Source organism: Alcanivorax sp. 97CO-5 (genome assembly GCF_000524665.1).
Lineage (GTDB): Bacteria > Pseudomonadota > Gammaproteobacteria > Pseudomonadales > Alcanivoracaceae > Alcanivorax > Alcanivorax borkumensis.
Map to the genome: position 1 here is coordinate 285,366 of NZ_KI965888.1, position 56,394 is coordinate 341,759.

The following is a 56,394-nucleotide window of genomic DNA, read 5'->3' on the forward strand; positions in this document are numbered from 1 at the left end:
TGATGGGGGTGGTTTCAGGCGCTTTGCTTAAGGATGTGTAATTAGTCTCTTAAGGTTTAGTTGGTGTCTTTACTCATAAGAAAAAATAATTAGGATTGAGGTCTGTTTATCCATTGGGGAGAACGTGTAAATGAAAAAATATTTAGCGATTATGGCGTTAGGTTTGCTGGCGAGTTCGGCGTGGGGGGAGGCTAAACCGTCGGGTTTTATGCTTGGTGCTGGTGTGTCGTTCGATACAAGTAATTTTGCAGATGAGATTGAAGATCAACTGGACAGGACGGGGCCAGGTTACAGTGTTGACGATGACGGAGCAGCAACAGGGAAGGACATTTACCTGGGTTATGCCTTTGGCGGGGCGTCTTCATTGAGGCTGGGTTACAAATGGTTTGGTAGTCAAGAAGGTGAGGTCCACCAGTATGGCGTCAAGACCGGTGAATACGAAGTCGATGCCGATGGTATGTATATGGCCGCAGATTTATTGTTTCCGCTGAGCGAGACGTTTTTTCTGGGTGGTACTTTGGGTATTCAGAATTGGGATGGTGAGGTGACAGCAAGAAACCCGTTGTCTTCTATAAAGTCGTCATCGGATGGCCGGGACTTTTTTTATGGCGTGCGAGCCAAATTCCTTTTCAATGAAAAGCGAGGCGGTGTCGTGATCGGCTATAACCGATATAGCTTTGAAGATGAGAACGGTGATGATCTGGAATACGATAGCTTGCAGATTGGCTTGGAAGGCTATTTCTACTAAGGGTGAATAAAGAAAAACCGCAGCCTTAGCTGCGGTTTTTTATGACCGTGTTTAAGCTGAATGCGTTTCTGTTAAGCCCTTTTCTCGAATAATAAATCCCACACCCCATGGCCCAATTTTTCGCCGCGGCGTTCAAACTTGGTTTCCGGGCGCCAGCTGGGCCGGGGAGAAAATGCGCTTGGGCCTGCCAAGTTGCTAAACCCTGCGGCCGCATCCATCACTTCCATCATGTGCTCTGCATAATTTTCCCAGTCCGTGGCCATGTGCAGAATGCCTCCTGGCTGAAGTTTGCGCTGCACCAAAGCCACCCAAGCGGGCTGAACGATTCGGCGCTTGTGGTGCTTTTTTTTGTGCCAAGGATCGGGGAAATACAGTTGAACCCGCGCCAAGCTGTTGTCGGGGATGCACAGCTCAAGAATCTCTACCGCATCGTCACAGTAGCTGCGCAGGTTGCTTAGGCCCTGTTGCTCAATCTCCATAAGCAGCGCGCCTACGCCGGGGCGATGCACTTCAATACCGATAAAGTCCTTATCGGGATCGGCGGCAGCCATTTGCGCCAGCGATTGGCCCATGCCGTATCCGATTTCGAGAACCCGGGGGGCGTCGCGACCGAAAACGCTTTCGGGGTTGAGCATGCCTTGGTCGCGCTCCAGCCCAAAGCGGGGCCACAGGGTGTCCAAAGCATTGCGTTGTCCGGCGGTCAGGCGGCCTTCGCGCAGCACAAAGCTGCGCACTTTACGCATGACTTTCCCCGTTTCCGGATCTTTATCGTGGTTGATGAAATCGAGCATGGTGCCGAGTTACCGTATGAGAGGCGAAAGTAATCAAGGGCGGATTATAACCGTCCATTGAAAAAAAGGGCGACAGCGGGGCCACAGGGTGTGGCCTTCACGTTGTCTTGATCGGTGATTTGTAAAGATAACGCTATATGTAAACGCAACTCTGCCCTTATGTGCACGAGCATCGATGATTTCCCCCCCTTGGCGCCAACTCCCTCCAGAGTGGCGCCGTTTTTTTGTCTGTCGAAAGGCTTAGCGGCTCAGACCATCCAGTGGCGATGAGGCAGAGGCATAGGCCTTGCGAGGCATGCGCCCGGCCAGAAAAGCTTCGCGGCCAGCTTCAATGGCTTTCTTCATGGCGGAAGCCATTAGTACCGGCTTTTGTGCATGGGCCACGGCAGAGTTGAGTAGCACCCCATCGCAACCCATTTCCATGGCCAGCGCGGCATCGGAAGCGGTGCCGACGCCGGCATCGACAATGATGGGCACGTTGGCTTCTTCCATGATGAGCTTGATGTTGTGAGGGTTAAGGATGCCAAGCCCAGAGCCGATTAATGAGCCCAGCGGCATTACTGCCACACAGCCCATATCTTCCAGCTCTTTCGCCACGATGGGATCGTCGTTGGTGTAGACCATGACGTTGAAGCCGTCGTCGATCAGTTCGCGGGCGGCGTGCAAGGTATGGGTGATGTTCGGGTACAGGGTTTTCTGATCGCCGAGTACCTCCAATTTGACCAAGCTATGGCCATCAAGCAGCTCCCGAGCCAGCTTGCAGCAACGCACGGCATCTTCGGCGGAGAAGCAGCCGGCGGTGTTAGGCAAAATGGTGTATTTGTCGGGGCTGACGAAATCGAGCAGATTGGGTTCGTCTGCGTTTTGGCCAATATTGGTGCGGCGAATGGCTACGGTAACGATTTCCGCGCCGCTGATTTCGATGGATTCGCGGGTTTCGTCAAAGTCTTTGTACTTGCCGGTGCCGATCAGCAGGCGGGAGGAGTAGGTTTTTCCGGCAATGGTAAGCAGATCGGACATGGGGGCCTCTTAGGGTATTAACGTCTTTTATCAGGTTTGTCCGGCAGCCTTGGAACCTGCACAGGAACTCAGGGGACGCCTGGATCTATTGGCTAAGGCGATGCCTGCACCGTAAATGTTCTTTGGTGCTATCCGCCGCCGATGGCGTGGACGATTTCCACCACGTCATCCTCGTTCAGAGCAAAATCGCTGTGCTGGCTTTTAGGGATGATTTCCCGGTTCACTTCCACGGCCAATCGGCGGCCAGTCAGTTCCAGTTGGCTCACCAAATCAGCAATGGTATTGCCATTTAGTGTGAGGGTATCGCCATTTACAGTGAGCTTCATGATCTTTATCAAACGTGTTTGAAAAGGGACCAGGCGAGCATTAGCCAGCCAATGATTAAGGCCGTGCCGCCTAATGGAGTAATGGCGCCAAGCCATTGCTGCCCGCTTAGCACCAGCACATACAGGCTACCACTGAATACCAGCATGCCGGCAAATAGCACCCAACCGGCGGTGACCATGCTGGGCGCGCCAAATGCCTTGGCGAGCAGGCCGGTCAATAGCAAGGCCAGGGCATGATAAAAATGGTATTCACTGGCGGTGGCCCACGTGGCCAGCATGGACTCGTCTACGCGGGATTTCAGCCCATGGGCCCCGAAGGCGCCGAGCATGACGGCAAGGGCGCTGTTGAGCGCGCCAAGGACAAGCAGGATTTTCATTCAGCGCTCCACAGTGGCTGCCGGGGGGAATGCATTGTACCGGAATTATTTTGCCCTCGAGCGACAGGCTGCCGCTTGGGCCTACAAAAAAGCCCCTCGGGAGGGGCTTTTTTGTATTCTCTGTTGCGTGCCGCGTGAGACACCTGGCATTACGCTGCGATGGCGTTACGCAGCTTTTTGATGGCGTTGTTTTCCAGTTGGCGAATCCGCTCGGCGGAAACACTGTACTCATCGGCCAGCTCTTGCAGCGTGGATTTCTGGTCGGCCAGCCAGCGGCGCTCCAGAATGTCGCGGCTACGTTCGTCCAGCGCCATTAGAGCAGAGCTCAATTGACGGCTCTCCCGCTGCTGTTGATCCTGTTCGGCGAGCAGGTCAGCAGGGTCGCTGTTATCGCTGTGCAGATAAGCGGCGGGAGACACTACGGTGCTGTCATCATCATCATTGGTGGGGCCGTCGAAACTGGCATCGTAAGCGCCCAAACGCCCTTCCATTTCTTTGACCTGTGCGGCAGTAACGCCCAAATCATCGGCCACGCGCTGGGCCTCTTCCAACGTCAGGCGGCCCAAGCGTTTTTTCTGGCCGCGCAGGTTAAAGAACAATTTGCGCTGAGCCTTGGTGGTCGCCACTTTCACGATGCGCCAGTTCTTGATCACATATTCGTGAATTTCTGCTTTGATCCAGTGCACGGCAAAGCTCACTAGCCGCACGCCCTTGGTGGGGTCAAAGCGTTTTACGGCTTTCATCAGGCCTACGTTGCCTTCCTGAACCAGGTCACCTAATGGCAGGCCGTAACCGGTGTAGCTGCGGGCAATGTGTGCCACAAAGCGTAGGTGGGACAGAACCAAGCTACGCGCAGCGTCCAAGTCCTGATTGTAATACAGGCGTTCGCCCAAGCGTTGCTCTTCTTCTGCGCTGAGTACCGGCACGGCGTTAACGGCTCGCATGTAGGCGTCCAGGTCATGGCCTGGTACGGCTAGTGTGAGCGCCTGTGCTTGAGTTGTTGGGTTGGTCATGCGCAATGTCTCCTTGTGAAGACTCTCTATGTATCAATTGAGAGCTGATAGCTGATATTAGCACTCCAATTAATAGAGTGCTAATAGGCCAAAAAGTTCCTTTTTATCAATATAGTCGATGGGTTTCAGCATAACGAGAGAGTGTGAATCACTGGTGAATATGGGGTTTAGAGCCTGCTGCCGCTGAGAGGTTCCTTGGATGGCGCTTTTTAAGGGCATTTGCCCAGTGACGTCTTCCAGGCTTTCTATGCTCTTGGCTGAATCGAGTTTACGCGGCTCGGGCGCGGGGGCGCTGACATCGTCTGTGGGTATATCGGGTCAGCGCCTTGTCGCGTGCAGCTTGTTGGTGTGGTTGCTCAGAAGTTAGGTTCGATATCGCCCAAATGGCGGCTCACTGCGAGCCAGGCGCCGAGAAGCCCTAACGCACCACTAAACAGGGGGAGGATGATCAGGCTGGATAAGGTCATGGAGGTTAGTGATTGCTCGCTACTATACAGGGAGAGCAGTTCGTCAATAGGGCCGCCGAGCCACCACATGGCGCCCTGTACTAGGGCGACTGACATGAGGCCGCCGGCAAAGCCGAAACAGAAGCCGGTATAAAGGAATGGGCGGCGCACGAAACCATCGGTGCCGCCGACAATCTTCACCACCACGATTTCTTCTCGCCGGCTTTCAATGGCTAGGCGGATGGTGTTCACCATGACCAGAACCACTGCGGCGGCCAACGCTAGGGTGAGGGCGGAAATCAGCCGCTGACCCAATTCGATTAAGGCGTGCAGGCGGCGAACCCACTCTACGTCAAGCTGTACCAGGTCCACGTCGTCGGCTTTGGCTAAGCGGTTTTCCAAAGCGCGTAGGGTGACCGGGTCGGTGCTGTCCGGGAAGACCACAATCAATGGCGGCAAAGGGTTGTCTGGTAACGCTTCCAGCACATCTCCAAAGCCAGACAGGGCTTTAAATTCCTCAAGCGCTTGGGCCCGAGTAATCACTTCAGTGCGGGTGATGTGCCCGGTGCCTTGCCATTCTTTGGCGAGTTCTCGCTGGCGGGCCTCACTGGTATCCATGTCGAGAAAGACAGACAGGTGCGCGTTGCCATCCCAGCCGCGAGTGATGGCGCGGGCATTGTCGAGCAGTACCGCTAGGCCGGCGGGTAAGGCCAGAGCGATGGCGATGACGAGAATGGTCATGGCGCTGCTGGCCCGGGCCGCGTTGAGGCGTTGTAAGGCGTCGCGCAAGGAATCCTGGTGGTGTTGGCGCCAGCTGGTGAAGCGATCTTTCAATGAGGCTTGGGCGCTATGGGCGCCGGCTACCCGGCGCGGCCGTTCTGGTTTGCGGCGGTGGGGCTTAACCGGTGTGGCGTTGCGGTTTACCCTGTTGCGTTTGCCTCGGTTTGAATTATTAGGCGCCATGGGCCGCTCCAGGTTCGTCGCCGTCGTGGATCAGGCGACCCTCACGCAGGGTCAGCAAACGGTGGTTATAGCGGGCGATCAGGCTCAGGTCGTGGGTGGCGATCAGCACGGCCACGCCAACCCGAGCGAAGTCTTTGAACAGGTCCATGATTTCTTCAGAAAGGGCTGGATCCAAGTTGCCGGTGGGTTCATCGGCGAGTAAGAGCGGGGGCTTGTTCACCACGGCCCGGGCAATGCCCACCCGTTGTTGTTCGCCGCCGGAAAGCATAATCGGATTGAGCTTTTCTTTGTCCAGCAGGCCCACCTTGTCCAGCGCGGCACGCACCCGTTTGCCAATGTCGGCGCGAGCATAACCCGCGATCACCAGTGGCAGGGCCACGTTATCGAATACGCTCCGGTCAAACAGCAGTTGGTGATTTTGATGAACCATGCCAATTTTGCGGCGCAGCAGGGGAATTTGTCGATTGCTGAAGCCATTTAGGTTCTGGTTATCGATCAATACCTGCCCTTGGGTCGGGCGCTCGATCATCATGATCAGCTTTAACAGGGTGGACTTACCCGCCCCGGAATGACCGGTGAGAAATGTCAGCTGCCCGGCGGGGAGGGTGAAATCGACCTTGCTGAGGGCATCTTTCCCGTTCGGGTAGCGTTTGCTGACCCGGTCAAACTGAATCATTGAAGTCCTTAAGCCGCTACAAGCCGAAGCTTCAAGTGCGGCTTGCTGCTTGTCGCTTGAGTCTGATTTTAACCCGTTACATCTTCAAATAAGGCCTGAACGAACTCTTCCGCGTGGAAGGGGCGCAGGTCTTCCAATTGTTCCCCAACGCCGATAAAGCGAATCGGCAAGCCTGTGCGTTTGGCCAAGGCAAACAGGATACCGCCTTTGGCGGTGCCGTCGAGCTTGGTGAGCGCTAACCCGGTCACGCCCGCAGCATCACGGAACTGTTCAGCTTGGTTGATGGCATTTTGGCCGGTGCCTGCATCCAGTACCAGCAATACCTCGTGGGGTGCGTCCGGGATCAGCTTCTTCATTACCCGGGTAACTTTGGTGAGTTCGTCCATCAGGTTGCCACGGGTGTGCAAGCGCCCGGCGGTATCGGCGATCAAGATGTCGGCGCCGCGAGATTGTGCCGCCTGTACCGCGTCATACACCACCGAGGCAGAATCGGCACCGGTATGTTGGGCCACCACGGGAATATCGTTGCGCTCGCCCCATACTTGCAGTTGCTCTACGGCGGCGGCCCGGAAGGTATCGCCAGCAGCCAGCATCACGCTCTTGCCTTCGGCTTTGAAGCGGCAGGCCAGTTTGCCGATGGTGGTGGTCTTGCCGACCCCATTCACGCCGACCATCAGGATAACGTAGGGCTTTTTGCTGCTGTCGATCTGCATGGGCTGGTCCACCGGGACCAGCAGCTTGCGCAGTTCATTTTGCAGGGATTCGTAGAGTGCGTCGGCGTCCACCAGCTCTTCGCGGCTCACCTGGTCAGTGAGGGCCTGGACGATCACATCGGTGGCTTCCACGCCTACATCCGCCACCAGCAGCTGGGTTTCGATTTCTTCAAAGATTTCGTCGTCGATCTCTTTGGCGCCCACCAGCAAGTCCGCTAGGCCTTTGCCCAGCCCCTTGCGGGTCTTGCTCATGCCCTGCTTCATGCGGGTCCAGAAGTTGCCCTCGTCGTCGTTTACCTCGGGGCTGGCTTCGTCGGCAGGGGCTGCTGCTGTGGCAGCAGGTGCCGGCTCAGGTGTGGCCGCGGCCGGCTGAGAGGCTGACTCAGCAGGCTCGGGGGCAGGGTCTGCCTCAGGTTCGGCAGGTGTTGCGGGCAGCTCGTCGGCGTCCACGCCGGTAAACATGCGCTTCCAGAAACCGGTTTTCTTTTCTTCCGGCTTTTCGTTTGGCTGTGGCCGCTTGTCGTCGTCGGGGGAAACTTCGTTGCTCATGATCAGTCATATCCAATCAAGAAGGGTGATCCTTCTTTTGCAATGAGGCTGCAAGAGCAGGGTGATAACCCGGTATGCTATGCCGGAGAAAAAAGGGACCTGCTTGCAGAGTTGCCGTTCGCGGTGCGAACGCGCCGCTATCCTACCATTATGGGGAGAGGGGAGCAGCTTTGGGTTTGCGGTCCCCAAAATAGAGGTATTTCATGAAAAGACTGATAACGGTACTGGCGTTGGGCCTGTGGTCGCTGACTAGCCAGGCGTCACTGCCAACCCATGCCTTTACGCTGGATAACGGCTTGAAAGTGTTAGTGCGCGAAGATCATCGGGCGCCAGTAGTCACGGTAATGATGTGGTACAAGGCTGGCAGTATCGACGAAGCTCCCTACGAAACCGGCTTGGCTCATGTGTTGGAGCATATGATGTTTAAAGGGACCGAGAGGCTCGGGCCTGGTGATTTTTCCAAGTTGGTCTCCCGATATGGTGGTAGCGATAATGCTTTTACCAGCTACGACTACACTGCCTACTTTCAGCAATACGAAGTGTCACGCCTGCCTCTGGCGCTGGAGCTGGAGGCCGAGCGGTTGGGGCACTTAGATATTGATGATGAAGAGTTTGCCCGTGAGCTAAAGGTGGTGATGGAAGAGCGGCGCATGCGAACCGACGATAACCCGAATGCGTTGGCCTGGGAGAAATTTCAGGCGGTAGCCCGCCCGGGTACCGGTTATGCCCACCCGATTATTGGTTGGCGTTCCTTATTGTCCCAGTTACATCCGGAGCAAGCCCGCAGCTGGTATCAACGATTTTATGTGCCGGGTAACGCTACATTGGTGATTGCTGGTGATGTAACCCGTGATCAGGTTGAACCGCTGGTGGAAAAATTCTTTGCTGATCTGCCTGCCGGGCAGACGCCGCCGCGGCCCAAGCAAACGGTGAACCCGCCAGCAGGCGAACGTCGGCTGGCGCTGAATTTGCCGGTAAAAGTCCCCTTGTTGTACATGATGTACAACGTTCCTTCGCTGGTAACGCTGGAAGACAAAAAAGATTTCTATGCCCTGACCATGCTGGCTGGGGTGCTGGATGGCGGCATGAGCGCGCGAATCGAAACGGATCTGGTCCGCGGTCAGCGGCTAGTGGCCGGTGCTGGCGCCAGTTATAGCGGCATTCAGCGAGGCGATGGGACCTTTACATTGACTGCGGCACCGAACCCTGGTGTGACGTTGGCTGACGTGGAGAAAGCGCTGCTGGCACAGATCGAAACCCTGCAGACCACCTTGCCCACTGACGCGGAAATGGCGCGGGTGCGGGCCGGGGTGTTGGCGGGTCAGGTGTATGAGAAAGACTCGGTGATGGGCCAGGCCATGGAGCTGGGCATGCTTAGTACCTTAGGGTTGGATATTGACCTGTCCACTCGTTTTGCCGAACACCTGGAGGCGGTGACCGCTGAAGATGTACGACGTGTGGCACAGCAATGGCTGGTGCCGGAGCGTTTGACCGTGGGTATGGTGAAGCCGACAGCGCCCACCTCTGATGAACAGAAAGCGGAGCCGCAACCATGAAGATAAATACTTTCCGGCTGGCCTTCCTGCTCGGCCTGAGCGTGGTGCTGAGTGCCTGCGCGGGCCCCTTTTCTGGCTCTTTCCCCTCTACTGAAGCGCAGATTGCAGAAACGGATCCCCAGGCGCCGGCGCTGGATATCCAGTCTTGGCAAACCGAACAGGGAGCCAAGGTGCTGTTTGTGGCCAGCGATGCATTGCCCATGCTGGATATCCGCCTGGTCAGTGATGCGGGTTCTGCCCGTGATGGTGCGCACTCAGGGCTGGCCTCGTTGACCAGCGCCTTGCTGGGTGAAGGGGCGAACGGGTTAAGCGTGGATGACATCGCTCGCGGATTTGAAGATCAGGGCGCCAGTTTTTCCTCTTCCAGTTACCGGGACATGGGGGTGATCAGCCTGCGTACATTGTCCGACCCCGAGTATCGCGAACCGGTACTGGCGCTGTTCCAGCAAGTGATTGCCAGCCCCACTTTCGAACAGGATACGCTGGCACGCATTCGTACCCAAATGATGCAGGGCTTGCGCATGGAAACCCAGGTGCCGGGCCCGCAAGTGAATAAAGCGTTTCAGTCCACGGTGTTTGCCGGTCATCCCTATGGACAGCCCAGTGATGGCACCTTGGACAGTTTGCCGGCGATCACTCGTGACCAGCTGCAGGATTTCTACCAGAGCTACTACGCGGCGGGTAACACCGTGATTGCTATGGTGGGGGATTTGGATCGCGCACAGGCACAAGCCATTGCCGCAGAGATTAGCGCAGCCCTGCCGCAAGGCGAGGAGGCACCGGCCTTGGCGCGGGCCCAGCCGTTGACTAAGCGTCAGCGCGAACACATTACCTTCCCTTCTGCCCAGACTCATATCTTGCTGGGTAATCAGGCCACCTGGCGTGGCAACCCGGATCATGTGGCCTTGTATGTGGGTAACCAGATTCTCGGTGGTGGCGGCTTTGCCTCTATTCTCACTGACGAAGTGCGGCAGAAGCGGGGCTACGTTTATGGGATCAGCAGTTTTTTCAGCCCCATGGCGGCCGGAGGCCCGTTTCAGGTAAGCCTGCAGACGGGCAATGACAATGCTGACGCCGCCTTGACCCTGACTCTGGATCTGATTGACCAGTTTGTGCAAGACGGCCCCACCGATGAGCAGCTGGAGGAGATCCGCGCTAGCATTCTTGGCAGCTTTGCTTTGGGTACCGCCGACAATAGCGACATTATCGGTCAGCTGGGGGCTATCGGCTTCTACGACCTGCCGCTGGATTACCTGCAATGGTTCAACCAGCAGGTGCGCACGGTGACCGCAGAAGACATTCGTGCTGCGTTTCAGCGCAACCTGGCGCCGGAAAATCTGGCCATCGTCAGCATTGGCCCTGAGGCACCAAAGGTTATGTCGGTGGCAACGGACGCGGACAATACGGCCAATGAGGAGCCCGCTGACCGTGCCCCGTAAGCATTCAGGTAGACGCCCTGCTGCCAGCGCTCAGGGGCAGAAAGGGCAAGTAAGAATTATTGGTGGCGAAAGGCGCGGTCATCGTCTGCATTTTGTGGACCATGGTGGCGATTTGCGTCCGTCCTCGGATCGTATGCGCGAAACCCTGTTTAACTGGCTGCAATTTGAGATACCGGGGCTGCGTGTGCTGGACTTGTTTGCCGGCTCCGGTGCGCTGGGCGCGGAAGCCTTGAGCCGGGGCGCCTGCGAAGCTGTGTTGGTGGAGAAGCAGCGAGAGCGTAGCGCGGACCTGCGACGCCAATTAACGCCGCTGTTCGAGGGGCGCCTCACCGTGCAGTGTGCAGACGCGTTGAGTTGGCTGCCTACGCAACGACAGCCCTTCGACTTGGTCTTTATCGATCCGCCCTATGATTTGGGCCTAGTGTCGCCGACCTGTGAGGCCTTGGAAGCCCATGGGTTGCTGGCGGACGGGGCGATTATCTATGTGGAAAGCCGTCGGAAGGGAGAGGTGCCGGCAGTCCCGGCCAACTGGCAATTGACGAAAGAGAAAAGCAGCGGCGATATCCATGCGCGGTTGTATCGGCGGCAAAGCGAATCGGGCTGAGTCAGGCTAGCGTTACGTGCGAGGCATCAGGCGTTTGGTTTTTGTGCTGCAAAAATGGCACAACCTGCACTAGCTTGCTGGTTGTGGCTGCCGAATACTGTGTCTATAAGCAACGAGGACATCGCTATGAATGCCAATGTAACCGCCGTTGCGGCGCCGGTAACGCGTCAGCCGCAGAAAAAAACAAATAAAAGCGACATTCAGCCCCGCAAGATGGATTTTGAATTTGATCCGTCCATACCCAGGTATTGGTTCGACAATGACCAGTTCAAAACTATGCTATTGACGGCGCTGTCGTGCACTTTTCCCGAGGGGGAGCGTTTTTTTGTCCGTTCCGTTCGTCATTTTCAGAAAAAGCTCACTGATCCTTTGCTCCGTGAGCAAGTGAAAGGTTTTATCGGTCAGGAGGCGCATCATGGCAACGAGCACGATGCCTTCAATGCGTTCATGGAATCGAAGGGCGTACCTACCAGCAAAGTGGACGCCTTTGTAAGGGACGGCCTAAAGTTCATGGCTAAGTGGTTGTCACCGGAACGGCAACTGGCGAAGACCTGTGCGCTGGAACATTTCACCGCAATGCTGGCGGAAATGATTCTAGAGCATCCAGAAATTTTCGACGGCATGGACGAGCGCATGGTGCCGCTGTGGCTATGGCATGCGGTGGAAGAAAGCGAGCATAAATCGGTAGCGTTCGATGTGTATCAGGACCAGGTGGGCAGCTATTGGGTGCGCACCTCGGAGATGGCGCTTACCACGGTAGAGTTTATTGGTTTTACTATTTTCCACTACAACCAGTTGCGCGCCGAAATGGATGACTCCACCGACTGGAAGTCCGTGGGCCAGGGAATGAACTGGTTGCTAGGAAAGCCTGGCTGGCTGCGAAAGTTGGGCAAATCCTACCTGTCGTACTACAAACGCGATTTCCACCCTTCCAAGCGCGACAGTGGCTACCTGCGCCAGCAGGGGCTGGAGAAATTGTCGAGGTTGATGAAGCGTCCGCAATTATTGTCCTGATTTTTTAGGTTGAATTAGCGTGAAAAGCACCCGCTATGTCTGAGTTGGCCGGGCTGTGATCCCGGTCAGTTTTATGGCATTAATTCCATCGGCTTTTTTAGTTACAGGGTATATTCGAGGGAGTGTATTCCGGCAGGGAGAGCTCGATGACACCCACCCCTTCTTCACCGTCCGCTTCTGATTCCACTGATGGCAAGTGCCATCAGTGGCGGCGCATATTACAAATGCCTGTGCTGGCATTCCCGTTTCGATTATTTTTTCTTTCCGCGGCTTTTGGCGGAGCATTATTGGTACCGTTATGGATGTTTCTACTCACTCAGGGAGGCATGGATAGCCTGGCCTTGGCGCCATTGCATTGGCATCAACATGAAATGCTGGGGGGCTTCCTTAATGCGGCCATCGCCGGGTTTTTACTAACCGCAGTCTGTAACTGGACCGGTACGCGTCCGGTGGACGGCGGGGCATTACTGGCTCTGTGGCTGCTGTGGTTGGCTGGGCGATTGGCGATGATGTTTGGCGGTTTTTGGCCAATTCTCGCCAGCATTGTCGACTTGTCTTTCCTGCCATTGCTGGCTTGGCTGGCAGGTACTCGTATCTGGCATGCCCGTCAGCATCGGCAATTGATTCTGATGGGGGTGCTGGCGGCTTGCTGGGTGTTGGACCTATTGTTTCATCTGTCTGGTTCACCGCACTATTTGCAGGCGCTGGTGGTGCTGGCGGCGGTGTTGATATTGATTATCGGTGGGCGCATTACACCAGCGTTTACGCGTAACTGGCTGCAGGCCCGTGGCCGGGACAGTGCTCAGGTGCGCACTCCTTCCTGGGCTACGCCAGTGGGCCTGATATTGGCGCTGGCGGTGGCGGTGCTGGTGGCGCTCAACATACACGGAGCGCTACTGGGGGGGCTGGCACTGGCGGCTGCGGCCATGGTGCTGCTGCGTTTATTTGGCTGGGCGCCCTGGCAGATACGTGATGAACCGCTGTTGTGGATTCTGCACCTGGGGCATTGGTGGGTGGTGCTGGGATTTGTGTTGTTGGCGCTGGCGCAATGGCATTGGGTGGCGCCGACGGCATGGCTGCATGCCCTTGGCGCCGGCGCCATGGGCACCACCATTATGGGGGTGATGACGCGTGTAGCCATGGGGCATACCGGGCGCACCATGGCGTTGCCCACCGGTGGTATTGTGCTGTATGCATTGGTGCTGTTGGCGGGGGTGTTGCGAGTGGTGACGGCACTGGGGTGGCTGCCCTGGGGGCTCGGGGTAGGCTGGTCCGCCGGCTTATGGAGCCTGGCCTTTGCTGGCTTCCTGTTGTTGTATTGGCAGGTGCTGACGCGCTCGCGTGTCGATGGCAAGCCGGGGTGATAGGGTGGGGGTGAATGATAGAATAGCTGCAGCGGCCGGAGAGGAAAGGTATGCACTGGCTAAAACGATGGCTTACTCCCTGGCGTCAACGGTTGGGGGCTGAGCAAAAAGACACGGGGCCGGAAGCGGTCAGCAATCCGGCACCGGGGCCGGCGTTGGGTGAACACCACGCCGCCCATGGTAGTGATGAAGACCCGCAGCCTTTGCATCGGGGACGGCGTCGTTTAAAAGAAACCTACACCAGCCACTGGGATCTGGACTACATGCCCCGTGAGGAGCTGGAAGCGGTGCTGTCCGATGAGGCAGAAAAACCCGCCAATGAGAAGAGCTAAAAGCACAGGTCATAAGGCATTGGCCATTATCCCGGCCGAGCCACCTGCATTTCTGTAAAGCGTTTGGATACCCGCACCACGATGTCGCTCTGAAATGCTTTCTCGTAATGCACATCCAGAACATAGGCTTTGGCGCGTAGGCGAATTGCCAACCGGTAACCCACTTCAATTTCTTCAATGGCAAAGGTGACTGGCTTTTTCAGGTAGGCGTAGCGGCTGGTGACGATAATTTCTTCCACGATGGCTTTGGCCTGTTCGATATCGGCATTCAAGGCCACGTGGAAATCGGTGACCACCATCATGTCCAATTCGCCGGCATTGCCGGAGGCCACCACATCGGTAATAAACCGCGAGTTGGGGATGGTGACCAGATTATCGTCCAGGGTTTGCAGGCGCACGGTGCGCAGGCCGATGGAAACGATTTCTCCATAAACGTTATCGAAGCTGACCCGGTCACCCACCCGGAAGGGGCGATCAAATAACAACAGCAAACCGGCTACGAGTGAGGCGGCAATGTCTTTCAGGGCAAAGCCCAGGGCCACCGCGATGGAGCCGCCGGCAGCGAGCATGAATTCTTTGGGGGGCTGCAGTACGCCGATGACCAGCGCGATGGTGCCCACGGTGTAGAGTACAAAGCCGACCAGTGTGGTGATCTGCAAAATCAGGAAGCGTCGGGTGGGCATTTTCTCGGTGATTTTCAGGCTTGCTTTACTGATGCCCCAGTTCAGGGCCCACAGCACAAATCCACCGATAAACAGCAGCATTAATGCGTAGACGTTGAACAATTCCACTACGACAGTCAGGTCGTTGACTATATTTCCATCATTCATTGAGCAGGTTCTTCCGTGTTAGGTAGCTGATCACCTGCTGGTACCATAGGGACACCAACCGGTAGCGGCCATCATCGCTCTTGTGCAGAAACCCTGCATCGAAACCGCCTTTCAGCGCATAACGCACCACATTTTCTGGCAGGTGTGTGACCGCACTGATTTCGTGGCTGGTCAGATTTTCGTGGGTGGCAATGGCGGCATAAACAAACAGGGAGTTGTCACCCATGCCATCGAGAATACTGGCCGAGGGGGCGTTGGGCAGGCCCACGGTTACTTGTCGGCCTTTGACTTTTACCGAGGTCAGGAACAGCCGTAATGCCACCATGGGATTACCGCGACTGGCATCCCAGAGTAGGCTGAAATACCGTTGCTCGGCGTTGCGCAGGTTGCCGGCTTCCGGCCCCCGAGAGGACAATAACACTTCGTCGTAACGTAGCTGGAAACCACTTAGATGATGACGACTGAGAATCAGTGAACGAATATCGGTTTGTCCCCAGCGTTTCACCCGAACCACATTACGAAACTGGTATTCCCGACCGAACACGTTGCATAGGTAGGCCCAGCTTTGGTTGTTGATCAGTAGCAGCCAGAACACATTGTCCACCCGGGCGTTAACCAGATTGAGCACCGTGCGCCAGCCTTCCAGGCCGCCCAGTTGGGCAAGGAAGAAATTTTGCGCTTCGTCTAGCACCACCAGGGTGGGCTGCCTGTGTTCATCGTCCTTGACCAGCGCGGCCGGCCCGTCGTTGATTAGGTCGGTGCCCAGTGCATCGCCAATCAGCTGGTGAATGGCTTCTGGGGTGCAGGTCTTGGCGGGTACTTTCAGGTGCAAGGTATTTAAGGATTCACAGCTTTTTTCCAGTACCTTGTCGAGCTTGCCAAGAGAGACACTTTTGCCGCAGCCTTTTTCACCGGAAACCACCAAGGCGTTTTCATCGGTTTTATCTTCGTGCCAGCGCTGAATGCTTTTTTCTATGGCGGCTACTAAGCCGGTGTCGATGAACGGGGGTTTGTTCACATCGTCGGGCAAGGCGGGGGCAAACCAGCGTTCGTAGGATTGGGCCACCGGTTCTTCGCTATTGCCACCGTCGTCTTCGTCGGTGGCTACATTGGCACGGAAACGGAACCAGCGGGCTTTGAGTCGCATATACCAGTCAAAATCCGCCAGTACCCGGTCCACAAAACCAACCAAGAAACTTACCAGTGCAATGGGCAGTAGTAGGGGCGCCACCAACCAGAATAATCTCGGGCTTAACAAGCGGGCGATCAGTGGGTCTACTTGGGAGGGCATCGGGGCTTGCAGACACACTTGATAGTCCTTATGGCGTAAGGCCAGCAGGCGTCCAAGCCCGGTATAGATGGTCACCATTAGTACCCCAAGGAACAGGTAATACATTAGCGAAGGGCCTAGGCTTTCCCAAACGATGATGACCGGCGCCCAGGGAATAATGATCCAGCGGGCTAGGTTGCGGGCGTGCTGTGTCACTTGACGGGTTTGCTCGCCCCCTAGGTAGGCATTGGCGCTTTGTGCCACACGCAGTATTAACCACTCACCGATCAGGCAAAGCAGCCCGTAGATGACATAGAGCTGGGCCAGTGGCAGCAGCCATAGCAGAATCTTGCTGGATGGGGTGTCCAATAAGGAACCTAGATGATCAAGCGCTAGCCAGATCAAAACCCACGGCAGAATCGGCGCCAAGCCACTGATCAAACGGCTGGCATTGAGTAACCAGCGGCGTTCACCACTGAGTTGAACCACCCGGTCGTGTAAAGCGAGCGCCCAGTGGCGGGTGCGCTGAGCCAGCTGGATTAGTAGCCAGAAGCCTGCGGCGCCGAGAATCAAGGCGAGAATGTTCTGCAGCACTGGCATGTAGCCGCCATCGCGTAAGGGGCCGTTCAGATCGTAGCGAACCAGCACGAGGATGTTCCTCAGGTGTTGAGTAATTCGCTGGCTTTCGTGTTGCAACAGTTGTGGTGCCTGGCGCAGTCCTCCCAGGTTATCGATTTGGGTCAGCAATGGCCGGGTTTTCCATTGCTCCGAGCGTAGGGTGCGGCCGTTACTCTGGATATCCAGTCTAGCTTTGAGCAGGGTTCGCCATTCGTCGGAGCGGGCGCCGCTGCTGGGCAGCGGTAAGGCCGGCAAATTCAGCCACAATGCGTCCAATGTTTGCAGGGCAATATCGGGGTTGTTTTGCAGTTGCCCAAGCACCGCCCACAACTGTTCGGTGTGTTGCTGAAGACGCTGGCTAGCCGAGGCGATGGTGGCATCGGGATTATCCGCCATGGCCTGTAGCTGCTCATGGTGAATTGCCAAGTTTCGGAATGCTTGTCGTTGAGCAAAGCTGAGGGAAAAAAACGAATGACGTAACGTATGGATGGACTGTTCCAGGCTGTTGATTTGCCGTGTCAGGTTGTCGATATCATTTTGTAGATCCGGGCACTTGCTGTCGGTGATGGCTAGTGGCTGGGGCGGCGGCAAGGGTAGTAGCGGTCGCTGATTTAGAGGGCGCCCCAATACGGTGTCGAGCTGATCCGAGGTGGGGATCTCGCCCTTAATCATCGCCAGCAGCGCCGCCTGGTTCTCCTGTAGCTGCTTACGTTGTTGATTAAGCTGAGCGTGAGTCAGTTCTGCCGCCTCACAGGCAGCACTCTCAGCTGCCTGCAGCGGCGATACTACCAATAGAGCCAATAGCCCAAAAACCAGCCAGACGCGGGGCGATACCATTCGCTGTTCCTCTGCTCCATGAAGGCCTGCGGTCAGGCTTGGTGTTGTTCTGTGTTGTGAGCATTGTAGGAAGGCGATGCCTGGCTTGTATAGCGATTGCCATAATTGATCGGTGGCATGGGGAATATCCACGGGTGTAAACATACCGGGTTGCTATAGTCAAAGCCATAAATCAGGACTGACCCGGCTGGGTCAATTTCTAGAAGGAGAATGCGATGCAAGAGATGACGGTACGCGCTTTGATGGCAAAACACCCCATGGCTATTGAAATGGGTACTGAGCTTACCGAGGTGGTGGATGTGTTGTTGCAGCACAAGTTTACTGGGCTGCCAGTGGTGGATAGCCAGAACAAGGTGGTGGGGTTTGTGTCGGAACAGGATTGCCTGCGCAGGTTATTGATCTCCAGCTATCACTGTGAAGGTTCTTTGGTCGTGGAAGAATTTATGCACGACCAGCCATTGACCGTTAGTGAAGAGGATTCGGCGGTGAATGTGGCGGAGTTGATGGTGACCCAGAAGCCTAAGATCTATCCGGTGGTGAATGCCCAGGGCGTTCTGACTGGTTTGCTGACCCGTGAGCAGGTGTTGCGAGCGCTTAAAGACAATCGCCGGGGCTGCGATTGAGGGCTATGCAGAAAACCACCATGGTTCTGTGAACCCGTAGCGTTTGCTTCTGTGGCCCAGTGGATCTGGGCCGTGTTACGGTGCCTCTAGAAAACCTCTTACGTGCTCAGCGTGGTTTGGAGTACTCACTCGTTGTACTTTCTCGACAGGCGATCCCATGCCTTCAAAACCCCGTCTTCTGTGCCCCCAATGGGGTATAAATTGCGAACTAGCTTGAGAGACGGAGAATATAGGGCGTTTTTCAGCGCTTCCCTCGCAAGCTTTTTACAATCCGCCTGATCTCAACCGGACGCTTCATGCCATGTTCGATGCCTTGCCATCGGGGTATGCTCAGGGTCAAACCGTGCTACTGAGCCTCTATCGATAACGACTGAAAACCGCACAACCCCAGTGGAGTGATCATGGATTATCAAGACATCAAGACCGAGCTGGCCGAAAATATTTTGACTATTACCCTTAACCGTCCTGATCGCCTTAATGCTTTTACTTTGCGCATGAAAGACGAAATGGTTGATGCCCTGGCTGAAGCAGACAGCAATGATGATATCCGGGCCGTTATCGTTACGGGGGCGGGTAAGGTTTTCTGTGCAGGAATGGAAATGGAGCCGGAAGGTGGCGGCCACCTGTTTGGCTATGACGACGCTGAGGGTATGGAGCCGCCGTTAGAGACCATCCGCGATTCCGGCGGCGAACTGTCGCTGGCAATCTATAATTGTCGCAAGCCCGTGATCGCCGCCATTAACGGCGCGGCGGTGGGGGTGGGGATCACTATGACCCTACCCATGGATATTCGCCTGGTGGCGACCAACAGCAAAATCGGTTTTGTTTTTACCCAGCGCGGTGTAACGCCGGAGGCCTGTTCTTCTTGGTTCCTGCCGCGGGTGGTGGGTATACAGAAAGCGCTGGAGTGGGTGATTAGCGGTGATATTTTCATGGCTGAAGAAGGTGAGAAAGCAGGGCTGTTCCACAGTGTGCATGACAAAGACGAGGTGGTGGAGGTGGCCCGCTGCATCGCTCGAAAGCTGATTGCAAAAAGTTCGCCGGTGGCGGTGGCGTTGGCCAAGCAGATGTTGTGGCGCAACCCGAATTTTTCCCACCCAGCCGAAGCCCATGTGGTGGAATCAAAAATGATTTATTGGTCCAATGAATTTTGGGACGGGAAAGACGGGTTTACCGCTTTTCTTGAAAAGCGCCCGCCGCGTTTTGATACTTCGCTGGCGGATGTGCCCAAACAATTTGATTTTTGGGAAGCGCCTCCGATTAAATAAGGTGGTTTTTTGGGCCGCCGCTTGGCGGCCTTTTTGCGTGTGCGTCGTTTTGCGGCGAAAATTATGAGGCAGAGAGTGATGAAAAAAGAAACCATTGCCATTCATGGGGGCTTTGCCGGTGACCCGCAGACCCATGCGGTGGCCGTACCCATGTATCAAACCACCAGTTATTACTTTGATGATACCCAGCATGGGGCGGATCTATTTGACCTGAAAGTACCGGGCAATATTTATAGCCGCATCATGAACCCGACTAACGCTGTGCTGGAAGAGCGCGTTGCGCAACTGGAAGGGGGCATTGGTGCCTTGGCGATGGCGTCGGGCATGGCGGCGATTACCGCGACGATCCAAACGCTGGCAAAGGCGGGAGACAATATTGTTTCAACCAGCCAGCTTTATGGCGGTACCTACAATTTGTTTGCGCATACCTTGCCGAACCAGGGTATTGAGGTGCGCATGGCCGATGGCCGCAATCCTCAGGCGATTGCCGATGCTATTGATGAAAAAACGAAGATGGTGTTCTGCGAATCCATCGGCAACCCGGCGGGCAATGTGGTCGATATGGCTGCGTTGGCTAAGGTAGCCCATGACGCGGGTGTACCGCTTGTAGTTGATAACACCGTGGCAACGCCTGCATTGTGCCGACCCTTTGAGCATGGCGCTGATATTGTGGTGCATTCGCTGACCAAATACATGGGCGGACATGGCACCACCATTGCTGGCGCTATCGTCGATTCAGGGAAGTTTCCATGGAAAGGAAACCCTCGCTTCCCGCAGTTTAATGAGCCGGATCCAAGCTATCATGGTGTGGTGTACGTGGAGGCCATGGGAGAGGCGGCGTTTATTGGTCGTGCTCGGGTTGTCCCACTGCGTAATATGGGGGCAGCGTTATCTCCTATGAATGCGTTTTTAATTATGCAGGGCATTGAAACCTTGAGCCTGCGGATGGAACGGCATTGCGAGAACGCGGTGAAAGTGGCGACATACTTGCGTGATCATGCCAAGGTGAGTTGGGTTAATTTTGCCGGGCTGGAAACCGACAAAGATTATGGTCTAGCGCAGCAGTACATGGATGGAGGAGTGCCCTCGTCTATTCTCAGCTTTGGTGTGCAAGGGGGGCGTGATGCCGGCGCGCGCTTTATTGATGCGTTGGCATTGATCAAGCGGCTGGTGAATATCGGTGATGCTAAGTCTCTGGCGTGCCATCCAGCGACCACTACGCACCGTCAGCTTAATGATGAAGAGCTGAGCAAGGCTGGGGTTAGTGCGGACTTGGTACGTTTGTCCATTGGTATTGAGCATGTTGACGATATCCTGGCGGATATCGAGCAGGCGTTGGCGGCGGTTTAGTGCCTTTGAGCAAGGCTGAACGGGCCAGGGAGTATTCAGATGCTCCCTGGCCCTGAGCCTCAAATCGGCCTGTCGTCATTCCGTGCGTTTAAAGGGTTTGGCAAAGCCGCTTTCCAGTTATTGCATATACTCCATTTGGGCGATTTGATATTGCCTTAAGGTCCATATACTGAGAGTTCGTTTGTGATGGTTGGGGTATGGCAATGCATCGTTACTATCAATGGGCGCTCTGGCGCGAGCGCTTTATCCGCAATAGCATCATCATTTTTCCATTGGCTCTGGTGGCCGTGGGGGTTGCGGTAGTGGTTGCTGGTTGAGCGGCCGAGGCGCAAACGGCGAGCGAGAACAATAATAATGGTTTGCGGTTTTTTGGCCTGAAGAGGCAAGGCTTTAGTTTGAATTTTTTATGACGACACCGCCTGCCGCCTGCGTAATCGTTAATTTGATATTGCTGTTACGTTCCAGGCGTTGATTCGTCTAGCCACTGTTGTATCCGCGCGTAGGTGCGGGTTTGCTCAATCATGGCCATGTGCCCCATCTGGTAAAACAATTCACGGGTCAGGTGGTTCGCTTGCGCGTAAAGATGCTCCGCCAGCGCGCTGTCTACCGTGACTAACCAATCGCCACGGGGGTGGGCATGGTTGGGTTTGCTGACGCTGCCGGCAATAAAAAGCTGCTGCACATGCGGATCTAAAGGCACCTTGCTGGTGGGGCGAGGGTCATCCAGCGGGCGGTCTCGCCACTGGTCTTCCAGTACATAACCAAAGCGCAGGTCGCGAATGCCGTCGGAGCGCAGGTTGGCAAGCCGCATCAATGGCCGCGAGTAGGGGGTGTGGCCTAGTAATCGGTTAGCTTCGTTGCTAAATCGTTCTAGTAAGGCGCCTTGATGTGGTGAGCCCAGGCAAGCCAAGTGAGTTACTTTATTCACCCAATGGTTGCCACGCTGGCGCCCTTGGTAAAGTGCGCTGCGCGCTACTAGCCCGCCCATGGAATGGCCGACCAGAATTATTCGCTTGGGCAAGACCGTATGGGCCAGCAGCCCGGCGAATTTGCGGCCATTGTCGGAAATATGCAGGCCGGTGTTGTAGCGCAGATAACGGATATCTGCGTTGTAATGCTGGCGAGCCCACTGGCTGAAACTGTTGGCGGCAGGGTTGTTCCAGCAGGCGTCGTTCATGCACAGCCCGTGCAGGAAAATCACCAGGGTGTCAGCATCCGCTAAAGGTGGTTTTTTTGGTAATAGCGTCATGGGCAGAGCGTAACGGTTGTGCTGCTCAACCAATAATTGTCCGAAAATACCGTTGATGATGCTTTGCAGGTCTAAGCTATCGCGCAACTCCTGGTGTGGGTCGGCGAGCAGGTCAGCCATGCTGGCCACATTGCCGACTTGGCGAAAACCGTAACGAACCAAGCCGTAGACCATGGGGGCGGGGGTGTAGTCGTGCCCACGCAGGTGGAACGGATTGGCTATGGCGCCGTGGATATCTTGAACGACCTGGGTAATTTCATTGCCGAAACGGGTGACCAGCTGCGCCAGCCCCCCTGCATTCTTTCCCGCATTTCTCCCGATTTTCTTCATGTTTCTCCTTGTTATGGTGTTCATCTTACTCGGCTGAAAGCGCAGAGAAAGGAAAAAGGGCCAGGCTGCTCTGGTAAACCTGTTACGCCCTCCGGGCCTTCCTGGCTGGCCCGCACTCAATTGTTGCGTTTTTGATGGATGGGCTGTCCTGGCTCGCCCCCTAGAGAGTACCTTCAAAATCGTGTCCTCTGCGCCCTGAACGGGGCATAGATTGCGACCCAGCCTGAAAGGCTGAGCATGCACGGGGGGCACAGGCTCCTTAGCTCATCGGCGCGGTATTCTCTATCCGGTCTGTAACTCTTCGTAAAATGGCAGTGAAATGTGCGAATTCCCTTGGCCAAGCGTGAAGAACATGCTTACAGTGCTCACTGTCCGAATCAGTTAATTCAAGGAGTGATTCTATGCGTATTTTCGGCAAAGCGGCATTGGCCGCCATTTTCGCCTCTTCTGCCCTGCTGGCAGCCTGTGATGCCAATGATGGCCCGGTTGAGGATGCTGGCGAGAAGGTAGATGAGGCGGTGGAAAGCATTACCCCGGATAGCAAAGGACCGATGGAGGAAATGGGCGAAGATATGGATAACGCCTATGATAACGCCAAAGAGTCCGCCGAAGACATGAAGGATGCTGCAGAGCAGTAAGCCTTACATGCAGTGAGCTCTCCGCCTCAAGGCGGGTGATGCGACAACCAAAACCCTGGCCTTATGGTCGGGGTTTTGTCGTTTTAGGGGTAGAGGGCATTGAGCAGTGGGTTAGCAGTTGTTTCAGTGCGTCAGCTTCCTGGGGCGTCACCATCAACTGGTAACGTTGTTTGATGCGTTTCCAATGCCGGCCATATTCGCACCAATAGAGGCGGTTATCAGGAAGCCACTGATCTGGGCTGCGAGCACCTTTACTGCGATTGGCGCTGGCGGACACCGGAATCAGGTTGTCTGGGTCATTAGCGAATTGTTGGCGTAATGCTTTGTCCCATTGGTCGCCACCGTGGCCGTGGGCATGGCGCAGCGGCACAAAATGATCCACGTCCAAGTCCCCCGCATGGGTAAAGGTGCGGTTGGTGTAGGGGTCGTACCAGCGACCTGTGGCCACGGTGCATTGATCCGGGTCGGTGAAGGTCACAGTCTGCCGGCTGGAGGCAATCAATAATTCTGCCCGTGTGTCTTGGCAATCTTGGTCTGCGTCAGTCCAGTGGGGCCAGAGGTTTCGATCGTAGAGTCCACTGAACGCCCGTTGTGCGTCGGTCGCGTCCTGTTGGGCCTTTTGTTGTTGCCGGTGAAGCGTGGAGCAGGGGGCGCGGTGGCAATGGTAGTCACCGGTGCTGCGGTCGGTGTGTCCGCCTTGTTGGTTGAGGCTTCCGGGGTGGGCTTGCAGTGTGTTGCTGATAAGTAGGGTTAGTAGCGCAAGTAGAGTAAGGAGGGCGTAGTACAAAGGGGGCCTGTTTATGTCGTTTGGCGGGAGGATAAGGCATATACGAATCTTGTTGTAGGTAAAAGCGTACAAAGGAAAGATTGGGGCCGATTCCGGCGAGCTGTATCAGGAAGATACAAAACCGCTACGTGTATACACGTAAATTGGACGCTTTTGTTCTGTGGCGGCCTGGGCGGTATCGCTACAGTTGGCGTTGCCGGGCTGAACCGGTTTCACAACCTGATCCGGCGTCCATTTTTATGCATTGCAGGTAGGTAGTAGCCAATGCAGGAGTTGCAGCTTATGAGGACACAGCAAGTGGCAGGGAAGCCGCGTCAGCAAGAGCTGGAGCTGGAGGCGGTGAGAACGCGATTGCAGGCTCTGCAGGAATATTTAGCCGTCTACCGGGCAAGCTTTGCTTCCTCGGGTAGCGCGGATAGCTATGCTCGGGTGCGAGTATTGCGCAGGGATGTGTCTCGCCTGCGCGCGTGGGGTTGGTATCTGATGGGCTGCCGAGATGGTGCTCGCTGGTTGCCTGCTGTGCAGTGGTTGGCCCGTGTGCTGTCTGTGTTCGTGATGCCGCAACGGCACCGTTCACGGCGGCGCCAGCCTTTGCGTGCTATGCGCCACCTATCCAGTTATAGCTTAGTCGAGCGGGCCTATGCGGCGTTGGAGGATGATATCCAGGGGCGGTTGCTGACGTTGCGTCTGGCGCAGGGTGAACGGCCCACCGGTCTGAGGTCTCGTCAGATTACGATGCTGGAGCGCCAAGTAGATGAGGCCGTGCGGTTGCGTTTGTGTGGCCTGCCGCAAGCCCGTCAGATGACGGTGATCTGTCATCTGCTGGCGTGGGCCATGGCTTTGCGTTCCTGCCTCGGACTACGATTGCCGTTGGCGGACAGGGTGAGGCGTTGATGCAGGATATGTCGATGTTGTCTCCAGCGTTGGACACTCTGCCTCGGGTATTTACCCTCTCTGATCTTAAGCAGCTGCAGCCAGAGGAGTCTGAGCGGGCACTGGATTGTGTTCTGCGCTGGCTGGAATCTGGCGTGGTCAAGCAGGTGGCTCCGCCGCGTCCGGTATTTTACAGGGTGGTGTTGGGCGACCCGTTGAGCGATGAGGATCGTTGTCGGGCTTTGCAGCGGGCCTTCCCGTCGCTGGTCATGGTAGCAGGGTCGGCGTTGTGGCGGCAGGGGCTGAGTCGTCAGCAGGATAGTGTGCTGGAATGCTGTGTGGCGGAAGTTGAGCTGAGCTGTCATTTGCCGGATGTTCGGCTGCATTGGCGGCCGCCTGCTTGGTGGTCAGTGATTCGTCTCGCGGGCGGAATTGCCGGTGACTATCACGGCGTGCCCATGCTCAATGCAGAATTGGCATTGGCCGATGCGTCCACGTTCGCTGGTGTGTGGATGCCAGATCGCGAGGCTGTGGATTGGAGTCGTTTGTCTACCGCGCGGCTCAGTGAGGCCAGTGACTATCTGCGTAAGTTGCGGCCTCGTTGAGCTCGTCGGCCTTGTTATCTTGACGGAAGCGACCGCCTTCTATTAAATGAGAACCATTATCATAAATAATGGTTTTTCTTATGTTGGTTGCCGTTCTCGCCACATTTGCCAGTGTGGCGCTGTTTTATCTGTCCGACCGACAGCAGCGCTGGCTGGATCAACCTCTCCCTGCCTTTACTCGCTTGATCGCTTTGGCCATGTTGGCCGGCGGGCTGCTGCTGTTCACCCTGCAATTGGGGGTCAGCGTGGGCCTGTTTGTAGGGTTGTGGGTATCCACATTACCGGCGCTGCTGGTGCCCTTGATAGTGAGTCATTATCGAGACCGTTATCAGCGCCGGGGTGGAAGCCGATGAGAGCTTTTTGGGCATTTGTATTCAGTTTGCCGCTGTCAGCAATGCTGATGGGGTTGCTGGCGGCATTGGTGCCGGTTCCTTGGCAATCTTGGTTGGTGTTGCAGTTGTTGGGGATAATGTTGTTGTGGATGTTGCTGGTGGTTTTGGTGGCAATCCCTGAGCGTACCTGGCCGCCTTTGGTGGCGCTGTTGGTGATGAACGGGGTTGCCTGGCTAGCGTTGCAGGCAACGGCCCTGTATGGAGGCGGCGCATGAAAGCGGCTCGTTTGCGGCGTTTTATCGATTTACATGCTTGGCTGGGCATGGTCAGTGGGCTGATTCTGTTTGTGGCGTTTTTTGCTGGCGCTATCAATGTGTTTCACCACGAGCTTCATCATTGGCAGACACCTCAGGCCACTGCGCAGGCATCGCAACAAGTCATTGATGGGCAGGCCCTTCTTACTCGCGTCACCGAGCAGTATCCGGATGCCCGTACTCGCCTGTTTTTCTTGCCTGAAGAAGATCCGGCAGTTATGTGGTTTCAAACCAGTGAAGCCGGTGGGGGGGAGTGGCTCACCGCCCACGCCACGGATTTCGATACGGGCGGAGAGTACGTCGTGCAGCCCCGGTCGGCGTTGGCGGATTTTATCAATCAGTTGCATTACCAACTGGCGATTCCTAGTGGCGGCTTGCCCATCAACCTGGGGATGACGTTTATGGGGCTGATTTCGATACTGTACGGGGCGGCGCTGTTTACTGGCTTAGTGATTCATTGGCCAAAATTGAGCAAGGAGTTTTTTGCTCTTAAGCATGAAGGCAACCTACGCCGTTACTGGAAGAACATGCACAACCTGGTTGGCGTGATCAGTTTTCCGTTTCATTTGATCATGTCGGTGACCGGTGCCGCCATGGGGGCTTTTACCCTAGTGGCGGTGGTGCTGGGCACGTTAGTTTTTGGTCCTCAGCTGCGTGGGGTGATCGAAGAGGAAATTGCGGTGTGGCCGCCGGTACAAAGTGAGGGTGAACGCGTTGCCATGGCGCCGATTGCAGATTACTTATCTGCTGCGGGCGAAGCGTTGCCAGAAATGAGCGTGGACTGGGTGGAAATTCGCGGCTATGGCGATGCCGCTGGCTGGGTTGATGTGGCCGGCTCTGTACCAGGCTATGTGGGGCATCATGTCCATGTGGTGCTGGGCTCGACCATGGCAACGTTGAGCGTGATTGCGCCAGGACAGCGCAGCTTGAACTTTGATACGTTCTCACCGGTTTATTCTCTGCATTTCGGGGACTACGGTGGAATGCTGGTGAAATGGCTCTACTTTGCCATGGGCTTGCTGGGGGCTTTGTTGTTTGTGTCCGGGAATGTGTTGTGGTGCGAGCGACGCAGTGATCGCCAAGGGCCCAGCCGGGCTTCTGCTTTTTTGTTGCGTTTGACGCTGGGGCTGTGCTTCGGGGTTGTGATCGGAGTGGCGTTCAGCTTTCTGGTTAGCAAAGGGCTGCCCTATACGCCTTGGGCGGCCTGGGTCGCCACGGTGGAGCGGGCGGTGTGTGGCGGTGTGATTCTCTTATTGGTGTTGTGGAGTCTGCGGGCATCGCCGCTGCGGTTCAGCGGCCAAATCCTGGCCGCCGCGCCGTTGTGTTATTTGGCGGTGCCGGTATTGCAGGTCGCCTTGGAGGGCGAGCATGTACTCGACGGCGACAACCTGCTGATTAACGGCCTGTTATTGGTGGTGGCGTTATCATTGTGGGTGGTGCGGCGGCAGTTTCGCAAACGCGTGCGCCTGGCCGAGCCTCACCCGCTTTGGGTCGGAAAGGTCACTGAGGGGCAGCCTAAGCACCTCACCGAAACGGAACGGGAGGCGGGTTCTGCTTATTAGGCAGTATGTCGCTGCGCGCCTTATTGTGGTCGTAGAGTGGCACCAATAAGCGGGCCCATGGTCTCCGATGTTCTCCGCTTGGGAGAAATAAAAAGTCTGGAACAGATCGGGGACAAGGGTTCTGTGGCGAATGCTTCGCCATCAAGGTAGTTCAGGCGGTTCCCTCGAGGGCATCGTGGCGTTGTATTAGCGATGTGCGAGTGCATACCGCTAGCGGTATGCACTCAGGTTGATCGTCTTGTTGGGTGCTACGGCTTCTTTGCTGATGGGTACGCGTTGCCGGCTAGCGGTTGGCGGGAAAAAATACCCATAATCGGCGTGCCCTGTGCCTGCAAGACCGGCTCAATATCCCGATGTAGGGCGTGGTAATTATAGAACGGCACACGCGGAAAAAGGTGATGGATGGAGTGCAGGTTCTGGCCCAACCAGAACCATTCCAGCGGCTTCATCCAGCGCGGCATAATCAGGCTGTTAGTGTTGCGATAACGTTCACTTACCTTGTAAGGGTGGTGTGGACGATAGGCAAACCAGTAGGCGGTGAATAGCCCGCCAGTGTAATATCCCAGCAGCAGCACGGCGATGGTGCCGGGCTGGTCTACCATCGTTAGGAAGGCAATGCGCCAGCCGATCGATACCGCCAGTTCGGTGCAATAAATCAATCTTTCCTTGGATGACGCAGTGGCCCAGCTGTGTTGCACAAAAAATGTGTTCTGCACCCACTGGAAGCGTAGCCCGGCGGCCAGTAACCCCAGTAGTCCTTGTTGCATCCCGCTGATAATAAAGTCCGGATCCTTGCCCGGTTGATTGGTATAGCGGTGGTGGGTGAAGTGCTCAATGCGATGAGAGGCATAGGGGATCGCAATAATGGGGGCTACTAGGTACCCGCACAAATCGTTGATCCATTTGCGGCCATCATTCTGTCCGTGAATATTGCCGTGGGCGGCCTCATGTAGTGGCGTATAGGACATGTAGGTCAGTACGGCGACCAGCAGATAAGCGCCCCAGGCCGGTAGCGTACCATTGGCGAATAACGTGAGTGTGGCAATAAAGGCGGCGACTACGGCCACGGTTAGTAAAATTGTCGGCCAGGCGGTTTTGCCCATATAGTGTTTGGCACAGGCAATGGCTTGTTTGTTCAATGCTGCCGCGTCCATGGTGCTGTCTCTTGTTGGTATGATTAGGGTGAACATTACGTAGACGGCACAACAATCAGAATAGCCACCGTGGCCAATCACCCTGCAAAAGTGGCCAGTGTGTGACAGGGGGGTATCAACGGAACGGTTAATGCATCAATCAAACGACAAATTGCACCCGGTGGCCATCAGCCAGGTGATGCTCAATTTCGCTCAGCGAAATGGCATTGACCGGCAAACCTGCCTGCTCGGCACGGGTATCTTGGAAAGCGAATTATCCAGTGGTGAAGGACTGGTGACCCGCACGCAGGAAATGCGGCTGATCGAAAACTTGATGCTGGCCCTGCCGGAGGTGGGGGCTTCCGGGTTCGAGCTGGGTTTGCAGTACAATTTGGCCACCTTCGGGGTTTGGGGTTTTGCTCTGCGCACCTGTAAGACCTTGCGCGAAGCTGTTGCACTTGGGGTGCGCTATCTGCCTTTGAGTACGGCCTATTGCCGCATTCTTTTGTGCGAAGAGGAGGATGCCTTTGGCATCACCTTTGACCCCGATCCCATTCCGCCCCATCTGCGCCAGTTTCTGCTGGAGCGGGATATGGCCACTTCTCTTAATCTGGCCAGGGAAATCTCCCTTCAGGGGGCTGAATTCAAAGCCATCGAGTTCACCGGCACCCCCGATGTGGATGCTGCAGCGTTGAAAGCACTGTGCGGCATTGCCCCCACATTTGGAGCTGGATCCAACCGCATTATGGTTAACCGCGCCGGTGCCAGCCGGCCCTTTTCCGGCTACGATCCCGCCCTCACTCGCATGCTTGAGCAGCAATGTCAGCAACGTATGGATACCGTGGAAAGCAGCGGTATCGCCGGCAAGGTCCGTCAAAAATTGCTTGGCGAGTTGGGGTTGGGAGCCAGCCTCAATGATATGGCCCGCGACCTGGCCCTTTCCACCCGAAGCCTGCGTCGCAAACTGGAGCAGGAAGGCACCAGTTACCGCGATTTAGTCGAAGAAGAGCGCCGCCAGCTGGCCCTGCAACTACTGGGCAACACCACCATGAAGATCGAAGAAGTCGCTGCTCACTTGGCGTACACCGACGCAGGCGGATTTGTCCGCGCCTTCCGGCGCTGGCAGGGCTGCTCGCCAAGTACGTATCGGGAAAATGAGTGATGGGGGCGTGCTGTTGATTTTTGATAGCCCATAAAAAAACCTCCCGATGGGAGGTTTTTTTATCTGGTACGCCCGAGAGGATTCGAACCTCTGACCTTTGCCTCCGGAGGGCAACGCTCTATCCAGCTGAGCTACGGGCGCAAAACTTGAAGAACTTGGGGGTTCAACGGGCGCGAATGATAGCGGTTTGTGGCGGCCTCGTCCATGGATTGGGTGCATCCTGTGTTGTGATCGCTATAATCGGCGCGTCGGGAGCGTGTCCCGGTATCTGACCATGAGCAGGCTGTCTCTTTCCGGGTTTCCGGCAGTTCTGTTTTCCTGACGAGCCCGTGTCCGCCGTGTGCCAATGTGGTGGGCGGGCTTGTGTTGGAGAAAGTGGGGATGAATCTGTATTGGGTCGTGTTATTACTGGCGGTGATTGTGGAAATCGCTTGGGCCATGAGTCTCAAATGGATCCAGCTTAGCCCAGGGGTGCTCTCTATTGGCACTTCACTTGTGCTCACCGGCTTGAATATGTTGATGTTGTCCTATGCGATGCGGGGCATTCCCGTGGGCACGGCATACGCCATCTGGACAGGGCTCGGTGCGGTGGGTATTACCCTGATCGGTATCGTGTTCTTCAAGGATCCGGCCAATGCGTCACGGCTGGCCTTTATGGCATTGATTGTGGTGGGGATTGTCGGCCTGAAGTTGACCAGTGGTCCGGCCTGAAAGAGGCGAGGGTGAGGTAAGGGTTGGATCTGATGGCTGATGTGGTGCCGAATCGTTCGTTCGGGTATTTTACAATCTTTTCCCGCTAACGCGTTGATACATCGGTACCCTTTGCGGGCAGATGTTGGCCTGCAACAGATGGAGTTTAACCGTGCGCATTGCTTATCTCGAAGATGACATGGCCCAGGCGGAGCTGGTCACTCACTGGCTTAAAGAGGCTGGCCATAACTGTATTCACATGGCCAGTGGCCGTGATTTTATGTCCCTTCTGCGTCGTGACACCTTCGATATTTTGGTGCTCGACTGGGAAGTGCCAGACATGAACGGCTACGCTGTGCTCGAAGAAGTACGAGCCAGCGGTAATCGCACCCCTGTGTTATTCGCGACGCAGCGTGATGATGAATCATCCATTGTCGGCGCACTTTCTCAAGGGGCGGATGATTATATGGTGAAGCCTACCAAGCAAGCGGAATTGCTGGCCCGTATTAGCGCTCTCGGGCGTCGGGCAGGGGTATCGGAAATGGATGAAGAAACCACGCTGAATGTGGGGCCGTGGACCGTGGACCGGTCCCGGCGTCAGATCCTGCTGGATGAAGAAGCGATTAAATTGACTGACAAGGATTACGAGCTGGCCTGCTATTTGTTCCAAAATGTGGGCAAACTCATGAGTCGGGCGCACTTGCTGGAGAAGGTTTGGGGTATCATGACCCCGATTGAATCACGCACCGTTGACGTGCATATCAGCCGGATTCGACGTAGCCTGCAAATTCGCCCTGAACGAGGCTATCGAATTAAAACGGTGTACCAGCACGGATATCGTCTGGAGCCGATCGAAGAATAAGGACACATCTATGAGGGTCTGGTTGAGCACGGCCATGCTGCTGTGCCTGCTATCAACGGCCTGGGCCGGGGATGATTGGCATTATACCTTGCGCCCTGGCGACTCTCTTTGGAAAGTCTGCCAACAGTTCGCCCAGACCCCACAAACCTGCTGGGGTAAATTGGCACGCCATAATGACCTCGACGACCCTCATGTTTTGCACCCCGGCGACACCTTACTGGTGCCAACGAGCTGGTTGAAGGAAAAACCCATTCCGGCCACTGTTGATGCGATCACCGGTGAAGTGATGTTGTATCCAGCTAGCGGCGGAGAGCCTCGTCGGCTGAGCAATGGTGATGTGGTTGGTTTTGGTGATGCGTTGGAAACCGCCGCCAATAGTAGTGCCCGCCTACGTTTTGCTGATCAGTCAGAAGTGCATATTAAGCCGACGAGTTTGCTGGTTGTGACCCGCTATCGTCGTTTTCTGAATCACCAAAATGAACGCACCGAGCTGCGTTTGCAGCGCGGTAATATCCGTAACCGTGTCAGTCCCCGCCAAAGTGACGAGGCTTCTTTTGAGGTCTACACCCCCGGTGCCGTGGCCGCGGTGCGGGGTACGGAGTATTACTTGGGGGTGGATGGAGCCGAGACCACGCGAAATGAAGTCATAGAAGGGCGCGTGGATGTGGGGGCTCGTGGTACGGAGCGTCAGATAGAGGGGGGCTACGCGACCCTGGCGCATGTGGATGAAGCGCCGATTGAGCCGGTGGCATTGCTGCCGGCTCCAGCCATGGAAGTGACAGCGTCGCACACCGGTGTGGTGGCAGCATGGCATACCCAGTCCGAGGCCCGGTCTTACCTGCTGGAGCTTTATAGTCAGCCGGCAGGTCGATTGCTGAATCAAGATTACCTTTCCTCTGGGCACTGGCAGAAAGAACTGCCCGTGGGCGACTACCGTCTATTGGTGCGGGCGGTAGATGAGAACGGCCTGCGCGGTGATGAAAGCTGGCACGTGTTCAGTGTGCCCGCGCCGCCAATAGAGCCCGAACCTGTTCCAGAGGAAGAAGATGCGCATTGGGATGTTTGGGTGTTCATGGGTGCGGCCGTTCTACTCTTGGCGCTATAACTTATGCGCAATCGTCTGAGCCCGGATCAACGCCGTTATTTGGCAGAGCATGTATCTGTGCTTTGCTTGGTCGTAGGCTTGTGTGCGTTGTTGACCATCAGCGGTGCGCTGTCCTTTGTGGATCGGTATATCTACGACAACCTGCTGCAAGCCCTCCCTGACGACCCCTCCCAGGATGTGGTGATCGTTGGGATCGATGAATACAGCTTGCGCGAAATTGGGCGTTGGCCCTGGGATCGGGAAGTCCACGCCCAGCTGATCGAGCGTCTTACGGAGATGGGCGCCCGTGCTGTGCTCATGGATCTGATTCTGTCTGAGCCTGACCGTAACAACCCGGGTTCTGATGTGGCCTTGGTGCAGGCCATGGAAGCCAACGAGCATGTGTACCTGCCCGTGCATGTGGAGCAATTGCGGGCAGGGGGGCAGTTGATTGAAGTATTGCCTTATTCACCGTTTGCTCGTGCTGCAGCCGGGTTGGGGCATGTGGATTTGGAGCTGGATGCCGACGGTGTGGCTCGGTCGGTCTATATGCGCTCGGGGGTGGGGCAGGCTTGGTGGCCACACATTACCCACACGTTGCTCGTGCAAGAAGGGATTTTGTCTGAACAGGTGTTTCCCGCCGATAAGGGCGAAGAGTTTTCTGGGCTGGCTAATGTCCGTCGATATCACCGTTACATCCCTTTTGTCAGCGGCCCTAATAGTTATCCGCAAGTTTCTGCCGTCGAGCTACTCAATAACCGAATACCCGAACAATTGATTCGCGACAAAATTGTGCTCATCGGCGCTACTGCCGCCGGCTTGGGTGACATGCTGCCCACCCCTATGGCGGATCAGGGGGAGTTAATGGCCGGTGTCGAGATCAATGCAAATCTGCTGGATGCCTTGCGCGCCGATCGTCTCATCCGCGATTTAGCCATGCCCAGTGCGTTGGTGCTTGGGGTAGTGCTGGCTCTGTTGGCGCCCTTGCTGATGCCTTATGTGTTGCCACGCTGGAGCATGCCGCTGGTTTTTTCGGTGCTGTTGCTGTGTTTGCTGGTTAGCATGGCCTCGTTGATTTCTTTGCGCTTGTGGTTTGCGCCTAGTGCGGCCATGGCATCGGCCATCATGGCCTATCCATTATGGACTTGGCGGAGGCTGGAGTACTCGCTGTCCTATATGCGTAATGCCCTAGAGCGGTTGTCGGAATACAGCGATTTGAACCAACGGCTGACGCAGCCCTCCTCATTGGCACAAATGAGCCGTATGTTGGACCAGGTGCTGCCGGTGCGCTCCTGGCGCTTATTAGGTGGAGAGAAGCCGTTGCGGGGCGGCGACAGCCTGCCGGCGGCCACATGGAAAGGCGAGTTGGCGCGCCAATACCGGTTCCGCCATGATGGCCGGCGCTATGAGCTGGATCTGGTTTGGGAACAGGCATTACACGCGGATACCTATGATTACTGGGTGCGGGCCATGTTGGTTCGTACCCGTACGCGGGCTCCCAATGTGGGGCCACGTTACGAAGTATTGGAAAAGCACATTGAACGGTTGCGTCGTGAAGAAGAGCGGCAAGAGGCGCTGACGCGTTTCTTTCAGGTGACCTTGGCGCAAATTCGAGAAGGCGTGGTAATTGCTGATGCCTGTGGGGTGATTGTCTATGCCAACCCGCAGGCGGTTTTTTTACTGGGGCTGGAAGTGGGCGCGCTGGATTCCGGGCAGCCTATGGTCACGGAACTGAACAGGGAGTTGGAACTGCGCGAGCACTGCTGGGACGATCTGCTATGCCAGACCCTCAGTGAGGGGCGGACCCAGATTGAATGCCGCAACCGGCAGGGTACGGATCTGTACTTGGATATGCTGCTAGTGCATGCAGGTGATAATCCGGGGCGGATGATGATTATCTCCTTCAAGGATATTAGCGATGTGAAGCTGGCCATGCGGGCCCGCTCAGAAATGCTGGATTTCCTCTCTCACGATTTGCGTTCGCCCATGGTGTCGGTGTTGGCGTTAACGGAGAAAATGCGTCATTCCGGAGCAGAGCGGGATTTGCCGGTGTTCTTAGATAATGTTGAGCACTATGCCCGGCGTAACCTAAATATTGCTGAGCAATTCCTGCAGCTTGCGCGGGTGGAAGCGGTGGATTCCGTGGAAATGAACGAGCAAGACATGCTTGATGTGGTAGAAAGTGCGATTGATCAGGTGCACATTCAGGCCCAGCAGCGTGATATCGTCCTGCGTTTTGAATACGACCCGGATCAGGAAGTGTGGGTGCTGGGTAATAACGAGCTGCTGGAGCGCTTGGTCGTGAACTTGCTGACCAATGCGGTGAAATACAGCCATGAAGGTAGCTCGGTAGATGTGACCTTGTATGTCGATGGTGAGCGGGTTGCCTGTGACGTGCGTGACCGTGGTGTGGGAATTCCGCCTGAGTTCCAGGAACGACTGTTCGATCGCTTTAGCCGGGCCAGTACCAGCGGAGGCGCCCGAACCCGTGGCGCGGGCATGGGTCTGCGTTTCGTCAAAGTGGTTGCTGAGCGCCATGGCGGGGAGATTCGAGTTCACAGTGTGGTTAACGAAGGAAGCCGCTTCACCCTGTTTTTACCGCGTGTTGAGCTGACCTGATACTCCCCGAATCGCTGCGTTGCGGTGGCTCGACGGGTGATCTTTCTGTTGTCATAGAGGCTCGGGCGGAGCCTTATCGAGCGCTTTACTGAACAGCCGCTTGTCTCTAACGGGGGCGGCAGTTTTGCATTCATCGTTCGCTGTAACATCAAGCGTTTTGTCCCTACGCCTTGAGCGGGTATAATCGCCAGCCGCAGCGCCCATAAGGGGCCGTTTAGGGCCTCCGCGGCGAATCACAGAGAATTAGAGGTGTAATCGTGAAAAAGATGCTAACCGCCAGCCTGGTACTGGTCGCTACCCTGTTTGCCGCCGGTAGCGTGGCTGCCAAGAGCACCAAGGAAATTTCTCCCTACCCACTAGGTGAGCGCTCTGTTTTTAGTGATCGCGCCATTGAAGAGCGCATCAAGCCGGTGGGCTCTGTGTGTGTAGAAGGAGACGAGTGTGGCAGCGCTGCAGCTCCGGCAGAAGAAGTGGCCAGCGGCCCTCGTTCCGGTGAGCAAGTCTACAACGGTTCCTGTGCCGCCTGTCACGGTACCGGTGCTGCTGGCGCCCCAAAAATGGGTGACGCCGCTTCCTGGGCACCGCGCATTGCCAAAGGTGAAGCCACCATGCTCAAGAATGCTATCAATGGTATTAACGCCATGCCTCCTAAAGGGATGTGCATGGACTGCTCTGACGATGAAATCAACGCTGCCATCGAGTACATGGTTAGCAAGAGTCAGTAGCGGCTTTGCAGAAACTCTACTGGTACTCAATCGCAATGGTGTTGCCAGTGTTGTGGCTGGCCGGCTGTTCCGATGATAGCGCCCCGGCTAATGGGCCTGCTCAACAGGCCCGCGACGGGGCGCAGTTATATCGCCAATACTGTGTTACCTGTCACGGCTCTGGCGCCTTGGGGGCTCCCGGTGTAGGTAAGGAGCATCGACCCTACTGGTCCCATGAAATCGAAGAAGACGGTTTCGACGCCCTGGTCCTAGATGCTATCAATGGCTTCAACTCGATGCCGCCTCGCGGTGGCTGCTTTGACTGTAGCGACGACGAAATTCGCAGCACGGTGATCTATATGCTGAACAAAAGTGGGGCAAAGTAAGAAAAGACGCCGCACGCGATATGCTTCGCACAACAACGCGAAATAGTTTGTCTTTTTTATATTGCAAAGAGGCCGCGCCCCGGACGGGAACGCGGCCTCTTTGCATTTGGCACAAAAAGAACGTGCTCGTGTTGCCGTGTCAGTGCCGCGTTACCTAATCCAGTAACGCCCGAAGATTAGCAATGCTGGCTTCGGCCACTTCCGCTTCTTTGGCTTCATCTTTCTGAATGCCGATGCCCAGATAGTCGATGTCATCTTGCGGCATTTCATCCACGAAGCGGCTGGCAGTGGTGTCGATTCGCTCGCCGTATTGTTTGCGCGTCAGCGCCTGAGTCATGGCCAGGGTTTCTCGGGCGCGGGTGATGCCCACGTACATGAGGCGGCGCTCTTCGACGATGTTGTCTTCTTCAATGCTGGTGCGGTGGGGCAGGAACTCTTCTTCCACCCCCATCATGTAGACGTGGGGAAATTCCAGACCCTTGGAGGCGTGCAGGGTCATCAGTTGCACCCGGTCGGAGTCGTCTTCTTCTTGCTGCTGCTCGAGCATGTCCAGTAGCACCAGCTTCTTGATCACCGATTCCAGATCGCTGGCGCCTTCTTCGTCGTCTTCCTGTTTTTCCAGCATGCGCTCAATGCTGCGCACCAGTTGCCAGATATTTTCGATATTCTTTTCGCCGATACGTGGGCTGGAGGCGTTCTGCATCAACCAGCCTTCATAATCCATGTCGGTGATGAGTTCTTGCACCGCTTGCAAGCTGTTCTGGCCGAAGCAGAATTGCCGCTTGGCATCGAGCCAAGCCTTGAACTTTTGTAGCTTCTCGGCGGCTTTCGGGTTCATGACCTCACTGAGCGCGAAGTCATCACACACGTGGTACAAACCCTGCTCGCGCTTGAGTGCCCAGGTGGCCAGTTTTTCCAGTGTGGCGGGGCCAATTTCCCGGCGTGGCGTGTTGATGATACGTAGAAAAGCGTTGTCGTCATCCGGATTGACCAGCAGGCGCAAGTAGCACATCAGGTCTTTAATTTCGCTGCGGGAGAAGAAACTTTTGCCACCGGATACCTTGTAGGGAATCGACAGACTTTGCAGTTTCATTTCCAAAATACGCGATTGGAAATTGCCACGGTAAAGTACGGCAAAGTCTTTCCACTGCAACCCTTTCTGTAGGCGACGGTGAAAGATGTCGCTGGCGATCCATTCGGTTTCAGCCTCTTCATCGCGTAGAGCAGAAAAGCGGATCGGTTCGCCGTAACCATAATCGGACCACAGGCTTTTCTCGAATTCGTGGGGATTGTTGGCGATGACGGTGTTGGCGGCTTTAAGAATGCGCCCGGTGGAACGGTAATTCTGTTCCAGCTTCACCACCTTCAGGGTCGGCCAGTCTTCCTGTAGCTGCGCCAGGTTTTCCGGGCGGGCGCCGCGCCAGGCATAGATGGACTGGTCGTCATCGCCCACCACGGTGAATTTGCCCTCCGGCAGGGTGAGCATTTTCACCATTTCATACTGAGCACCGTTGGTATCCTGGTATTCATCCACCAGCAGGTACTGAATACGGTTGCGCCACTTTTCCAGAATGCGTGGCTGCTCGTGGAACATGCGCGCGGGCATCAGGATCAGGTCGTCGAAGTCCACCGCATTACACACCCGCAGCATACGATCATAGCCACTGTAGGCCATGGCTGCGCGCAGGTCTTCGTCGGTTTCGGCAGTGCTCACTGCTTGTTCGGGTAGCACCAGGGCGTTTTTCCAGCTGGAAATGCGTTTGTGGATCACATCCACCGCGTCCAGGTCCCGTTCCGATTCACCTTGGCGAAGAATTTCCTTGAGGATTTCCTTGCTGTCCGCCCCGTCCAGAATGGAGAAACCGTTGCGCAGCCCGCAGGCTTTTAACTCGGATTTGAGGATGCGCAAGCCCAGGTTATGGAAGGTGGAAACAATCAGCCCCCGGGTCAGGTCACGGCTGACCAGCTGTTGCACCCGCTCTTTCATCTCCCGCGAAGCCTTGTTGGTAAAGGTCACCGCTGCAATATGGCGTGCCGGAATGCCCCGCTCCTGGATCAGCCAAGCGATCTTACGGGTGATCACGCTGGTTTTGCCGGAGCCCGCACCGGCCAGCACTAACAGAGGGCCGTCCGCGTAGTCCACTGCTTCCTGCTGGCGGGGGTTAAGCTTGCTCATAGGGCTCCGGTAACTCTGGGCGGGAATCGGGCCGCTATGATACCAGTGATGCCCTCGCGGCACCTTATGTCGGTTATCATGGCGGTTTTACTGGTAACGGTTTTTTGCCCATGCGTTTGGACTATTTTCTTGCCCACAGTGCCGGCCTGACTCGCAAGGAGGCCAAACAGCTGATCAGCCGTGGTGCGGTGACGGTGGAGGGGGAGGCCAAGCCCAAAGCCAATTTGCAGTTGCGCCCGGATCAGGCGGTGACCGTTCACGGTGAGCGGGTGCAGCCGCCGGGACACCGTTATCTGATGCTCCACAAGCCTGTGGATGTGGTCTGCTCCACGGAGGATCCTGGCCACCGCACCGTGCTGGATTTGCTGCCGCCAGAACTGCGCGCTCAGGTGCATCCGGCCGGCCGGTTGGACCGGGATACCACCGGCCTGGTGTTGCTCACCTCCGATGGGCAGTGGTCCCATCGGCTTACCTCTCCCAACCATGCCTGCGGCAAGCGTTACCGGGTGCAGTGTGCGGACCCGGTCAGTGATGAGGATATGCAGGCGCTGCGTGAGGGCGTTTTGCTACGCGGGGAAGACAAGCCTACTTTGCCAGCACAGGTGGAACGGTTGGATGAGGCTTGCTTGCTGCTGACCATTCGGGAAGGGCGTTACCATCAGGTTAAACGCATGTTGGCCGCCTGTGGTAACAAAGTGCTTGGGTTGCACCGGGAGCAGATCGGCGAGATTCAGCTGGATGCGGCTCTGGCGCCGGGGGAATATCGCGCGCTGACTGAGGACGAGGTCGAGAGTATCTGACGCTATTTTTGCTGGTGTGCCGGTAGTGCGCTGATAGGAAAAGCGAAAAGGCGGAGATGTTTTGCCGGTATTTTTTCCTGCGTTTTTATTCTTTGCGCCAAGCCACATGTCTTTCTTTCAACGGTCTACGCAACGGCATTACGTCCACGGCGCTCAATGCTTAGCGGGTTTACTAGGGCGTGGGCATCGTTATACGCCCACGGCGTTTGGTCGCTCCCCAAGGCGGCCCATCACCTCAATGGTCGTAATGCGGGTGATGATAATGCTGCCCAGGGCAGGAACCATAGGTCATGCAGTGGGCGTGGCGTGAAGGTGGCGGGGCCGAGGCCCTTCTTTGCTACATCACAAAGGGTGCGGGCATTATCGGTGCCGAACCTGGCGATTGTAAGTAGATGATCCCGTTGTCTCGCGTTGCCCTTGGATATCTGCGATAGGGATATTTACCGCAAAGGGATTGTCAGAGAGACAGAGAAGGGCTGTCGCGAACTGCAAGGCTAGACAGCTTTCGGTCATTTTCGGACAGGTGGAGAAGTGGCGTATAATGGCTCCATGAACCGCTATCGTTTTATTCAGCTTGATCCGGGCACTGGCCGTTCGCCGGTGCCGGTGAACTACGTTCGCAATCTGCTCGAACTGATCAGCGAGGTGGGGGTGGACACCCGGCGTTTACTGCGTGAGGTGGGGTTGACCGAAGAGGCTATCTATAACCCGGAACCGACACTGCGTTTTGAGCAGTTCCGCCAAGTGATGGTGGGGGCCCGGGAAATGACCGGCAACCCGGCGTTGGGTCTGGTGTTGGGTCAACAGCTCACGCTCACAGCCCACGGCCTACTGGGCTATGCAGCTATCAGCAGTGTGGATCTGGGTGATGCTTTGCGTTTGCTGGAGCGTTATTTCCGGACTCGTACTCGCTTGTGTGTGCCGCGCATTGAGTCCTCCACCGAGGGGGTTCGCTTCTGCCTTCTGGAAAGTGTGCTATTGGGCGATATTCGCGAAACCTACCTGGAAGTGGTGGTTGCGGCAGTCGTGGGCGGGATTCGCTACCTGCTGGGTGAGCGTTTCCGCGGTGTTGTACTGGAGCTGCCCTATGCGCCGCCGGCCCATGCAGACCGATACCGTGAGCTGTTGGAGATGCCGGTGGAGTTTGGTGCTGAGGTGGCCGCCCTGCGGTTACCGCATTCCTTGCTCAACGAACCGTTCACCTTGTCCGACCCGGCATCGCGGCACATGGCTGCGCAGAAATGCGAGCAAGAGCTTCGGCGTCTGGAGGCGGACCAGGACTGGGCTAGCCGGGTGTATGCACGCTTGATGCAGGCGGAAGGTATGTTGCCCAGCTTGGAGCAACTGGCGGGTAATTTTCATGTCACCTCGCGGACCCTGCGCCGTTATTTGAATGCACTTGGTGTGAGCTACCGTTCCTTGTTGGAGGAAGTGCGTATGACCAAAGCCATGGCGTACCTGAAGGCGAACATTACCGTGCAACAGGTCGCCAGCCGCTTAGGCTACGCGGATCCTAGCAACTTCGCCCGTGCCTTCCGTAAATGGACCGGTCACCCACCGAGTCACTTCCAGCCTTAACGTTTCCAGTGGCGATCTTTAGCAACAATACGAAGCGGGTGGTGAGTCATGCTCGGCCCATGCCCGCCCCACGCCATCATCGTTTGTGATATGCCGTGGGCACGGCGTTCCAAATGATGGGGGCAGTCCAGTGTTGTTGTGTACAGCGTTCCTCATCTGGCAATCCCCGCGCCATAACGCTAGTGTTCCCGTCCTTGTCAGCAAGAAAACAACCCATGAGTCATCACGAACCCGTTCTGCTGGTTTCCCGGCATAACCACCCCCGCGGCAGTTGTCAGCGTGGGCGCATGCAGCGTCAGCGGTTGATTCATCGTGCGTCCTATGTGGTGGTGACAGATCTAGCAGGAAGGGTATGCGTGCAGAAACGGGCAGCAGACAAGCACTTCTATCCCGGTGGCTGGGATTTGGCCGCCGGTGGGGTAATGCGCCCGGATGAAAGCGTGGCTCAAGGGTTGTCGCGAGAGTTGCACGAAGAGTTGGGTCTGCAGCGCCAGTTTTCTTGCTGGCAATGGTTCTGGTTTGCCAATCCTCATCACCGCGTCTGGGGCGCCCTGTCATCAACGGTAGCCTGCCCTGAGGCGGTGTCCCTCAGTGACGAAGTGGTCGCCGTACAGTGGCTGCCAGCCTGTGAAGCGCTGGCGTTGCCCGGTGCCACTCCGGATACTCGCCACGCGCTGTCCTTGCTGTTGTCATCGTCCTCCTGAGCGTTTTCGTCCTTGTGGCCGGGTGTCTGGCTGGATAGGTTTTTGTATCAACAGGGGGAGCTTTATGACTCAGCGATTCAGTGTGCGCGGTAAACGTATTCTCATCACCGGGGCCTCCAGCGGCTTTGGCGCCCATTTTGCTAGGGCTCTGGCCGAAGAAGGCGCAGACCTTGTCCTGGCCGCTCGTCGTGTAGATAAATTGGAAGATACCGCCAAGGCCGTGCGTGAACAGGGCCGAGACGCCATCGTGGTGCCCATGGATGTAAGCGACCACGCTAGCGTCGAGGCGGCTTTTGGCTGCATGCCAGCACTGGATGTGGTGGTGAATAATGCCGGCGTCTCCCACGAAGGTCCCACCGAGAATATTGCCGAAAGTGAGTGGGATCGAGTGATCGATACCAATCTGAAAGGCGTCTGGGCGGTCTCCAAATTTGCCATTCAGCAATGGCAACGCGATGAGCGTCCAGGCAGCATCGTGAATATCGCGTCCATTCTTGGCTTGCGGGTAGGCGGCCGTGTGGCGGCCTATACCGCTTCCAAGGCAGCGGTGGTTCAGCTCACCAAATCTCTGGCGCTAGATTGTGCGCGCTACAACATTCGCTGCAATGCCATTTGTCCTGGGTATGTGGAAACCGATATCAATCGCGACTTCTTTAGCAGCCCGCAGGCGGAGAAAATGCTTAAGCGTATTCCTTTTCGTCGGTTGGGCAATATCGATGAACTGGTTGGTCCGTTGTTATTGCTGGCCTCGGATGCGTCTTCTTACATGAGTGGTGCCATTATTGCCGTAGACGGTGGCCACCTTTGTACTACTCTTTAATGCTCGCCTACCGCTAGCCGCGGCAATCGTCGTTGCGGGTAAAGCGGCGCTTTTTTCAATCAGTAGCAAGGAATGATCATGGATTTTTCCCTGGGTCAGGAACTGGAAAGCTTGCGCCAGCGCGTGGCCATCTTTGTAGAAGCGGAAATCATGCCGCTAGAAAACGACAAGACCAATTACGACGGCCATGAGAACTTCAAGGAAAGTGTTGTCGATGCTCTGCGCGACAAAGCCAAAGCTGCGGGCCTGTGGGGTTTTCAGTTACCGAAAGAACGCGGTGGCCTGGGAGTGAATGTGTCAGGCATGGCGGTGCTGTATGAAGAGGCCGCCCGCAGCCCGTTTGGGCCGGTTGTGTTTAACTGCGCACCGCCGGACGACGGCACCATGATTATGTTGAACAAGATTCTCAATAATGAACAGAAAGAGCGTTGGTTGCAGCCGATGATCGACGGCAAGGTACGTTCCGCTTTTGCCATGACCGAACCCGAAGGTGGCTGCGGTTCAGACCCTTCGTTGACCTACACCTCGGCGACCAAGGACGGTGATAACTGGATCATCAAGGGGCGCAAATGGTTTATCACAGGCGCGGAAGGCGCGCAGACGTTTATCCTGATAGCCAAGACCAGCGATGACCCACGCAAGGGGCTTACTGCGTTTTTATTCGATGCGGATCAGCCCGGTTGGGAAGTGGTACGTCGCATTCCCATCATGGGGCCGGAGGAACACGGCGGCCACTGCGAATTGAAATTCGATGGCTTGGTCATCCCAGATAAAAACCGTTTACTGGACGTGGGCGATGGTTTGAAAGTCACCCAGATTCGGCTTGGCACGGCGCGGCTGACCCACTGCATGCGCTGGCTGGGGTTGGCCAAGCGTTGCATGGAAGAAGCGGCCAGTTATGTAGAAAATCGCATGAGCTTCGGCACCACCCTTGCTGAACACGAAGGCGTGCAATGGATGCTGGGCGACGTGGCCAAGGAAATCGAAGTGGGCCGGCTGTTAACCATGCAAGCGGCCTGGATGCTGGATCAAGGAGACTTTGCCAAGAAAGAAATTGCCATGGCAAAAATTCATGTGGCGGACACATTACATAAAGCGGCAGATACGGCGATTCAATTATGTGGAGCCCGTGGTTATTCCAAGGATACGCTGCTGGAGTGGATCTATCGCTACGCTCGCCAGGCGCGCCTGGTAGATGGCGCTAGCGAAGTGCACAAAATGGTGCTCTCGCGTCTGTATTTGAAAGAGAAGCGTGATTTCTTTAAGTGGCGAGTGTAGGGCCGCTGTGTGTTTGCTATGCGCGTCGCTTGCGGTTGTGGCGTTGTGGTTAACCATCGCAGAAAATTTCTGCTTTGGCCGTCAGTACGGTAGCGACGTTTCGTAAAGGGGCGTTAGGAGCTCTGTTTTTGCTGAAGGTTTTGCCGGTAACTTAGCGCTTCGCGAAGGTGGTCCCGCTCCACGTTGTCGCTACCCTGCAGGTCGGCAATGGTTCGCGCCACCCGTGCACTGCGGTGCAGGGCACGAGCGGACAACCCCAGCCGCTGCATGACGCCGGCTAACCAATCACGGTGAGAGCGCAGCATAGGCTCCAACTGGTCGTTTTTTAGTTCTCGGTTCAGTTGCTTTTGCCGCAACCATTGCAGGCGCCAAGCTTCTTTAACCCGTTCGCGGACCGTGTGGCTGGCCTCTCCCTGCTTATCTCCTAGAAGTTCGCTGGCATCCACGGCGGGCACGTCCAGGTGCAGATCAATGCGATCCAGCAACGGGCCGGACAGTTTGCTCTGATAGCGTTTGGCTTTTTCACAGCGGTAGCCACAACTTTTTTCAGGATCACCCAAATAACCACAGGGGCATGGGTTCATCGCCGCAATCAACTGGAAGCGGGCAGGGAAGGTGAGCTGCTGGGCGGCGCGGGCAATGCTGACTTCACCGGTTTCCAGCGGTTCGCGCAAGACCTCCAATACCCGTCGGTCGAATTCCGGTAATTCATCCAGAAACAGAATGCCGTGGTGGGCCAAGGATATTTCACCTGGTCGCGGGTAGCTGCCGCCGCCTACCAGTGCGGTTGCTGACGCGGTGTGGTGCGGGGCTCGGTAAGGCCGTTGATGAAACAGGCTGCTGTCACGAGGCTGGCGTAGAGAGTAAATCGCGGCCACTTCCAGTGCCTGGTTCGGGTTCAGTGGCGGCACCAGCCCGGGTAAGCGGGATGCCAGCATGCTCTTGCCGGCACCAGGCGGTCCGCAGAGCAACATGGAATGTCCGCCAGCTGCGGCAATCTCCAGCACCCGTTTAGCGTGGGCTTGGCCGCGGATCTCCGAGAGGCAGCCACCTTGATAGACCCCAGCCAGTGGCGCGTCACAGTGGTGCAGCGGCAACGGCGTTTGCCCGGCCAGGTGGGCAGCAACGTGTGCGAGTTGGTCGGCGGCGATGGTGCCGGCCCCGGCGAGGGCCGCTTCGTCGGCGTTGTCACGGGGGACGATCAGGGTGCGGCCGGTGGATTGGCAAGCCAGGGCACAGGGAAGCATAGCCGGGACCGGGCTAAGGGAACCGTTCAGGGAGAGTTCGCCAATAAATTCGAATGGGTCTGTGTCGATGCGACCCAATTGGCCGCTGGCCAGCAAAATACCCAGCGCGATGGGTAGGTCGAAGCGACCGCCGTCCTTGGGTAAATCCGCCGGTGCCAAGCTCACGGTGATGCGCCGCTGGGGAAAATCGAAGCCGCTGTTAACCAGCGCAGAGCGTACTCGGTCGCGGCTCTCGCGTACCGCGGTATCGCCCAATCCGACAATAGTAAATGCCGGCAAACCCGGAGCTAGATGGGTTTCCACCCGCACGGTGCGGGCTTCAATACCTACCGGTGCCCGGCTGTATAGCAGCGCATGCGTCACGATACCTCACAAATTCAATGGGCTGTGAAGCAGTGTACGGGGTGGGGGTCAGGGTGCCTGTAGGCTGGTGTAGATGCTGGCTGTAGGAAAAGGGCTGGGCGCACCAAGCGATGGCTGCAGCCGGGGGCGCTTGCAGGCAAGCTTCCACAGTGAAAGTGTGCTGTAGTTCAGGCGTCCTGTGCTTTTTCCAGTTCGGCTACCTGTTTCTCCAGCGCTTCCAGTTTTTCGCGGGTGCGCAGCAATACTTGCTGCTGGATATCGAACTCTTCACGGTTAATCAGATCCAGCCGGCTGACGGTTTCTGCCAGCACGCCGCGTACGTTGCGTTCTACTTCGCTACGCAACCCGCCCAGGTCAGTAGGCAGGCGGCGGCTGATGTCGGCCATAAGGCGGTCGATGAAGGGTTGATCAGGCATAACAACGGCGTCCTTGTAATGATGCGCGGATGGTAGCACGGTGTGCGGGGGTGAGGCACCGGGTTGCTCAGGCAGACATTCTGCACCAACCTGGATCCTGCCCCATTGTGGTGCGCTATAATGGCGCGCTTGGGCTGGATGATGAATCCAGGCCGTGATGCAAGTGACTGATAAAGCATGATTTTTTAAAACTGGCATGGGTCGTGCACTAATTGGGTCAGAGCGTTCGCGCAAGATGTGGATCGGGAACCATAACGGGGCTCGAAGAGAAACGGACGTCACCGGACGCGGTGAAAGCTGAGGAGAAAAAAATGAAATTGGTTACTGCCGTAATTAAGCCGTTCAAATTGGATGACGTGCGTGAAGCACTCTCCGAGATTGGCGTGCAGGGCATCACTGTTACTGAAGTGAAAGGCTTTGGGCGTCAGAAAGGTCACACCGAGCTGTACCGGGGTGCCGAGTACGTGGTGGATTTCTTGCCCAAGGTAAAAATCGAAGTGGCCATCGCCGAGTCGAGCTTGGACCAAGTGATTGAAGCCATCGCGAAAGCCGCTAATACCGGCAAAATTGGTGACGGCAAAATCTTCGTTACCTCCCTTGAGCAAGCGATTCGCATCCGTACCGGTGAAACCGGCGAGGACGCGATTTAAGTTTTACCGTGTTTTGAATTGACCCATGCCAGGGCTTTAAGAGAACACGCTTCCATTTTCGGAGGGTTGCATTGTGGAAAACCAAATTTTTGAATTGAAATACGCGCTGGATACGTTTTATTTCCTTATCTGTGGCGCGCTAGTTATGTGGATGGCTGCGGGCTTTGCCATGCTCGAAGCGGGCCTGGTGCGCGCCAAGAACACCACGGAAATTCTCACCAAAAACGTGGCCCTGTTTGCCATCGCCAGCATCATGTACATGGTGTGCGGTTACGCGATCATGTATGACGGTGCTATTTTCCTTTCTGGGATTGTGGGCGACGGGGTTGCTGGCGCAGAAGAAGCGGCTACCTACGCACCATCTGCTGATTTCTTCTTCCAGGTTGTGTTTGTCGCAACGGCCATGTCCATCGTATCTGGTGCGGTGGCAGAACGGATGAAGTTGTGGGCATTCTTGATCTTCGCGGTTGTTATGACCGGCATTATCTATCCGCTGGAAGGCTCCTGGACGTGGGGTGGTGCGGATGTGTTCGGTTTGTATAACTTGGGCGACCTGGGCTTCTCTGACTTCGCCGGTTCCGGCATCGTTCACATGGCGGGTGCGGCTGCTGCCTTGGCTGGTGTTCTGCTGTTGGGCGCACGAAAAGGCAAATATGGCCCGAACGGTGAAGTACACGCCATCCCGGGTTCTAACCTGCCATTGGCCGCACTGGGTACCTTCATCCTGTGGTTGGGCTGGTTCGGTTTCAATGGTGGCTCTGTGCTGGCAACGTCCAGTGTCGGTGACTCCAACGCGGTGGCGGTTGTGTTCATGAACACTAACGCGGCTGCTGCCGGTGGTGCCATTGCTGCGCTGATTGTTGGTCGCATCTTGTTCGGCAAAGCCGACCTGACCATGCTGCTTAACGGCGCCTTGGCAGGGCTGGTGGCGATCACTGCGGAGCCCTCTACCCCGACTGCTTTGCAGGCAACCCTGTTCGGTGCCTTGGGTGGCGTGCTGGTTGTATTTAGCATCCTGACTCTGGACAAGATGAAGATCGATGATCCGGTGGGTGCGATCTCCGTGCATGGTGTAGTTGGTTTCCTCGGCTTGATGCTGGTTCCGATCACCAACCCGCTGACCGACGATGGTGGCGCAAGCTTCTCTGGTCAGCTGATCGGTGCAGTGACTATCTTTGCTTGGGTGTTCGTTGCAAGCCTGGTGGTATGGGGCATCCTGAAAGTGGTAATGGGTATCCGTGTTAGCGAGGAAGAAGAGTACGAAGGCATGGATATCGCGGACTGCGGTATGGAAGCCTACCCTGAGTTTGTTAAGGGTTAATAAGAGGCGCAGCAAGCAACACGCGTCATGCAACAAAAAAGCCCCGGCCGGTTGGTCGGGGCTTTTTTGTGAGTGGCGGATTTTTGCGTTTTCTACAATGCGGCTATAGGCGTTTCTTGCCAGTGCCGCTTTGTGTTTTTGTGCGCAGCACTGCGCAGTGGTTGACCGTGCCATTCCTCCCCTATGCTATCATCGCTCCCTTTCCGGCCAGCAGTATGTGTGCACCATGACTGAACCAACCGTTATTCGCCTGCGTAAAAATGAAGAACGTCGCCTGAAAGCGGGCCACTTGTGGGTTTATGCCAACGAGATTGATACCCGACATACCCCGCTTAAGGATTTGTCTGCCGGTACTTGTGTACTGGAAGATAGCCGTGGCAAACCGTTGGGGCGCGCCCTGCTTAGCCCGCATTCATTGATTGCGGCGCGTCTGTATAGCCGTGATGTGAAGCAGGCGCTGTCGCGTAGCTTTTTCAAAAAGCGTATTGAGCAAGCGCTGACCTTGCGGGAACAACTGTTTGACGATGCCTGCTACCGGTTGATTTACGGCGAAGCAGATGGTCTACCCGGCCTAGTGGTGGATCGCTTCAACGATGTGCTGGTGGTGCAGACCGGTTCCGGTGCCATGGAAGCCCACCTTGACGTGATTGTTAGTGCCCTGGATGCGGTGCTGGCGCCAACCCATATTATCGCCAAGAACGAAGCCGTTGCCCGTGAAATTGAAGGCTTAGACCGTTATACCAAGGCGTTGAAAGGCGAGTTGTTGGATGAAATCAGCCTCACTGAAAATGGTGCGGCTTTTGTGGCGCCCTTAGCGGAAGGGCAAAAGACCGGCTGGTTCTATGACCACCGAGCTGCTCGCCAGAAAATGCAGGCGCTGGCCAAAGGTGCTCGTGTGTTGGATGTGTTCAGTTATTGTGGCGGTTGGGGCGTGCAAGCGGCATTGGCCGGGGCGGAATCGGTGACGTGTGTGGATGGTTCCGAAATCGCCACGGATTATGTGCACCGTAATGCGCAGCTGAACGGTGTTGCCGATACCGTGGGGAGCATTCAGGGCGATGCTTTTGCGGCTATGAAGCAATTGATCGCTGACGGTGAAAAATACGATTTGGTAGTGCTGGATCCGCCAGCGTTTATCAAGCGCAAGAAAGATTTCAAGAACGGCTTGGCCGGTTACCACGCCATTAATGAGCTGGCCATGCGATTAGTAAAGCCGGGTGGGTACCTGGTATCAGCCTCTTGTTCTATGCATATGCCTGCAGAGCGCTTGCTTGAGGTGGTGCATAGCAGCGCTCGCCATATTGACCGCAGTATTCAGGTGGTGGGTTATGAGGGGCAAGGGCCGGACCATCCTGTGCACCCGGCCATTGCCGAAACCGCCTACCTGAAAACCTGGTTCTGCCGCGTGTTGTTCAGTCTTTAGCCGTCTCTACGGCTGGATTTCGCGCGCTGTTCCTGAAAGTCACGGCGTTGATGGTTGGGTATGATGATCTGAGCTCGTCACAGGCTAGCACCCAGTTCGTGGTCATTCTTATGGCCATACTTGGCACTTTTTGTGCCCGGCGCTGTTCTTTTGCTCCCGTTTTCCCGTCGTCATTCTAGGAGATCATGTCGACACCATTCACGCTGATGCGGCCCACCTCCAGACACGTTTTAACACGACGCCCCCCCGCATTAATTTCCCGCACATAGCGAAACGGGCCTGCGCGACAACCGGCACCCGCGGCCCCAGCGATCAGGCCTTTCCGAAGGCGGCTAATTCTTCGGTGATAGGATGCAATCATTTATCCTGCTGGACTAGCGGGCGGGCCTACAGCTCTGGCTAGCGATCTTCGTCGGGTCGGGAAAAAGAAAAATCACGATCTCGGCCTCGGTTTTTGTTTTTTTTGACAACGCAGGGCTCCACAAAAGGGGGGCGCGTATAGTGTAGAGTATGTGCAGGGGCGTCCTGATTTGCTGGGCGCATGGCCCGCAGGCACGAAAATTGAAAGGTATAGAGAGCTGACATTCACGCTGGCGAACAGAGAGGTGGTCGCGTGTCTTTACCCCCGGATTTTATGCATGCCCGTGTGGATGCAGTGAGGAAGAAATTGAACGTGCAGGTGTGCAGCCTGTATCAGGCCGATAGCAGCCGAAAAAGCTTGGAAATCGTTGCCACCAGTGGTCTGAATCAGCGTGTGCTGGGGGCTACTCTAACGTATAGCCAAGGATTGACAGGCAAGGTGGCTCGCACCCGAAGTACTGTGGTGGCGCGGGACGTGCAGGCTCATATGGATTATTTCTATGTGCCCGGTTCGGATGAAGAACATTTCCGCAGTTACCTGGGCATTCCGCTGGAATGCGACAGCGTCCTCTACGGTGTGTTGGTGGTGCAAACAAGGGTGAAAAAAACGTTTTTTCTGAAAGATATCAGGGAGCTTCACAACGGAGGCCGGGATTTATTGGATGCGCTCAAGTTGAGCGTACGGTGGGCGGGCTAGAAGCGCTTGTGAGCTTCTAGCCACGAGTAAATAAAAGGCAAAGTAAGTTGCCATGCCATGGTGTTGATATATTCGCCGTTAACAGTGCGAAGCTTTGCCTTATTCGCTCGCCAACCAGGCCAGTGCGTTTTTCTGTTCGGCCTCTATTTAAAGGCTTTCACTTCGCCGGGAATCAGCGCGCTTGCCTGTTGAGCGACATTGCTGATCCAGTCGTGGCTGGTGACGACGGCGATGCGGTGCCAACTGAGCGGGTGACGAAGGCCGACCAAGGCATCCTGCAACATGGCTCCGGCTGAGAAACTGTCAAAGGTGGGCCCGATTTCGTAGAGCAGGTTAATTTTGTCGTGCTGGCTCAGAGCGCCTTCGATGGCCGGTGCTAGTACTTTTCGGTAGTCCTCGGCGGTGAGTTCTCCGTGGGCGCTGACACCAGCGGTGTCTCCGGGATTGAGCCGCGAGGTGTGTTGGATAGCCAGGTTCCGGATATCTTGCGCTTCGTGATGAACTTTGGTTTTCCCGCTAAACGTGATTATTCCTTTTCCTTCCCGTAAGCCCGCAGAAACATATCTACAACTTGTTCGGCATGGGGTTTCGCTTCGCTGGCTGTCATGGGCGCATTGCAGCCGATCATCACGCGCATGTGCTCACAGCCTTGCAGCAAGCTGAAGAAATTCTCTGCGGCTTGCTTGGGGTTGTCCGCCTGCAGGAGCCCAATGTTATTACCTTTGCGTACCAAGTTTTCCATGGCGGTGACGGTACGTTGTGGCCCCGCCTCGAAAAATAGCTGTGACATGGCCGGGTCCTGTGTCGCTTGGCTGGTCATTAGTCGCTGTAGTTCAACTACCTTGGGTGTATGAATCAGTTGTAGAAACGCTAGGCCAATTTTGGTCAGGGTGGCGCGAATCGAAAGGTGCGGTTCCAGTGCGAAGATAGGCATGGGAAGTAAGTTGTGACATGTCGTCTCAATCGCTGACGAAAATAGCGTCTCTTTATCACTAAAATGGCTATAAACCGTGAGTTTGGAGACACCAGCCTGCTTGGCCACGGCATCCATGCTAGTGCCGGTAAACCCATGCTTGAGAAACAACGCTGTAGCCGCCTTAAGGATGGCGGTGCGCTTTGCCGGGTCTTTAGGGCGCCCGCGAGGATTGGGTTGATCTGGGGAAACACTGTCAATCATATTTCAATACTGGACGGTTCAGTTTAATAAAATTACTATACTGCCGAGTATAGCATGCCGGCAAGTTAAGCCCGGCAGAATCTGCATCACAAGCAGAGCCACTTAATGAGGTGGGATCAATAATGAGGGTGCCTGTCATGTTTCGTTCTTTATTGCTGCCGGGGTTGATTGCCACGGGAATGGCGGCAGGGCTGTTGTCTTTGCAGGGTTGCTCAGAGCCTGAGTCTGAAAACAAGGTACCTGCCCGCCCGGCGTTGGTAGCCCAGCCTCTCTCGGCGGATCCTACCCAGGATGTATTTCCCGGAGAAATTCGCGCCCGCTATGAGCCGGAACTGGGCTTCCGTATCGGTGGCAAGATTAGCCAACGGTTGGTGGATGTGGGGGATCGGGTGAGTGAAGGCACGGTGCTCGCCAAGCTGGATACGGATGATGTGAGTTTGAAGCTAGATGCTGCCCGTGCCCAGATGGCCTCCGCTCAAGCTGACCACAAGTTGGCCAATAGTGAACTGGAACGCTACCGCGAACTGATGGAACGCAATGTGATTAGCCGTTCCCAATTTGACTCATTTGAGAGTCGTTATGACGCTAGTGTGGCGCAATTGCGTCAGGCGCGGGCTAACCTGAATGTGGCTCGTAATCAGGCAGACTATGCCTCGTTGAAAGCTCCCCGTGATGGCGTGATAGCACAGCGTTTGGCGGAAGCTGGTCAGGTTGTTGCAGCAGGGCAGGCGGTGTTTGTGCTGGCTGTGGATGGCGACCGTGAAGTGCGTATTGATCTGCCGGAACAGGATGTAGGCCATTTTAAAATTGGTATGCCGGTGGGCATCGAGTTGTGGTCCCGGCCCGGTCAAGTGTTCGAAGGAAAAATTCGGGAATTGTCTCCTGCGGCGGACCCTCGCTCGCGAACCTTTGAAGCTCGGGTTGCTTTTGAGAATACGACGGTCGGCGCAGATCTGGGCCAGTCTGCCCGGGTCTTTGTTAGCGGTGTGGCGAATGCAGATATACTCAGTATCCCGCTATCGGCATTGACGGCTGAAGGCGAGGCTACCTATGTGTGGGTGATAAACCCAGATACGGGCCTTGTGCATAAGGCGCCGGTGGAAGTGGGACCCTACCAAGAACAGATAGTACCAGTGCTGCGGGGTTTGCAGCCGCAGGATTGGGTTGTCAGTGCAGGCACGCATTTGCTACGTGAAGGGCAAGCTGTGATCCCTGTGGACCGTCAGAATCGCCGGTTAGATCTGAAGCAAACCGCTTTGGCTTCGCAGCTAGAATCTACCGGAGCTGTAGAATCTAATAGTGAAACCGGTGCGCAGTCAGGTCCGGGCGCGGACCAATAAGGGGAGTATGACTATGTCGTTCAATCTCTCCGAATGGGCGCTAAAAAACCGAACGCTAGTGCTTTATGCCATTATTTTGCTCGGCGCCTTGGGGGCCATTTCCTATGGCAAGTTGGGCCAGAGTGAAGATCCCCCCTTTACCTTCAAACTGATGACCGTCAATACACTTTGGCCCGGTGCCAGCGCCGAAGAAGTCTCCCGGCAAATTACCGAACGGGTGGAAAAGAAATTGATGGAGACCGGAGATTTCGAGCGGATTACGTCCTATTCGCGCCCTGGTCAGTCGCTGGTTATGTTCAAGGCCCGGGATGATATGCGCTCCAAAGATATCACTGATCTCTGGTATCAGGTGCGCAAGAAGATCGGTGATATTCGTCACACCTTACCCCAAGACGTTCAAGGCCCTTTTTTCAACGATGAATTCGGCACAACCTTCGGCAACATTTATGCGTTGACGGGAAAGGGGTTTGATTATGCCATTATGAAAGACTACGCCGACCGTTTGCAGCTTGCTCTGCAGCGAGTGGACGACGTGGGTAAGGTGGAGTTAGTTGGTCTTCAAGATGAAAAAATATGGGTGGAAATTGCCAACACCAAACTGGCGTCCTTGGGAATCCCGTTAATCACAGTGCAGCAGGCATTGCAGTCACAGAATGCCGTGTCAGACGCGGGTTTTTTTGAAACACCCAGCAGTCGCGTTCGCATCCGGGTGACCGGTGAATTCACCAGCGTGGACGATATTCGCAATTTTCCTATTCAAGTAGAAAATCGCACGCTGCGTTTAGGTGATATCGCAAGAGTGTATCGTGGCTTCAGCGATCCGCCGCAACCACGTATGCGATTTATGGGAGAAAATGCCATTGGTATTGCCGTTTCCATGAAAGACGGTGGCGATATTCTCAAGCTTGGCGAAAATTTGGATCGCACCTTTGCCAAGTTGCAACAAAGCCTGCCAATCGGCATGGAGCTTCGTCAGGTTTCTGATCAGCCTGCGGCGGTAGAAGCTGGGGTGGGAGAATTTGTTCAAGTATTGATGGAAGCGCTGGTCATCGTGTTGCTAGTGAGCTTTTTCTCGTTGGGGTGGAGAACGGGGCTTGTGGTGGCGCTCTCTATTCCGCTGGTGTTGGCGATGACATTTGCGGCAATGAAGTATTTTGACATTGGTTTACACAAGATTTCTCTTGGTGCACTAGTACTGGCGCTGGGTTTAATGGTGGACGATGCCATCATCGCAGTGGAAATGATGGCGATAAAAATGGAGCAGGGCTTCAGTCGCATCAAAGCTGCAGGTTTTGCCTGGACGAGTACCGCCTTTCCGATGCTTACAGGCACCTTGATTACAGCAGCAGGCTTCCTGCCTATTGCCACGGCCCAGTCCAGTACTGGTGAATATACGCGTTCTATTTTCCAGGTGGTCACTATTGCCTTGTTGGCGTCCTGGGTTACAGCGGTGGTTTTTGTTCCCTACCTGGGTGAGAAGTTGCTTCCCAGCTTGGCTCGCCGTGATGCCAGTGGTGATGTGCATGATCCCTATCAGAAGCCTTTTTACCGGCGTTTTCGCAGCTGGGTGGAGCGGTGTGTGCGGTACCGCAAAACGGTGATCGGGCTAACCGTTGGTATTTTTGTGTTCTCTATTATTTTGTTCAGCGCTGTTCCGCAGCAGTTTTTCCCGCCGTCTGGCCGGCTTGAACTGATGGTGGATATGAAGTTAGAAGAGGGCGCATCGCTAACAGCGACACAGGCAAAGGCCCTGCGTTTGGAAGAGATGCTTGGTGAAAACGACATGATCGAAAATTACGTGGGTTACATGGGGAGCGGCTCGCCACGTTATTACTTGTCGTTGGATCAGAAGTTGCCTGCTGCTAGTGTCGCTCAGTTTGTGGTGCTTACTCGTAATGTGGATGATCGCGAGCAAGTGCGCGATTGGTTGATAAACACTCTTGACCGGGAATTCCCGGCGGTACGTACTCGGGTGTCGCGATTGGAAAATGGTCCGCCGGTGGGGTACCCGATACAGTTACGTATTTCCGGTGAACATATTCCTCAAGTACGTGAATTGGCCCGGCGTGTTGCGGAGAAAGTGCGCGACAACGGCCAGACTGCCAATGTGCACCTTGATTGGGAAGAGCCCAGCAAGGTTGTGCGGCTAATCATTGATCAGGATCGGGCGCGTACGCTTGGCATTACGACTTCGGATTTGTCTACTGCGTTGCAGGCCTCTCTCTCCGGCGTGGCGGTCAGCCAGTACCGTGAAGATAATGAATTAATTAATGTTGAAGTTCGCGGTGACAGCAATGAACGCCATGCGCTGGGTTTGCTTGGCAATCTTGCGGTGCAGACCGCCAGTGGGCGTAGTGTGCCGTTGAATCAGGTGGCGACACTGGAGTCCGGTTTCGAAGAAGGGATTATTTGGCACCGTGACCGGCTGCCCACTGTGACCGTATTGGCGGATGTGAAAGGCGATGTGCTGCCCGCTACGCTGATGCAGCAAATCATGCCTGAGTTGTCCCAGGTTCAGGCGGACTTACCGCCAGGCTATCTGCTAGAAGTGGGCGGTACAGTGGAGGAATCCGCGCGGGGTCAGAAATCGGTGAATGCAGGGATGCCGTTGTTCATTCTGGTAGTGATTACTCTGTTAATGTTGCAACTGCGCAGCTTCCCGTTGTCGCTGATGGTCTTCATCACAGCACCTCTGGGGCTGATCGGGGTGACGTTCTTCTTGTTGCTGTTCCAGAAACCGTTTGGGTTTGTGGCCATGCTGGGCACCATCGCGTTGGCGGGGATGATCATGCGTAATGCGGTGATCCTGGTGGATCAGATTGGGCAGGATATGGAGCAGGGTCTTACCGCTTGGGATGCGATTATTGAGTCCACGGTACGCCGTTTCCGACCTATCGTGTTGACGGCTCTGACGGCAGTGCTGGCTATGATACCGTTGTCGCGCAGTGTCTTCTTCGGCCCCATGGCGGTGGCGATTATGGGTGGGCTGATTGTGGCCACGGCTCTAACTTTATTGTTTCTGCCCGCATTGTACGCGGCTTGGTTCCGGGTCAAGGAAGAGCATGCGGATGCACAATAACGGGCGTTGACTCTGTTGCCCGATAGTTTCCTCTTACCCCGGCATTTGCCGGGGGGAGTGTGGTGGGCCGGTGCGGGTGCCTGCCGGGTACAATCATCAGGTCTCGCGTATGGGGATGACGGCAAAATCTCGATGGGTATTTTTTTGTCATAAAACCAATGGCACAGAAGATTAACGTCGCTCGGCTGGGCTCGACGAGGGTGTGACGGCCCTCATCGCCAGGGATGGATTACAGTTAGGAGCGGACGTTTGTCGTCGATAAAACGGCGTGCATGAAGAGTACGTCAGGGGCTCTCCAGAACCCCGCTAAGCATCGCTGTCATCAAACAGTGCGGCCAAGTTCCCCAGCTCTTCTTCCAAATTCCAGTGCATTTCCCGTGTGGTGATACTCAGCAACACGAGTGCATTCACGGATGCGTCTGATTCTCCATGCTGGCGTAGGCGGTCGGTAAAGCAACGATTTAGTTCATTGAGTGCGCGGTAACGGTCATTTAGCCCATCCAGAGACACGGCTTGTTCAGGTTGTTGGCGGTTGCGAATGTAATGATGCAACAGATACAAGCTGGCGGTGCGCACAAGCGTTTCCGTGTCGCTACTCAGTGGAAGATGGAAGTGGGCCATGGGCCGCAGAAAGCGTGTATGCGGGCAGTCGCTCAGCGCGCAGATCAGCCCAAACAGGGAGCTCAGAGCCCGCTGCAGGGTGGTCTCTTGTTGGTAACGTCGTTGGGGCGTTTCCACGTCCAAAAGTACTGCTTGAAACGAATCCCCTAGCGCAGATTCCGGCAACAGATAGGCCAGGTTACGGGCAATGGGGCAATAGCGATTTTCGTGAGGGTTCAATGGGCAGTGACTGCACTGGTTATAGCTCAGCGCGGCCCAGTCGGGGGGGGTAAACGTATCGGGAATGG

General features: G+C 55.8%; 54 protein-coding genes and 1 tRNA gene (2 of these 55 running past the window's edge). 35 read left to right on the forward strand and 20 right to left on the reverse strand.

The genetic code is table 11. The features are described 5' to 3' along the window. Positions 1–41: the end of an MFS transporter gene (locus Y017_RS07355; RefSeq protein ID WP_035459977.1), read on the forward strand. 1,261 nt of this gene lie to the left of the window's left edge; only the last 41 of its 1,302 coding nucleotides appear in the window; the start codon falls outside the window, past its left edge; its stop codon occupies positions 39–41. Between the two features lie 89 nt (positions 42–130). Further along, on the forward strand, positions 131–748 hold the full coding sequence (locus Y017_RS07360; RefSeq protein ID WP_035459980.1) for an outer membrane beta-barrel protein: 618 nt from the start codon (positions 131–133) through the stop codon (positions 746–748). 71 nt (positions 749–819) lie between these two features. Here the strand turns inward: Y017_RS07360 and trmB are convergent, their stop codons facing one another. From trmB to ftsY, 8 genes are all read right to left on the reverse strand, one after another. Further along, a complete protein-coding gene (gene trmB, locus Y017_RS07365; RefSeq protein ID WP_011589844.1) occupies positions 820–1,539 on the reverse strand; it encodes a tRNA (guanosine(46)-N7)-methyltransferase TrmB in 720 nt (239 codons plus the stop codon). Between the two features lie 240 nt (positions 1,540–1,779). After that, a complete protein-coding gene (locus Y017_RS07370) occupies positions 1,780–2,559 on the reverse strand; it encodes a thiazole synthase (protein ID WP_011589843.1) in 780 nt (259 codons plus the stop codon). A 128-nt stretch (positions 2,560–2,687) separates the two neighbouring features. After that, positions 2,688–2,885 (reverse strand): sulfur carrier protein ThiS, encoded by a 198-nt coding sequence (gene thiS, locus Y017_RS07375; RefSeq protein WP_011589842.1) that lies wholly within the window; start codon positions 2,883–2,885, stop codon positions 2,688–2,690. An 8-nt stretch (positions 2,886–2,893) separates the two neighbouring features. Continuing rightward, the gene (locus tag Y017_RS07380; RefSeq protein WP_035459983.1) at positions 2,894–3,262 is read right to left on the reverse strand and encodes a DUF423 domain-containing protein; all 369 of its coding nucleotides are present in this window, start codon (positions 3,260–3,262) and stop codon (positions 2,894–2,896) included. 149 nt (positions 3,263–3,411) lie between these two features. Further along, positions 3,412–4,275, reverse strand: coding sequence for an RNA polymerase sigma factor RpoH (rpoH, locus tag Y017_RS07385; RefSeq protein WP_035459986.1), 864 nt, complete (start codon positions 4,273–4,275; stop codon positions 3,412–3,414). Between the two features lie 356 nt (positions 4,276–4,631). Next, a complete protein-coding gene (gene ftsX, locus Y017_RS07390; RefSeq protein ID WP_035459988.1) occupies positions 4,632–5,684 on the reverse strand; it encodes a permease-like cell division protein FtsX in 1,053 nt (350 codons plus the stop codon). Continuing rightward, the gene (gene ftsE / locus Y017_RS07395) at positions 5,674–6,360 is read right to left on the reverse strand and encodes a cell division ATP-binding protein FtsE (RefSeq protein ID WP_011589838.1); all 687 of its coding nucleotides are present in this window, start codon (positions 6,358–6,360) and stop codon (positions 5,674–5,676) included. The genes ftsX and ftsE overlap by 11 nt, the downstream gene beginning before the upstream one ends. 68 nt (positions 6,361–6,428) lie before the next feature. Continuing rightward, the gene (gene ftsY / locus Y017_RS07400; RefSeq protein WP_011589837.1) at positions 6,429–7,622 is read right to left on the reverse strand and encodes a signal recognition particle-docking protein FtsY; all 1,194 of its coding nucleotides are present in this window, start codon (positions 7,620–7,622) and stop codon (positions 6,429–6,431) included. A 203-nt stretch (positions 7,623–7,825) separates the two neighbouring features. On the opposite strand from ftsY, the gene Y017_RS07405 reads away from it, so the two are divergent. From Y017_RS07405 to Y017_RS07430, 6 genes are all read left to right on the forward strand, one after another. After that, complete coding sequence (locus tag Y017_RS07405) at positions 7,826–9,178, forward strand: pitrilysin family protein (RefSeq protein WP_035459991.1); 1,353 nt, start codon at positions 7,826–7,828, stop codon at positions 9,176–9,178. Then, complete coding sequence (locus Y017_RS07410) at positions 9,175–10,617, forward strand: pitrilysin family protein (RefSeq protein WP_011589835.1); 1,443 nt, start codon at positions 9,175–9,177, stop codon at positions 10,615–10,617. Before Y017_RS07405 ends, Y017_RS07410 begins: the two co-directional genes overlap by 4 nt. Then, positions 10,607–11,221 carry a 16S rRNA (guanine(966)-N(2))-methyltransferase RsmD gene (rsmD, locus tag Y017_RS07415; protein ID WP_050731521.1) on the forward strand — a complete coding sequence of 205 codons (615 nt, stop codon included), beginning with the start codon at positions 10,607–10,609 and terminating at the stop codon, positions 11,219–11,221. The genes Y017_RS07410 and rsmD overlap by 11 nt, the downstream gene beginning before the upstream one ends. 126 nt (positions 11,222–11,347) lie before the next feature. Continuing rightward, positions 11,348–12,235: a metal-dependent hydrolase gene (locus Y017_RS07420; protein WP_035459994.1), complete on the forward strand. Its 888-nt coding sequence runs from the start codon at positions 11,348–11,350 to the stop codon at positions 12,233–12,235. A gap of 146 nt (positions 12,236–12,381) precedes the next feature. Then, positions 12,382–13,599: an NnrS family protein gene (locus Y017_RS07425; protein WP_231483434.1), complete on the forward strand. Its 1,218-nt coding sequence runs from the start codon at positions 12,382–12,384 to the stop codon at positions 13,597–13,599. Between the two features lie 50 nt (positions 13,600–13,649). Further along, positions 13,650–13,931, forward strand: coding sequence for a hypothetical protein (locus Y017_RS07430; RefSeq protein WP_011589831.1), 282 nt, complete (start codon positions 13,650–13,652; stop codon positions 13,929–13,931). 26 nt (positions 13,932–13,957) lie between these two features. Here the strand turns inward: Y017_RS07430 and Y017_RS07435 are convergent, their stop codons facing one another. Both Y017_RS07435 and Y017_RS07440 read right to left on the reverse strand, forming a co-directional pair. Beyond that, positions 13,958–14,761, reverse strand: coding sequence for a mechanosensitive ion channel family protein (locus tag Y017_RS07435; protein WP_011589830.1), 804 nt, complete (start codon positions 14,759–14,761; stop codon positions 13,958–13,960). Beyond that, positions 14,754–17,486 carry an ATP-binding protein gene (locus tag Y017_RS07440; RefSeq protein ID WP_011589829.1) on the reverse strand — a complete coding sequence of 911 codons (2,733 nt, stop codon included), beginning with the start codon at positions 17,484–17,486 and terminating at the stop codon, positions 14,754–14,756. Before Y017_RS07440 ends, Y017_RS07435 begins: the two co-directional genes overlap by 8 nt. Before the next feature lie 215 nt (positions 17,487–17,701). On the opposite strand from Y017_RS07440, the gene Y017_RS07445 reads away from it, so the two are divergent. The 3 genes from Y017_RS07445 (at position 17,702) to Y017_RS07455 (ending at position 20,727) form a co-directional block, all read left to right on the forward strand. After that, a complete protein-coding gene (locus Y017_RS07445; RefSeq protein WP_011589828.1) occupies positions 17,702–18,109 on the forward strand; it encodes a CBS domain-containing protein in 408 nt (135 codons plus the stop codon). A gap of 401 nt (positions 18,110–18,510) precedes the next feature. Beyond that, positions 18,511–19,377: an enoyl-CoA hydratase-related protein gene (locus Y017_RS07450; protein ID WP_035459997.1), complete on the forward strand. Its 867-nt coding sequence runs from the start codon at positions 18,511–18,513 to the stop codon at positions 19,375–19,377. A 78-nt stretch (positions 19,378–19,455) separates the two neighbouring features. Next, positions 19,456–20,727: an O-acetylhomoserine aminocarboxypropyltransferase/cysteine synthase family protein gene (locus tag Y017_RS07455; RefSeq protein WP_035460152.1), complete on the forward strand. Its 1,272-nt coding sequence runs from the start codon at positions 19,456–19,458 to the stop codon at positions 20,725–20,727. A gap of 454 nt (positions 20,728–21,181) precedes the next feature. Here Y017_RS07455 and Y017_RS07460 read toward each other — a convergent pair whose 3' ends face one another. Continuing rightward, the gene (locus Y017_RS07460) at positions 21,182–22,306 is read right to left on the reverse strand and encodes an alpha/beta fold hydrolase (protein WP_035460000.1); all 1,125 of its coding nucleotides are present in this window, start codon (positions 22,304–22,306) and stop codon (positions 21,182–21,184) included. Between the two features lie 401 nt (positions 22,307–22,707). On the opposite strand from Y017_RS07460, the gene Y017_RS07465 reads away from it, so the two are divergent. Continuing rightward, positions 22,708–22,944 (forward strand): hypothetical protein, encoded by a 237-nt coding sequence (locus Y017_RS07465; RefSeq protein WP_011589823.1) that lies wholly within the window; start codon positions 22,708–22,710, stop codon positions 22,942–22,944. 61 nt (positions 22,945–23,005) lie between these two features. Here Y017_RS07465 and Y017_RS07470 read toward each other — a convergent pair whose 3' ends face one another. Beyond that, on the reverse strand, positions 23,006–23,731 hold the full coding sequence (locus Y017_RS07470) for a YHYH domain-containing protein (RefSeq protein WP_011589822.1): 726 nt from the start codon (positions 23,729–23,731) through the stop codon (positions 23,006–23,008). A gap of 282 nt (positions 23,732–24,013) precedes the next feature. Between Y017_RS07470 and Y017_RS07475 the strand changes: the two genes are divergently transcribed. The 5 genes from Y017_RS07475 to Y017_RS07495 all read left to right on the forward strand — a co-directional run bounded on the left by Y017_RS07475 (position 24,014) and on the right by Y017_RS07495 (position 27,417). Further along, on the forward strand, positions 24,014–24,625 hold the full coding sequence (locus tag Y017_RS07475) for a hypothetical protein (RefSeq protein WP_011589821.1): 612 nt from the start codon (positions 24,014–24,016) through the stop codon (positions 24,623–24,625). After that, positions 24,625–25,209: a hypothetical protein gene (locus tag Y017_RS07480; RefSeq protein ID WP_035460003.1), complete on the forward strand. Its 585-nt coding sequence runs from the start codon at positions 24,625–24,627 to the stop codon at positions 25,207–25,209. Before Y017_RS07475 ends, Y017_RS07480 begins: the two co-directional genes overlap by 1 nt. An 80-nt stretch (positions 25,210–25,289) precedes the next feature. After that, the gene (locus Y017_RS07485; RefSeq protein WP_062810591.1) at positions 25,290–25,562 is read left to right on the forward strand and encodes a hypothetical protein; all 273 of its coding nucleotides are present in this window, start codon (positions 25,290–25,292) and stop codon (positions 25,560–25,562) included. Then, positions 25,559–25,816, forward strand: a complete 258-nt coding sequence (locus Y017_RS07490) for a hypothetical protein (protein WP_035460009.1) — start codon at positions 25,559–25,561, stop codon at positions 25,814–25,816. Before Y017_RS07485 ends, Y017_RS07490 begins: the two co-directional genes overlap by 4 nt. Next, entirely contained in the window at positions 25,813–27,417 is a 1,605-nt protein-coding gene (locus Y017_RS07495; RefSeq protein ID WP_035460010.1) for a PepSY domain-containing protein, read from the forward strand. The genes Y017_RS07490 and Y017_RS07495 overlap by 4 nt, the downstream gene beginning before the upstream one ends. A gap of 248 nt (positions 27,418–27,665) precedes the next feature. Here the strand turns inward: Y017_RS07495 and Y017_RS07500 are convergent, their stop codons facing one another. Continuing rightward, positions 27,666–28,571, reverse strand: a complete 906-nt coding sequence (locus Y017_RS07500) for a fatty acid desaturase (RefSeq protein ID WP_231483436.1) — start codon at positions 28,569–28,571, stop codon at positions 27,666–27,668. Between the two features lie 130 nt (positions 28,572–28,701). On the opposite strand from Y017_RS07500, the gene Y017_RS07505 reads away from it, so the two are divergent. Beyond that, positions 28,702–29,712, forward strand: coding sequence for an AraC family transcriptional regulator (locus Y017_RS07505; RefSeq protein WP_011589816.1), 1,011 nt, complete (start codon positions 28,702–28,704; stop codon positions 29,710–29,712). 64 nt (positions 29,713–29,776) lie between these two features. Here Y017_RS07505 and Y017_RS07510 read toward each other — a convergent pair. Continuing rightward, a tRNA-Arg gene (locus tag Y017_RS07510) sits at positions 29,777–29,853 on the reverse strand. Positions 29,854–30,093: 240 nt separating this feature from the next. Here Y017_RS07510 and Y017_RS07515 point away from each other — a divergent pair. The 6 genes from Y017_RS07515 to Y017_RS07540 all read left to right on the forward strand — a co-directional run bounded on the left by Y017_RS07515 (position 30,094) and on the right by Y017_RS07540 (position 36,057). Beyond that, positions 30,094–30,423, forward strand: coding sequence for a multidrug efflux SMR transporter (locus Y017_RS07515; protein WP_011589815.1), 330 nt, complete (start codon positions 30,094–30,096; stop codon positions 30,421–30,423). 151 nt (positions 30,424–30,574) lie between these two features. Beyond that, complete coding sequence (locus Y017_RS07520) at positions 30,575–31,264, forward strand: response regulator transcription factor (RefSeq protein ID WP_035460011.1); 690 nt, start codon at positions 30,575–30,577, stop codon at positions 31,262–31,264. Positions 31,265–31,274: 10 nt separating this feature from the next. Continuing rightward, positions 31,275–32,369, forward strand: a complete 1,095-nt coding sequence (locus Y017_RS07525) for a FecR domain-containing protein (RefSeq protein WP_035460012.1) — start codon at positions 31,275–31,277, stop codon at positions 32,367–32,369. 3 nt (positions 32,370–32,372) lie between these two features. Beyond that, positions 32,373–34,967: a CHASE2 domain-containing protein gene (locus Y017_RS07530; protein WP_035460014.1), complete on the forward strand. Its 2,595-nt coding sequence runs from the start codon at positions 32,373–32,375 to the stop codon at positions 34,965–34,967. A gap of 266 nt (positions 34,968–35,233) precedes the next feature. Next, positions 35,234–35,692, forward strand: a complete 459-nt coding sequence (locus Y017_RS07535; RefSeq protein WP_035460154.1) for a cytochrome c5 family protein — start codon at positions 35,234–35,236, stop codon at positions 35,690–35,692. A gap of 5 nt (positions 35,693–35,697) precedes the next feature. After that, positions 35,698–36,057 (forward strand): cytochrome c5 family protein, encoded by a 360-nt coding sequence (locus Y017_RS07540; RefSeq protein WP_011589810.1) that lies wholly within the window; start codon positions 35,698–35,700, stop codon positions 36,055–36,057. 154 nt (positions 36,058–36,211) lie between these two features. Here Y017_RS07540 and rep read toward each other — a convergent pair whose 3' ends face one another. Then, positions 36,212–38,233, reverse strand: a complete 2,022-nt coding sequence (rep, locus tag Y017_RS07545; RefSeq protein WP_011589809.1) for a DNA helicase Rep — start codon at positions 38,231–38,233, stop codon at positions 36,212–36,214. 110 nt (positions 38,234–38,343) lie between these two features. Here rep and Y017_RS07550 point away from each other — a divergent pair, with 110 nt between their 5' ends. The 5 genes from Y017_RS07550 to Y017_RS07570 all read left to right on the forward strand — a co-directional run bounded on the left by Y017_RS07550 (position 38,344) and on the right by Y017_RS07570 (position 43,413). After that, positions 38,344–39,033 (forward strand): pseudouridine synthase, encoded by a 690-nt coding sequence (locus tag Y017_RS07550; RefSeq protein WP_011589808.1) that lies wholly within the window; start codon positions 38,344–38,346, stop codon positions 39,031–39,033. Between the two features lie 531 nt (positions 39,034–39,564). Continuing rightward, a complete protein-coding gene (locus Y017_RS07555) occupies positions 39,565–40,611 on the forward strand; it encodes an AraC family transcriptional regulator (RefSeq protein ID WP_011589807.1) in 1,047 nt (348 codons plus the stop codon). Between the two features lie 215 nt (positions 40,612–40,826). Then, complete coding sequence (locus tag Y017_RS07560; protein ID WP_035460021.1) at positions 40,827–41,315, forward strand: NUDIX hydrolase; 489 nt, start codon at positions 40,827–40,829, stop codon at positions 41,313–41,315. A 64-nt stretch (positions 41,316–41,379) separates the two neighbouring features. Then, positions 41,380–42,135 (forward strand): SDR family NAD(P)-dependent oxidoreductase, encoded by a 756-nt coding sequence (locus Y017_RS07565; RefSeq protein WP_011589805.1) that lies wholly within the window; start codon positions 41,380–41,382, stop codon positions 42,133–42,135. Between the two features lie 78 nt (positions 42,136–42,213). Continuing rightward, the gene (locus Y017_RS07570; RefSeq protein WP_011589804.1) at positions 42,214–43,413 is read left to right on the forward strand and encodes an acyl-CoA dehydrogenase family protein; all 1,200 of its coding nucleotides are present in this window, start codon (positions 42,214–42,216) and stop codon (positions 43,411–43,413) included. A 113-nt stretch (positions 43,414–43,526) separates the two neighbouring features. Here Y017_RS07570 and Y017_RS07575 read toward each other — a convergent pair whose 3' ends face one another. Together Y017_RS07575 and Y017_RS07580 are read right to left on the reverse strand one after the other, a co-directional pair. Continuing rightward, the gene (locus Y017_RS07575; RefSeq protein WP_011589803.1) at positions 43,527–45,023 is read right to left on the reverse strand and encodes a YifB family Mg chelatase-like AAA ATPase; all 1,497 of its coding nucleotides are present in this window, start codon (positions 45,021–45,023) and stop codon (positions 43,527–43,529) included. Between the two features lie 167 nt (positions 45,024–45,190). Then, positions 45,191–45,439: an accessory factor UbiK family protein gene (locus Y017_RS07580; protein ID WP_035460023.1), complete on the reverse strand. Its 249-nt coding sequence runs from the start codon at positions 45,437–45,439 to the stop codon at positions 45,191–45,193. A 311-nt stretch (positions 45,440–45,750) separates the two neighbouring features. Here Y017_RS07580 and glnK point away from each other — a divergent pair, with 311 nt between their 5' ends. From glnK to Y017_RS07605, 4 genes are all read left to right on the forward strand, one after another. After that, the gene (gene glnK, locus Y017_RS07585) at positions 45,751–46,089 is read left to right on the forward strand and encodes a P-II family nitrogen regulator (RefSeq protein WP_008930504.1); all 339 of its coding nucleotides are present in this window, start codon (positions 45,751–45,753) and stop codon (positions 46,087–46,089) included. A gap of 73 nt (positions 46,090–46,162) precedes the next feature. Further along, entirely contained in the window at positions 46,163–47,410 is a 1,248-nt protein-coding gene (locus tag Y017_RS07590; RefSeq protein WP_035460027.1) for an ammonium transporter, read from the forward strand. Between the two features lie 226 nt (positions 47,411–47,636). Further along, entirely contained in the window at positions 47,637–48,833 is a 1,197-nt protein-coding gene (locus Y017_RS07595; RefSeq protein WP_035460030.1) for a class I SAM-dependent rRNA methyltransferase, read from the forward strand. 613 nt (positions 48,834–49,446) lie between these two features. Further along, on the forward strand, positions 49,447–49,890 hold the full coding sequence (locus tag Y017_RS07605) for a GAF domain-containing protein (RefSeq protein WP_011589799.1): 444 nt from the start codon (positions 49,447–49,449) through the stop codon (positions 49,888–49,890). 143 nt (positions 49,891–50,033) lie between these two features. Here Y017_RS07605 and Y017_RS15565 read toward each other — a convergent pair whose 3' ends face one another. Continuing rightward, entirely contained in the window at positions 50,034–50,510 is a 477-nt protein-coding gene (locus tag Y017_RS15565) for an STAS/SEC14 domain-containing protein (RefSeq protein WP_307188438.1), read from the reverse strand. Further along, positions 50,417–51,067 carry a TetR/AcrR family transcriptional regulator gene (locus tag Y017_RS07615; RefSeq protein ID WP_011589796.1) on the reverse strand — a complete coding sequence of 217 codons (651 nt, stop codon included), beginning with the start codon at positions 51,065–51,067 and terminating at the stop codon, positions 50,417–50,419. The genes Y017_RS15565 and Y017_RS07615 overlap by 94 nt, the downstream gene beginning before the upstream one ends. A gap of 137 nt (positions 51,068–51,204) precedes the next feature. Here Y017_RS07615 and Y017_RS07620 point away from each other — a divergent pair, with 137 nt between their 5' ends. Then, positions 51,205–52,407, forward strand: a complete 1,203-nt coding sequence (locus Y017_RS07620) for an efflux RND transporter periplasmic adaptor subunit (RefSeq protein WP_081737588.1) — start codon at positions 51,205–51,207, stop codon at positions 52,405–52,407. A gap of 13 nt (positions 52,408–52,420) precedes the next feature. Then, entirely contained in the window at positions 52,421–55,486 is a 3,066-nt protein-coding gene (locus tag Y017_RS07625; protein ID WP_035460038.1) for an efflux RND transporter permease subunit, read from the forward strand. A 306-nt stretch (positions 55,487–55,792) separates the two neighbouring features. Here the strand turns inward: Y017_RS07625 and Y017_RS07630 are convergent, their stop codons facing one another. Continuing rightward, positions 55,793–56,394: the 3' portion of a hypothetical protein gene (locus Y017_RS07630; RefSeq protein ID WP_011589793.1), read on the reverse strand. 91 nt of this gene lie beyond the right edge of the window; only the last 602 of its 693 coding nucleotides appear in the window; its start codon lies off the right edge, out of view; it ends in the stop codon at positions 55,793–55,795.

Excerpts from the sequence above, each read along its gene's own strand:
- Y017_RS07380 (WP_035459983.1), bottom strand. The coding sequence starts at position 3,262 with ATGAAAATCCTGCTTGTCCTTGGCGCGCTCAACAGCGCCCTTGCCGTC.
- Y017_RS07595 (WP_035460030.1), top strand. The coding sequence starts at position 47,637 with ATGACTGAACCAACCGTTATTCGCCTGCGTAAAAATGAAGAACGTCGC.
- Y017_RS07485 (WP_062810591.1), top strand. The coding sequence starts at position 25,290 with ATGTTGGTTGCCGTTCTCGCCACATTTGCCAGTGTGGCGCTGTTTTAT.
- Y017_RS07580 (WP_035460023.1), bottom strand. The coding sequence starts at position 45,439 with ATGCCTGATCAACCCTTCATCGACCGCCTTATGGCCGACATCAGCCGC.
- Y017_RS07445 (WP_011589828.1), top strand. The coding sequence starts at position 17,702 with ATGCAAGAGATGACGGTACGCGCTTTGATGGCAAAACACCCCATGGCT.
- Y017_RS07495 (WP_035460010.1), top strand. The coding sequence starts at position 25,813 with ATGAAAGCGGCTCGTTTGCGGCGTTTTATCGATTTACATGCTTGGCTG.
- Y017_RS07625 (WP_035460038.1), top strand. The coding sequence starts at position 52,421 with ATGTCGTTCAATCTCTCCGAATGGGCGCTAAAAAACCGAACGCTAGTG.
- Y017_RS07620 (WP_081737588.1), top strand. The coding sequence starts at position 51,205 with ATGTTTCGTTCTTTATTGCTGCCGGGGTTGATTGCCACGGGAATGGCG.
- Y017_RS07530 (WP_035460014.1), top strand. The coding sequence starts at position 32,373 with ATGCGCAATCGTCTGAGCCCGGATCAACGCCGTTATTTGGCAGAGCAT.
- Y017_RS07475 (WP_011589821.1), top strand. The coding sequence starts at position 24,014 with ATGAGGACACAGCAAGTGGCAGGGAAGCCGCGTCAGCAAGAGCTGGAG.
- Y017_RS07500 (WP_231483436.1), bottom strand. The coding sequence starts at position 28,571 with ATGGACGCGGCAGCATTGAACAAACAAGCCATTGCCTGTGCCAAACAC.
- Y017_RS07615 (WP_011589796.1), bottom strand. The coding sequence starts at position 51,067 with ATGATTGACAGTGTTTCCCCAGATCAACCCAATCCTCGCGGGCGCCCT.
- glnK (WP_008930504.1), top strand. The coding sequence starts at position 45,751 with ATGAAATTGGTTACTGCCGTAATTAAGCCGTTCAAATTGGATGACGTG.
- Y017_RS07460 (WP_035460000.1), bottom strand. The coding sequence starts at position 22,306 with ATGAAGAAAATCGGGAGAAATGCGGGAAAGAATGCAGGGGGGCTGGCG.
- Y017_RS07490 (WP_035460009.1), top strand. The coding sequence starts at position 25,559 with ATGAGAGCTTTTTGGGCATTTGTATTCAGTTTGCCGCTGTCAGCAATG.
- Y017_RS07550 (WP_011589808.1), top strand. The coding sequence starts at position 38,344 with ATGCGTTTGGACTATTTTCTTGCCCACAGTGCCGGCCTGACTCGCAAG.
- Y017_RS07360 (WP_035459980.1), top strand. The coding sequence starts at position 131 with ATGAAAAAATATTTAGCGATTATGGCGTTAGGTTTGCTGGCGAGTTCG.
- Y017_RS07525 (WP_035460012.1), top strand. The coding sequence starts at position 31,275 with ATGAGGGTCTGGTTGAGCACGGCCATGCTGCTGTGCCTGCTATCAACG.
- Y017_RS07420 (WP_035459994.1), top strand. The coding sequence starts at position 11,348 with ATGAATGCCAATGTAACCGCCGTTGCGGCGCCGGTAACGCGTCAGCCG.
- Y017_RS07455 (WP_035460152.1), top strand. The coding sequence starts at position 19,456 with ATGAAAAAAGAAACCATTGCCATTCATGGGGGCTTTGCCGGTGACCCG.
- Y017_RS07505 (WP_011589816.1), top strand. The coding sequence starts at position 28,702 with ATGCATCAATCAAACGACAAATTGCACCCGGTGGCCATCAGCCAGGTG.
- Y017_RS07535 (WP_035460154.1), top strand. The coding sequence starts at position 35,234 with ATGCTAACCGCCAGCCTGGTACTGGTCGCTACCCTGTTTGCCGCCGGT.
- Y017_RS07435 (WP_011589830.1), bottom strand. The coding sequence starts at position 14,761 with ATGAATGATGGAAATATAGTCAACGACCTGACTGTCGTAGTGGAATTG.
- Y017_RS07410 (WP_011589835.1), top strand. The coding sequence starts at position 9,175 with ATGAAGATAAATACTTTCCGGCTGGCCTTCCTGCTCGGCCTGAGCGTG.
- Y017_RS07370 (WP_011589843.1), bottom strand. The coding sequence starts at position 2,559 with ATGTCCGATCTGCTTACCATTGCCGGAAAAACCTACTCCTCCCGCCTG.
- Y017_RS07465 (WP_011589823.1), top strand. The coding sequence starts at position 22,708 with ATGCGTATTTTCGGCAAAGCGGCATTGGCCGCCATTTTCGCCTCTTCT.
- Y017_RS07565 (WP_011589805.1), top strand. The coding sequence starts at position 41,380 with ATGACTCAGCGATTCAGTGTGCGCGGTAAACGTATTCTCATCACCGGG.
- Y017_RS07440 (WP_011589829.1), bottom strand. The coding sequence starts at position 17,486 with ATGGTATCGCCCCGCGTCTGGCTGGTTTTTGGGCTATTGGCTCTATTG.
- ftsE (WP_011589838.1), bottom strand. The coding sequence starts at position 6,360 with ATGATTCAGTTTGACCGGGTCAGCAAACGCTACCCGAACGGGAAAGAT.
- ftsY (WP_011589837.1), bottom strand. The coding sequence starts at position 7,622 with ATGAGCAACGAAGTTTCCCCCGACGACGACAAGCGGCCACAGCCAAAC.
- thiS (WP_011589842.1), bottom strand. The coding sequence starts at position 2,885 with ATGAAGCTCACTGTAAATGGCGATACCCTCACACTAAATGGCAATACC.
- ftsX (WP_035459988.1), bottom strand. The coding sequence starts at position 5,684 with ATGGCGCCTAATAATTCAAACCGAGGCAAACGCAACAGGGTAAACCGC.
- Y017_RS07405 (WP_035459991.1), top strand. The coding sequence starts at position 7,826 with ATGAAAAGACTGATAACGGTACTGGCGTTGGGCCTGTGGTCGCTGACT.
- Y017_RS07450 (WP_035459997.1), top strand. The coding sequence starts at position 18,511 with ATGGATTATCAAGACATCAAGACCGAGCTGGCCGAAAATATTTTGACT.
- Y017_RS07480 (WP_035460003.1), top strand. The coding sequence starts at position 24,625 with ATGCAGGATATGTCGATGTTGTCTCCAGCGTTGGACACTCTGCCTCGG.
- Y017_RS07570 (WP_011589804.1), top strand. The coding sequence starts at position 42,214 with ATGGATTTTTCCCTGGGTCAGGAACTGGAAAGCTTGCGCCAGCGCGTG.
- rep (WP_011589809.1), bottom strand. The coding sequence starts at position 38,233 with ATGAGCAAGCTTAACCCCCGCCAGCAGGAAGCAGTGGACTACGCGGAC.
- Y017_RS07560 (WP_035460021.1), top strand. The coding sequence starts at position 40,827 with ATGAGTCATCACGAACCCGTTCTGCTGGTTTCCCGGCATAACCACCCC.
- rpoH (WP_035459986.1), bottom strand. The coding sequence starts at position 4,275 with ATGACCAACCCAACAACTCAAGCACAGGCGCTCACACTAGCCGTACCA.
- Y017_RS07515 (WP_011589815.1), top strand. The coding sequence starts at position 30,094 with ATGAATCTGTATTGGGTCGTGTTATTACTGGCGGTGATTGTGGAAATC.
- Y017_RS07430 (WP_011589831.1), top strand. The coding sequence starts at position 13,650 with ATGCACTGGCTAAAACGATGGCTTACTCCCTGGCGTCAACGGTTGGGG.
- trmB (WP_011589844.1), bottom strand. The coding sequence starts at position 1,539 with ATGCTCGATTTCATCAACCACGATAAAGATCCGGAAACGGGGAAAGTC.
- Y017_RS07425 (WP_231483434.1), top strand. The coding sequence starts at position 12,382 with ATGACACCCACCCCTTCTTCACCGTCCGCTTCTGATTCCACTGATGGC.